Raw genomic sequence first — 55517 nt, forward strand, 5'->3', positions numbered from 1 at the left:
ACCGCTCCCTCGGCCTCCGCCGCCACCTGGCGCACCGCCTCGAACTCCTCGGCGCACACGGCGGGGAAGCCGGCGGCGAAGACGACGTGGCGCGGCCCGCCGCCGCGCCCTGCGCGAGGTGCCGTACGCGGCCCAGCCCGCGGGCGGCGAGAGCGGGGGGCCGGAGGCGGCCGCGCTGGACGACGAGGCGCAGCGGGTCCTCCGGTCGGCCGTCGCCCGACTGCCGGGACGCTGCCCCGAGCTGTTACGGGCACTCCTGTCGCCCAGGGACCTCACCTACCGGGAAATCGCAGGCGAGTTGGGTATCTCACAAGGAAGTCTTGGGCCGGTTCGTTCCCGTTGCCTGGGATGTCTGCGCAGAATGCTCGCTGCAGAGGTTGCGGCTCCTGGCCTGCGGGGAAAGGAGCGGTAGACCAACGGGCCACCAGGTGAGCGGGAGGCATGCGCACATGGGCATGAGCGTGACCATCTCTGCGGCGACTGCAGAGGACGCCGAGCAGATCTTCAGACTGCAGTACCTGTGCTTCCAGAGCGAGGCCGAGCTGTACGGCAACTACCGCATCGGCCCGCTCGTGCAGTCCCTGGACTCCGTCAAGGCGGAACTCGCCGCGGACTGCGTGCTGGTGGCCCGGCTCGGCGACGAGGTGGTCGGCGCGGTCCGCGGGGTGACCGGCGAGGACGGCACGGCCCGGATCGGCAAGCTCTGCGTGCACCCCCGGATGCAGGGGCACGGGCTCGGCGCCCGGCTGCTGCGCGCGGTGGAGGAGGGCCTGGCCGGCCGCGGCGGGACGGCCCGCTTCCAGCTGTTCACCGGCCACCGCAGCGAGGGCAACCTCCGCCTGTACCGGCGGGCCGGCTACGAGCAGGTGGGCGACCGCACCGGCGAGGACGGGGTGCGCCTGCTCGTCCTGGAGAAGGACGCGGGCCTGTCGGCGGACGCCTTCACGGTCAGCGCCTGAGCGCCGCCTCCCCCGATGTGCGCGAGGACCGGGTGCCGCGGCACCCGGTCCTCGCGCGTGTGGCCCGGAGCCGGTCAGCGCTTGGCGCGCAGCCAGAGCATGCCGGTGATCGGAAGGATCACGGGGATGAAGAGGTAGCCCATCCCGAAGTCCGACCACACGGTCGCGTCGGGGAAGGCCGAGGGGCGGGCCAGCGTCCAGGCGCCCACCACCAGCACGCCGGCCAGCTCGCCCGCGCAGCAGAAGAGCGCCGCCCGGCGGGCCTTCTCCCCGCCCCTCACCAACGAGTACGTGATGAAGGCGTAGACCAGCGCCGCCACCGCCGACAGCGAGTAGGCCAGCGGGGCCCGGTCGAACTCGGTGGAGATCTGGTACAGCGAGCGGGAGACCGCGCCCACCACCATCACGCCGTAGACCCAGACCAGCACCAGGCCGGGGCCCGACACCAGCCGCTTGCCGCCCCGGCCGGACGTCTGCTGCGCCGTGGGCGCCTTGGTGGACTCAGGCACTGAAGCCTCCCCAGATGTCGGTGAGCCGTACTTCCAGCACGGTGAGGACCACCGCGGCCGCAGCGACCGTCACCGAGCCCCACTTCGTGCGCTCGGTCAGCGACAGGAGACCGGCCGCCGGGATCGCGGCCAGGGCGCCGAGCAGGTACGACACGAAGATGACCTTGCCGTCGTCCGGCTGCTCCCCGCGGACCAGGAAGACGATGCCCACCACCAGCTGGGCCAGTGCCAGCACGGTCACCACGGCCATCCCGATGAAGTGCCAGTCCTTCGTGGACTGGTCCCGGTAGGCGGCGAAACCGCACCACGCGGCGAGCGCCAGTGCGGCCGCGCCGAGGGTGAGGGTGAGGGCATCGAGCATGCAGCGAGGGTATTACGGGTCCAACGGCCCGATGCGCGGGCCCCCCGGTGCGGGGTTCCCTTGAGGGATGACCTTCACCGCACGCGCCCTGCTCTTCGACAACGACGGCACCCTCGTCTCCTCCATGGCCTCCGTGGACCGCTGCTGGCGCCGCTGGGCCGCCGAGGAAGGGCTCGGCGCCGCCGACTTCGCCCGGGTCGCCCTGCACGGCCGGCCGGCCGCCGAGATCGTCGCCGACCTGCTGCCGGCGGCCCGGGTCCCGGCGGCGCTGGCCCGGATCCACGAGCTGGAGGCGGCGGACGTGGCCGGGGGAGTGGAACTGCTGCCCGGCACGAAGGACCTGCTCGCCGCCCTGCCGGCCGGCAGCTGGGCCGTGGTCACCTCGGCCACCCGGCCGCTGGCCGAGGCCCGGCTGCGCGAGGCGGGCCTGGCCGTGCCCGAGCTGGTCGCGGCCGAGGACATCACCCGCGGCAAGCCCGACCCGGAGCCCTTCCTGCTCGCCGCCCGGCGGCTGGGGGTGGCACCGGCCGACTGCGTGGTCTTCGAGGACGCGCCGGCCGGGCTGGCGGCCGGTCGCGCCGCCGGTATGCGGACCGTGGCCTTGACCACAACCCACCCCGCCGAAGAGCTGGTCGCGGATCTGGTCGTACCGGATCTTTCGGCCGTGTCCGTGCAGGTCAAGGCCGGTGTGCTGGAGGTCGGGGCGGGGCGCTGAAAGGGCCCCTCCCGTCCGGTATGCGGCAGAAATCTGTCCGCTATTCGGACAATATTGATGGCCAGGGCGGACGCTCTGCTTTACTGGGGCCCATGACCACGACGAGCAGCCGCACCCTTGCGACCGAGGCGATGATGACGCCCGGTGCTCGTTGTATGTGTCGAATGTGCGCCTTCTGAGGGCCCCTTTCCCGCGCCTCGCGCCCCGAAGCGAGACCCCGGCGCCGCCCGTCCACCCGCTGGACCGCGCCGCCCCGCGCACGCGTCCGTTTCCGGTTCGTCCCGGTTCCGACCCGCATCGCGTCCACAGATGTTTGCCCCGTGCCCGGCACCACCCCCGCCGCGCACTCGACAGCGACGGAAATCCTGTGATCACCACATCGGGCCTCACGAAGGTCTACCAGTCCCGTGGCCGCGAGGTCACCGCCCTGGACGGCGTCGACCTGCACGTCCGCGAGGGCGAGATCTACGGAGTCATCGGCCAGAGCGGCGCCGGCAAGTCCTCCCTGATCCGCTGCGTCAACCTGCTCGAGCGCCCCACCTCCGGCACCGTCACCGTGGACGGCGTCGACCTCACCGCGCTGGCCGGCAACAGCCGCCGCGCCGGCAAGGAGCTCCGCGAGGCCCGCAGCCGCATCGGCATGGTCTTCCAGCACTTCAACCTGCTGTCCTCGCGGACCGTCGCCGCCAACGTCGAACTGCCCCTGGAAATCCTCGGCGTCTCCGGCCGCGAGCGGACCCGCAAGGCACTCGAACTCCTCGACCTCGTCGGCCTCGCCGACAAGGCCAAGGCCTACCCGGGCCAGCTCTCCGGCGGCCAGAAGCAGCGTGTCGGCATCGCCCGCGCCCTGGCCGGCGACCCCAAGGTGCTTCTCTCCGACGAGGCCACCAGCGCCCTGGACCCCGAGACCACCCGCTCGATCCTCCAGCTCCTGCGCGACCTCAACCGGCAGCTCGGCCTCACCGTCCTGCTGATCACGCACGAGATGGACGTTGTCAAGACCGTCTGCGACTCGGCCGCGCTCATGCAGAAGGGCCGGATCGTCGAGTCCGGCACCGTCGCCGAGCTGCTGGCCACCCCCGGCTCCGAACTCGCCGCCGAGCTCTTCCCGGTCAGCGGCACCGCCTCCGGCCCGGACCGGACCGTGGTGGACGTGACCTTCCACGGAGACGCCGCCACCCAGCCGGTCATCTCCCAGCTCTCCCGCACGTACAACATCGACATCTCGATCCTCGGCGCCGCCATGGACACCGTCGGCGGGCGCCAGGTCGGCCGGATGCGCATCGAGCTGCCCGGCCGCTACGAGGACAACGTCGTCCCGGTCGGCTTCCTGCGCGAACAGGGCCTCCAGGTCGACGTGGTGGACGAGGACCAGAGCGCCGCCGAGGCCGTCGACGAGGCCGAACTGATCAAGGACGGTGCCCAGTGACCTGGTCCGAAATGCAGCCCCTGCTGACCCAGGGCACCTACGACACCCTCTACATGGTGCTCTGGGCCACCGCGGTCACCGTCCTCGGCGGACTCCCGCTGGGCATCCTCCTGGTCCTCACCGACAAGGGCGGCCTGCTGCAGAACCGCCCGATCAACAAGATCGTCGGCGTGATCGTGAACATCGGCCGGTCGATGCCCTTCATCATCCTGCTGATCGCCCTGATCCCGACCACCACCTGGATCATCGGCCTGGTCACCGGCACCCCGACCTACATCGGTCCCACCGCCATGATCGTGCCGCTCTCCATCGGCGCCATCCCCTTCTTCGCCCGGCTCGTCGAGACGGCCGTCCGAGAGGTGGACGGCGGTCTGGTCGAGGCCGCCCAGGCGATGGGCGGCGGCATCCCCACCATCGTGGGGAAGGTCTACCTGCCGCAGGCCCTGCCCTCGCTGGTCTCCGCGGTCACCACCACCGTCATCGTCCTCATCGGCTACTCCTCGCTGGCCGGCGCGGTCGGCGGCGAGGGCCTGGGCAGCAAGGCCATCACCTACGGCTACCAGCGCTTCGAGAGCGGCTTCATGGTCGTCACCGTCGTCGTGCTGATCCTGCTGGTCACCGTCATCCAGCTGATCGGCGACACCGCCGTCCGGCTGCTGGCCCGCCGCGGCCGCACCGCCTAACAGACTTCCGTCCCACCAGCCCGCACTCTTTGTGCTCGGGCGACATCCAGGCACCACCTAGAAAGAGGCACTTGTCGTGCGCAAGAACATCAAGATCACCGCGGCCGTTGCGGCCACCTCCGCCCTCGCCCTGGCCCTGACCGCCTGCGGCTCCTCCTCCGACCCGGCGGCCAAGAAGGACGGCGGCAAGCCCGACACCGACGCCGCCCTCGTCGTCGGCGCCTCCCCCTCGCCGCACGCCGACATCCTGAACTTCGTCAAGGACAACCTGGCCCAGAAGGCCGGCCTCAAGCTCCAGGTCAAGGAGTTCACCGACTACGTCCTGCCGAACAAGGCCACCCAGGACGGCCAGATCGACGCGAACTACTTCCAGCACGTCCCCTACCTCGACGACTTCAACAAGAAGAACGGCACCGACGTCGTCCCGGTCGTCAACGTGCACCTGGAGCCCCTGGGCCTCTACTCCAAGAAGCACAAGGCCCTCACCGAGCTGACCTCCGGCAGCACCGTCGCGCTCCCCAACGACCCCACCAACGAGGGCCGCGCGCTCCACCTGCTCGCCGACAACGGCGTCATCGTCCTCAAGGACGGCGTCGGCGTCGCCGCCACCCTCGCCGACGTCAAGGACGCCAAGGGCCTGAAGTTCAAGGAGCTCGAGGCCGCCAGCGTGCCGCGCGCCCTCACCGACGTGGACGCCGCCGTCATCAACGGCAACTACGCCCTGGAGGCCGACCTCAAGCCCGCCAAGGACGCCCTGGTGCTGGAGAAGGGCGAGAACAACCCCTACGCCAACATCCTGGCGGTCAAGAAGGGCAACGAGAACGACCCGCGCATCCAGAAGCTGGCCAAGCTCCTGAACTCGCCCGAGGTCAAGAAGTTCATCGAGGACAAGTACGACGGCTCGGTCATCCCGGCCTTCGGCGCCCCGACCAAGGGCTGACCCGCGTCCCACCGGGCCCCGCACCCCCGAGCAGGGGGGTGCGGGGCCCGGCCATGCGCATCCCCGGGCCGATGCTGCATGCTGTGCCAAGGAGGCCCCAACCGGCCGCCCAACGGCCCGAATACGGCCCGACCACCGGTCCCTGGCATGGAGCTGCGCATGACTACCACCTTCCCGGACGTCACCATCAGCACCGACCGGCTGGTGATGCGCCCCTTCGAGGAGGCGGACGTCATGGCACTGGCCGAGATGATGAACGACGAGCTGGTCACCGCCTGGACCTCGGTACCGCACCCCTACACCGTGGCCGACGCCCGCCGGTGGGTCCGCCACCAGGCCCCCGCCGAGCGCACCGAAGGCCGCGGCATCGCCCTGGCCGTCACCGAGTTCCTGACCCAGCGCCTGGTCGGCGTGGTCCACCTGCAGAACACCAACTGGCGCTGCCGCAGCGCCGAGGTCGGCTACGTCACCGCCCCCTGGGCCCGCGGCGAGGGCTACGCCAGCGAGTCCGTCCACGCCGTCGCCCAGTGGCTCTTCCACGACCAGCGCTTCGAACGGCTCGAACTGCGCACCGCCGCCGACAACACCGCCTCCCAGCAGGTCGCCCAGAAGATCGGTTGCATCAGCGAAGGCGTCCTGCGCAACGCCTGGATAGTCCGGAGCCAGACGCCCGACGGCGGCTGGGCCGAGACCCGCACCGACCTGATCGTCTGGAGCCTGCTCCCCGAAGACCTCGACGGGCTCGACGACCAGCTCGCCGAGGCCGGCGGGTACGCCGCCCACGCCGACTGGAACTGACCCGCCCCCGCCCGTGACCGGGTAGTCTCACGGTGCCCGCGCGGTATGGACCAATGGACCCCGAAGGAGACTGACGCAGATGGCCGACCGGGTCACGGTGATCGGCTGGGACGGCTCGCCCCTCACCGCGGCCGCGAGGTCCGCGCTCAGTGCCGCCACCCTCGTGGCCGGCGCCGCCCACCACCTGGCGCTCCCCGAGATCCCCCCGGACGCCGAGCGCATCCGCCTCGGCAGCATCGGCCTCGCCGCCCGCCGGATCGCCGGCCACCGCGGCACCGCCGTGGTCCTCGCCGACGGCGACCCCGGCTTCTTCGGCGTGGTCCGCACCCTGCGCGCCCCCGAGCACGGCCTCGAGGTCGAGGTGGTCCCCGCCGTCTCCGCCGTCGCGGCCGCCTTCGCCCGCGCCGGCATGCCCTGGGACGACGCCCGCATCGTGGTCGCCCACCCCCGCACCCTGCGCCGCGCCGTGAACGTCTGCCGGGCCCACCCCAAGGTCGCCGTCCTCACCTCCCCGGGCGCCGGCCCCGCCGAGCTCGCCCTCCTCCTCGAAGGCGTCCACCGCACCTTCGTCATCTGCGAGGAACTGGGCACCGACAACGAACAGGTCACCGTCCTCACCTCCGACAAGGCCGCCGACCACGCCTGGCGCGACCCCAACGTCGTCATCGTCATCGGAGGCGGCGGCACCACCGAGGGCCACGACAGCGGCTGGCTCGCCGGCAGCCACCCCGGCGCCGTCCGCGACCGCGGCTGGGCCCGCACCGAGGAAGGCGCCACCGAGGGCGCCGGCGCCCAGCTGCGCGCCGCCCAGCTCGCCCGCCTCGGCCCCCGCACCGGCGACCTCGTCTGGGACATCGGCACCGGCACCGGCGCCCTCGCCCTGGACGCCGCCGCCTTCGGCGCCGCCGTCATCGCCATCGACACCGACCCGCGCGCCTGCGAACACGTAACGGCCGCCGCCCGCAAGCGAGGCGTACAACTCCAGGTCGTCCACGGCCGCGCCCCGCACGTCCTCGAAGCCCTCCCCGAACCGGACGTGGTCCGCATCGGCGGCGGCGGCGCCGAGGTGGTCTCCGCCTGCGCCGACCGGCGCCCCGAACGCATCGTCAGCCACGCCGCCACCCGCGACGAGGCCGAGGCGCTGGGCCGCGTCCTGACCGAGAGCGGCTACGCCGTGGAGTGCGCCCTGCTCCAGACCCTCGGCCTCGATCCCCGCACCTGGGAGGAGAGCGAGCGCTCCGTCGTCTTCCTCCTCTCCGCCGAACGCCTCGACCGCGCCCCGTGATCCGCCCGCCCGAACACGGGGGGTAGGCTGGCCGATCGTCGTACCGCACCGGCACCGCGCGGGCACGCTCCGCCAGGCAGGACGCCGGCGGCGGTGCCCGGCCCGGTCCGGACAAGGCGCCCGGGTCGGGCGCCTTTTGCAGTGCGGCGGGACCGGTAGGACGCGCGACGTGGCGCAGTCCACAGCGGGCCATGGCCGTATTGGCTGCCATGGCCGCGAACGGACGCGACAATGCTTGTTGTCGGCGGGCGTTCGTGCCGCACGGCCCACCCGCTCGTTCTTCATACGGGCGCCGGGGGTGCCGCGAGCGGGCGCCCGGCGAGCTGCCGAACGAAGCACAACCGATGGGCGAGGGGTACGCATGACTGACACCGGCCAGGTTCCGGGCGAGGGTTTCCCGGAAGACGCGGGCATGGTGGATCAGCAGGGCGGCATCCCCGCCGCGGACCCGGGGCCGACGGCTCCCGGGGCCCCGGGGGCGTACACCTACCTCGACCCGGCCGACGACGGCGCCGACGACGAGGAACTGCTGCTGATGCCCAGCGGCCCGGGCACCAGCTGGAGCGACCCGCAGGTGGTCCCGCCGAACCCGTTCGCGCCCGAGACCTTCGCCCCGGACGCCTTCGCCACCGGCACCTTCGAACCCGGCGCCTTCGAGGCCCCGGCCGCCCCGGGCCCCTTCGACGCCGCGCCCGCCGGCATCTTCGAGGCCCCCGGCCACGACTCCGGCGCCTACGAGGTCGGCTCCCACGAGGCCGGCGGCCGTGACTCCGGCGCCGTGGACCTCGGCGCCGTGCGCGCCCAGCAGGCCGCCGCCACCCCGCCGCCGGCCCGCCGCCCGCTGCACATGGGCCCGCCCGTGCCGGACGCCACCGGGGGAGTCGTACGCTCCCTCGCCGACCGGGGACCGGCCGCGCCGGCCGTCACCGCCGAGGCCCCGGCCGCCGCGCCGCAGCCCGTGCCGGTGGCCGCCGCCGCGCAGCCCGCGCCCGTCCCGCTGCGCCAGGCCGGCCCGCCCACCAGCGGCCCCGAATACCTCGACGTGCCGCGCACCGAGCACGTCGGCCTGCCCGGCCCGCACTACGGCGAGATCCCGGCGCAGGCCGGTGCCCCGTGGGGCGCCGACCCGCAGCAGCCGGCTCCGGCCGCCGCTGCCGAGCCGGTACCCGCCGCCGAGCCGGCGGCCGTCCCCGTCCCGGAGGCCGCGACCCCCGAGGCCGCCCCGGTGGCCCCTGAGGTCCCCGTGGCCCCGGTCGCACCGGCCGCCCCTGGCGTCCCCGGTGTCCCCGGTGTCCCCGGTGTCCCCGCAGAAACGGTCGTCCCCGAGCCGGCCGCCCAGCTGCCCGGCGAGGCAGCCGCCCCCGCCGGCCCCGTCCCGGCCGAGCAGCCGCCGGCCGAGCCGGCGGCCGCCGAGCCGGTCCCGCCGGTGGCCGAGCAGGCCGCGCCGCCCGTCGCCCTGGCGGCGGAGCCCCCGGCCGCCCCGCCGGCCCCGGCCGGCATGGTCCTCGCGGACGTCCTGGTCTCCGGCGCCGCCGAGCCGGCCGCCGCCGAGCCCGTCGCCCCTGCCGCCGTCGCCGTGGAGCCCGTCGCCCCCGTGGCGGCCGAGGCCCCGGCCGAGGCGCCCGTACCGGTGGCGCAGATCCCCGCGCAGCAGCCCGCCGACGAGCCGCAGCAGCCCGCGCCGGCCGCCGTCGAGCCCGCCGAGGCCGCCGAGGCCGCCCCGGCCGCTCCCGCCGTCGTGGCCGAGCCCGTCGCCCCGGTGGCCCCGGAGTCCGCCGCCCCGGCCGTGGACGCCGACGCCGCCGAGCCGCTGCCGGCGGACGCGGCCCCCTCGGAGCCCGTCGCCGCCGAGCCGGTGGCCGCCCCGGTCGCCGAGGCACCCGGCGCCGAGGCGCCGGTCGAGACCCCGGTGGCCGAGACCCCGGCCGCCGAGCCGGTCGCCCCCGAGGCCCCCGCCGCCGAGCCCGTCGTCGAGCCCGTCGTCGCGGCCCCGGAAGAGTCCGAAGCGGACCAGCCCGAGGCCGAGGCGCCCGCCGACGCCCAGGACCCGGCCGCCGAAGCCGTCGCCGAGGCCGAGCGCCCCGCGCCGGCCCCCGGCTACGCCGACGCCGAGCGCGAGGCCGTGCTGCGCGTCATGCGCGAGCGCCGCGACATCCGCAACGGCTTCCGCACCGACCCCATCCCGCACGAGGTGCTGCTGCGCGTCCTGGAAGCGGCCCACACCGCCCCCAGCGTCGGCCACTCCCAGCCCTGGGACTTCGTCGTCATCCGCTCCGCGGAGACCCGCCGCGCCATGCACGAACTGGCCACCCGGCAGCGCGAGGCCTACGCCAAGTCGCTCCCCAAGGGCCGCGCCAAGCAGTTCAAGGAACTGAAGATCGAGGCCATCCTCGACACCCCGGTGAACATCGTCGTCACCGCCGACCCCACCCGCGGCGGCCGGCACACCCTCGGCCGCCACACCCAGCCGCAGATGGCGCCCTACTCCTCCGCCCTCGCGGTGGAGAACCTCTGGCTCGCCGCCCGCGCCGAGGGCCTGGGCGTCGGCTGGGTCAGCTTCTTCGACGAGCGCGAGATGGTCCGCGCCCTCGGCCTGCCCGAGCACCTCGAAGTCGTCGCCTACCTCTGCGTCGGCTACGTCGACGAGTTCCCGGACGAGCCCGAGCTGCTGCAGGCCGGCTGGTCCAAGCGCCGCCCGCTGTCGTGGGTGGTCCACGAGGAGACCTACGGCCGCCGCGCGCTGCCCGGCGAGGAGCCGCACGACCTGCTCTCCGAGACGGTCGCCAACATCCGCCCGCTGGACGCCAAGGCACTCGGCGAGGCCTGGGACCGCCAGAAGCGGATGACCAAGCCGGCCGGCGCCCTCGGCATGCTGGAGATCATCTCCGCGCAGCTCTCCGGGCTGTCCCGGATGTGCCCGCCGCCGATCCCGGAGCCCGCGGCCGTCGCGATCTTCGCGGGCGACCACGGCGTGCACGCCCAGGGCGTCACCCCCTGGCCGCAGGAGGTGACCGGGCAGATGGTCGCCAACTTCCTCGGCGGCGGCGCGGTCTGCAACGCCTTCGCCAACCAGGTCGGCGCCGAGGTCTGCGTGATCGACGTCGGCGTGGCCAGCGAGCTGCCGGCCACCCCCGGCCTGCTGCCGCGCAAGGTCCGGCCCGGCACCGCCGACCTGGCCACCGGCCCGGCGATGACCCGCGAGGAGGCCGTCGCGGCCATCGAGGTGGGCATCGAGACCGCCCGCGACCTGGTCGCGGCCGGCAACAAGGCGCTGCTCACCGGCGAGATGGGCATCGCCAACACCACCGCCTCGGCGGCGCTGATCTCCGTCTTCACCGGGGCCGACCCGGCCGAGGTGACCGGCCGCGGCACCGGCATCAACGACGAGACGCTGGCCCGCAAGACCGAGGTCGTGCGCCGGGCCATCGAGCTGCACCAGCCGGACCCGGCCGACCCGGTCGGCGTCCTCGCCGCCATCGGCGGGCTCGAGCACGCCGCCATCGTCGGCCTGGTGCTGGGCGGGGCCTCGCTGCGCACCCCGGTGATCCTGGACGGGGTCAGCGCCGGGGCCGCGGCCCTGGTGGCCCGCGCCATCGCCCCCGAGGCGCTGGCGGCCTGCATCGCCGGTCACCGCAGCGCGGAGCCCGGCCACGTCGCGGCCCTCAACAAGCTGGGCCTGCGCCCGCTGGTCGACCTGGACCTCCGCCTCGGCGAGGGCACCGGCGCCCTGCTGGCCCTCCCGCTGGTCCAGAGCGCCGCCCGTGCCATGCACGAGGTCGCCACCTTCGACTCCGCCGGCGTCACCGAGAAGTAACCCCGGCCCCGCCACAGCCCAGGCCCCTTCCGGCCTGGGCTGCGGCACACCCGGACGACGGCCCCCGCACCCGCCCCGCGGCGCAGCCCCGGCGCAGCGGGATACGACGGCCGCCGTATCGTGGACCTGCAAGAACAGACCTGCACGACATCAGGAACCGCCGCTCCAGCGCCGCAGCGGCACCCCGCATCGCCGCCCCAGGAGCCGCACCGCCATGGCAGCACATCCCGCGTACCCCGTCGGCCTGCGCCTCACCGGCCGCCGCGTCGTCGTCATCGGCGGCGGCCAGGTCGCCCAGCGCCGTCTGCCCGCCCTCGTCGCGGCCGGCGCCGACGTGGTGCTGATCTCCCCCTCCGCCACCCCCTCGGTCGACGTGATGGCCGAGACCGGCGAGATCCGCTGGGAGCGCCGCCGCTACCAGGACGGCGACCTCAAGGACGCCTGGTACGCCCTGATCGCCACCCGCGACCGGGAGGCCAACGACCGCGCCTCCGCCGAGGCCGAGCGCGAGCGGGTCTGGTGCGTGCGCAGCGACGACGCCGACGCCGCGACCGCCTGGACCCCGGCCACCGGCCGCAGCGAGGGCGTCACGGTCGCCGTGCTGACCGGCAACGACCCGCGCCGCTCCGCCGCCGTCCGCGACGCCATCGTCGAGGGCCTGCGCGAGGGCACCCTCGCCTCGCCCGCCCACCGCCGCCCGGCCAAGTCCCCCGGCGTGGCCCTGGTCGGCGGCGGCCCCGGCGACCCGGACCTGATCACGGTCCGCGGCCGGAGGCTGCTCGCCGAGGCCGACGTGGTCATCGCCGACCGCCTGGGCCCCCGGGACCTGCTCGACGAGCTGCCCCCGCACGTCGAGGTGATCGACGCGGCGAAGATCCCGTACGGCCGCTTCATGGCCCAGGAGGCCATCAACAACGCCCTGATCGAGCACGCCAGGGCCGGCAAGTCGGTGGTCCGCCTCAAGGGCGGCGACCCGTACGTCTTCGGCCGCGGCATGGAGGAGGCCCAGGCGCTCGCCGAGGCCGGCATCCCCTGCACGGTCGTCCCCGGCATCTCCAGCTCCATCTCGGTGCCCTCCGCGGCCGGCATCCCGGTCACCCACCGGGGCGTGGCCCACGAGTTCACCGTCGTCAGCGGCCACGTCGCCCCCGAGGACCCGCGCTCGCTGGTCGACTGGGCCTCGTTGGCCAAGCTCACCGGCACGCTGGTGATCCTGATGGGCGTGGACAAGATCGGCGCCATCGCCGCCGCCCTGATCGGCCACGGCAAGGACCCCGGCACCCCGGTCGCGGTCGTCCAGGAGGGCACCACCGCCACCCAGCGCCGGGTGGACGCCACCCTGGCCACGGTCGGCGAGACCGTCCGGGCCCAGGAGGTCCGCCCGCCCGCCGTCATCGTCATCGGCGACGTGGTCGGCGTGACCGTCCCGCCGATCACCGGCTGACCCCCACCCGCCCCCGTGCCCGCGTAACCGCGGGTAACGGATCTCGTACCCGGCCGTTGGCACCACACCCAGGACAAGGCAGTATCACCCTGTGGCTGATCTCATCACCGTCGAAGACCCCGACGACCCGCGCCTGCGCGACTACACGGGCCTGACCGACGTCGAACTCCGGCGCAAGCGGGAGCCCGCCGAAGGCCTCTTCATCGCCGAGGGCGAGAAGGTCATCAGACGGGCCAAGGACGCCGGGTACGAGATGCGCTCGATGCTGCTCTCCGCCAAGTGGGTGGACGTCATGCGCGACGTCATCGACGAGCTCCCGGCCCCGGTGTACGCCGTGAGCCCGGAGCTCGCCGAGCGCGTCACCGGCTACCACGTGCACCGCGGCGCGCTCGCCTCCATGCAGCGCAAGCCGCTGCCCACCGCCGACGAACTGCTCGCCACCGCCCGCCGCGTGGTGATCATGGAGTCGGTCAACGACCACACCAACATCGGCGCTATCTTCCGCAGCGCCGCGGCCCTGGGCATGGACGCCGTGCTGCTCTCGCCGGACTGCGCCGACCCGCTCTACCGGCGCTCGGTGAAGGTCTCCATGGGCGCCGTCTTCTCGGTGCCCTACGCCCGGCTGGAGTCCTGGCCCAAGGGGCTGGAGCGGGTCCGCGAGGCCGGCTTCAAGCTGCTCGCGCTCACCCCGCACGAGAAGGCCTCCGCCATCGACGACGCGGCCCCGCACACCCTGGACCGGGTCGCCCTGATGCTCGGCGCCGAGGGCGACGGGCTCTCCACCCAGGCGCTGGTCGCCGCCGACGAATGGGTGCGGATCCCGATGGCCCACGGCGTGGACTCGCTGAACGTCGGCGCGGCCGCGGCCGTCGCCTTCTACGCGGTCGCCACCGGCCGCCCCCAGGCCTGACCAGGGACCCCGCGGGAGCGGCGGCCTAGAACTTCTGGGCCGCCGCGATCCCCAGCGCCACGATCAGCGTGACCACCACGAACACGATCAGGCGCTGCCGCAGCAGCCGGCGGTCCGGACCGGCCGGCCGGCGCCCGCCCGAGGTGGCGCGGACCTGACGGCCGTCCGTGCGCGCGCCCGTGCGCGGACCCGTCCGGGGCGCCTCCGCACCCGAGGGCCGGGCCGGGGTGCGCGGTCCCGCGGCGTGCGGCCCGGTCGCGGACCGGGTGCCCCGGGGCCCGCCCTGCTGCGGCCGCGAGCCGGTGCCCTCGGCCGCCCGCCGCTCCGTGCGCTGGCGGGCGTACTCCTCGGCGAGCCGGCCGCTGGGCCGGTCCTGCTGCTGGCCGCGCGGGGCCGGCGGCCGCGCCTCGGGCAGCCCCTGGGCCTCCCGGGCCGCGATCTCCTTGAGCCGCATCGACAGCTGGAGCGTGCTGGGCCGGTCCTCCGGGTCCTTGGCCAGGCAGGCCCGGATCAGCGGGGCCAGCGCGTCCGGCACGCCGTACAGCTGCGGCTCCTCGTGCACCACGCGGTAGAGCATCACCTCGGAACTGCCGTGCCCGAAGGGCGAGTCGGCGGTCGCCGCGTAGGCCAGCGTGGCCCCGAGCGCGAACACGTCGGTGGCGGGGGTGACCGCCGCCCCGCGCACCTGCTCGGGGGCGAGGAAGCCGGGGGAGCCCACGGCGGTGCCCACGTGGGTGAGGGTGCTGGCGCCGGTGGCCCAGGCGATCCCGAAGTCGATGATCCGCGGGCCCTTGGGGGAGAGCAGGATGTTCGAGGGCTTGAGGTCCCGGTGGACCACCCCCGCCTCGTGCACCGCCACCAGGCCCTCCGAGAGGGCGGCGCCCACCGCGGCGATCTGCGCGGCCGTCAGCGGGCCGCCCTCGTTGACCTTGTCGTGCAGCGAGGGGCCGGGGACGTACTGGGTGGCGAACCACGGGCGCTCGGCCTCCAGGTCCGCGGCCACCAGCCGGGCCGTGCAGCCGCCCCTGATCCGGCGCGCCGCGGAGACCTCCCGGGCGAACCGCGAGCGGAACTCCTGGTCCTCCGCGAGGTCCGGCCGGATCACCTTGAGCGCCACGCGCTGACCGCGCCGGTCCGAGCCCAGGTAGACCACGCCCATGCCGCCCGCACCGAGCCGGCGGTGCAGCCTGAACGAGCCGACGACACGCGGGTCCTCGCGCCGGAGCCGCATCATCGCCATGTCCACCCCGCTGCCCGGTCGTCCTGTTGACGTGGCACAGCTTACGGAGGATCCGCCACGTGTGCTCAGAGGCCGCGCCCTCGTCCGGGGATTCGATTGTCAGTACGGCGAGGGCCACTTGAGGGTCGGTCAGGAACCGCTCGTCGAACACTCGTACTCGCTGGGATGGCGATCAAATTCCCTGTAGTCATGGGGGATTGGCCCTCGAGGCCCGCGGAGCCAGGGGTCGAGGGGCGCGCGAGCCCACGGGCATAGACATGTACCGGCGCCCACCCGGGCGCGACGGCGGGCCGGACCGGCGACGGACCGGGGCCCGCCGGAAGTGATCGAAGTCACTCGACTCCGAGGTGTAATCGGCCGATCCGCCCGACCCTTCCGGGAAGACCCCCACGCGCGAGGGACCGTCTCCACCCAGGGGAGTACGTGAGGGGGAGGACCGTCATCCTCCCGTAGGCCGGGGAATGGGTACGAAGGCATGAGGACTCACACCCCGCACGCTCCTAGTCTTGAAATCAAGCGGCGGGCGAATCACTCGTCCCCCGAGGTCGGATCCCCGCCGCTGCCGACTTACAGGGAGAGGATCATGGCGTTCACGGCAGGTCGTACGTACCTCCGCAGCCAGGCGCGCAAGCCCGCCGGGCCGCGCCACCCGCTGGTGGCCGCGGCCATGGTGCTCCCCCTGGCCACCCTCCTGGTCGTGCTCTTCGGCGGCTGGGACTCGGTGGTGACCCAAGCGTCGTCCGTGGGCGTGATGCTGGGGCGCTGAGCGGCGCCCCGGGTCCGGGAGAGCGGCCCGGACCGGGACATCGAGCCCGTCAGCCCCGTGGGGACGGGGGTGCGGCGGACGGCAGTGAAAAGGGTGCTGCCCCTGCGGTCACGAGGCCGCGCGGGCAGCACCCTTTCCGCGTCCCTTCTCGCATCCCTCTTCGCGTCCCTTTTCGTGTCAGCCGGCAGCCGCCCGGTGTCCGCCACGTGGCTGGGGTCCGGCGCGGCAGCCGACCGGGATGTGGGTTCGAGCCCCGGCGGAGCGTACGATCCTGGCTGCGGCGCAGGACCGCCTGGACTTGGGGGGCAGCGTGAACGCGCGCTTCGCGGCGGAACTGGCCGCACTCGTCACCGGGGCCGCCCCGCTCGGCCGGCGCGGCGTACCCCGCCAGCACACCCTCCTCGCCGACCGCCCGGACGGCACCGTCGTGCGCACCGGCGGTGTCGTCGTCAAGGCCCACGCCCCCGGCACCGACCAGGGCGAGCTGGCCGTCCGGATCCGGCTGGCCGGCTCCCCGGCCCTGGCCGGCATCCTCCTGCCGCCGCTGGCCGTCCTGCCCGGACCGGGCGACGCGGGAGGGGCCCTCACCACCCTGCTGCGCGGCCGCGCCGTCTCCGCCTGGCCGCACGGCACCCCCGTCGACCCCGCCGCCCCCGAGGCCGCGCCCTGGGAGGACGCGGCCCGGCTGCTGGCCCGGCTGCACCGGCTGCCGGCCGCCGCCCTGCCCGAACCGCTGCCGCCCATGAGGGGCCCCGCGAAGGTGGCCCGGGCACTGTCCCGGATGGCCGCCGCCGGGCCCCGCCCCGAATCCGCCGCGGTCCTCGCCGCCGCCGCCCGGCTGCCCGCCTGGGCCCGGGGCGAGACCCCCGCCCCGCCCTCGGCCACCGTCTGCCACGGCGACCTGCACCTGGGCCAGTTGGTGCGCCACCCCGCCCCGGACGGACCCTGGCTCCTGATCGACGTGGACGACCTGGGCCTGGGGCATCCCGCCTGGGACCTGGCCCGGCCCGCCGCCTGGTACGCGGCCGGCCTGCTCGACCCCGAGGTCTGGGACCGCTTCCTCACCGCCTACCGCGACGCCGGGGGCCCAGCGGCCGGTCCGCCCGGCACCGACCCCTGGCCGGAACTGGACGTCGCCGCCCGCGCGCTGACCGTCCAGACCGCCGCCCTGGCCATCGCCAAGTCCGTGGCCGAGGACCGCGGACTCGACGAGGTGGAGCGGATGATGGCCGACGGTTGTACCCGAATCGCCACACTCCCGCCTGACTTGGAGTCCGTACTTCCGTCGTAGGGTGAGGCTCACGTCGCCGGGCAGCATTCCGGGGACGACGTCCGACGGCGAGGAGTTGAGCCGATCATGCAGTGCCCGAAGTGCCACGCGATGATGCACACCTACAACCGCAACGGGATCCAGATCGAGCAGTGCAGCGGTTGCCGCGGCATATTCCTGGACTACGGCGAGCTCGAGGCCCTGACCCGCCTGGAGTCGCAGTACGGGCAGGTCCCGCCGCCGCCCGCGCCGCCGGCCTACCCGGCCGGCCAGGCGCCCGCCTGGGGCGCTCCCCAGCACCACGGCGGCCACCACGGTGGTCACCACGGCGGCCACCACGGCCACCACAAGGGCGGCTTCGGCCGTCTGCTGTTCTCCTCCTGAGGCACCGGGCACTCCGGGCGGCGTCCACCGGGCGCCGCCCGCTGCCGTCCGGGCCCCGCCACCGCACTCCCGACGATGCTCCCGACGACGCACCGCCGCCGCCCGCGCCGAGAGCGCCCGGCAACGCGAAAGCCCCGGCCGAATCGATCGGCCGGGGCTTTCCGGTGGTGCGCGATACTGGGATTGAACCAGTGACCTCTTCCGTGTCAGGGAAGCGCTCTCCCGCTGAGCTAATCGCGCGGGGACCATCCTCCGCCGGAGCGGAGCCGCAGGTCGTGCGGTGCTGCGTGCGCGATACTGGGATTGAACCAGTGACCTCTTCCGTGTCAGGGAAGCGCTCTCCCGCTGAGCTAATCGCGCGGGGATCCTTGCGGATCAAGTGGACGATACTGGGATTGAACCAGTGACCTCTTCCGTGTCAGGGAAGCGCTCTCCCGCTGAGCTAATCGTCCTTGGAGGTGGAGACGGGATTTGAACCCGTGTAGACGGCTTTGCAGGCCGTTGCCTCGCCTCTCGGCCACTCCACCAGGAGTGTTTGCGAGGGGTCGGGAAGATCCCCCACATTCGAGCGGACGACGAGATTCGAACTCGCGACCCTCACCTTGGCAAGGTGATGCTCTACCAACTGAGCCACGTCCGCAGGTCGCCGGTGTTGCTTCCGGGGTTTTTTCCTTCGCTCCCCGGCGACGTGTTGAACTCTAGCGGATTCCCGGGCCAGCTCAAAAACGCGTTTGTGCAGCGTGCTGCCGTCCGTTCACAGCAGGCCACCGCACGGCCGCCCCGGCGACGCCCGGCCCGGCCCCCGCGGCCCCCGGCCCACCGGCGCGGCCGGGCCCGCGGCCCTAGACTCGAGGCCGTGCAGCACCTGCCACCGCTGGCCCGCTTCGGCGGCCTGCTCGCGACCGACCTGCGGGATGTGACCGGTGACCCGGCCGCGCTGGACTCGGCCGGCTTCTGGGCCGTCTCGGCGGACTTCGAGGGCCGTCTCGTGTGTGCGCGCTTCGGGGACGTCCGCCCCGACCCGGTCCCCGCCCCCGCCCCGGGCGCCTGGCGGGGCCCCGACCCCGACGACTGGACCTCCTCCCTGGACCGGGCCGGATACCTGGCCGGGGTCCGCGCCATCCGGGCCGAGATCGCCCGCGGCGGCGTCTACCAGGCCAACCTCTGCCGGGTGCTCTCCGCGCCGCTGCCCGCGCCGGCCGGGGCCGACGTGGACGCCCTGACCGCCCTGCTGGCCCGCGGCAACCCCGCCCCCTTCGCAGGAACGATCCGGCTGCCCGCCCACGGCGTGGAGATCGCCACCGCCTCCCCGGAGCTCTTCCTGCGCCGCACCGGCCGCACCGTCGAGTCGGGCCCCATCAAGGGCACCGGCCGCACCGCCGCCGACCTGCTGCCCAAGGACCACGCCGAGAACGTGATGATCGTCGACCTGGTCCGCAACGACCTCGGCCGGGTCTGCGCCACCGGCAGCGTCACCGTCCCCGAGCTGTGCGCCGTCGAGGAGCACCCGGGGCTGGTCCACCTCGTCTCCACCGTCCGCGGCGAACTCGCCGACGGCGCCGGCTGGCCCGAGCTGCTGGCCGCCGCCTTCCCGCCCGGCTCCGTCACCGGCGCCCCCAAGTCCGCCGCCCTGCGGATCATCGACGCCCTGGAGACCGCCCCCCGGGGCCCCTACTGCGGCGGCGTCGGCTGGGTCGACGCCGACCGCCGCACCGGCGAGCTGGCCGTCGGCATCCGCACCTTCTGGACCGACCGCACCGCCCCCGGCGGGCCCGTCCTGCGCTTCGGCACCGGCGCCGGCATCACCTGGGGCTCCGACCCCGACCGCGAATGGGCGGAGACCGAGCTGAAGGCCGCCCGGCTGCTCGCGGTAGCGTCGGGTACCTACCAAGGGAGTGGAGGGACCGTACGGTGAGGATCTGGCTCGACGGAGAGCTGCGGGAGGCCGAGAGCGCACGGGTGTCCGTGCTCGATCACGGACTGACCGTGGGTGACGGCATCTTCGAGACCATCAAGGCGGTGGACGGCAGGCCCTTCGCGCTCACCCGCCACCTGGACCGCATGACCCGCTCCGCGCGCGGTCTGGGCCTGCCCGACCCCGACCTCGACGAGGTCCGCCGCGCCTGCGCCGAGGTACTGGCGGCCAACCCGATGCCGCTCGGCCGGCTGCGCATCACCTACACCGGCGGCGTCTCCCCGCTCGGCTCCGACCGCGGCGAGACCGGCCCCACCCTGGTCGTCGCCCTCGGCGCCACCAGCCGCCGCCCGGACACCACCGCCGTGATCACGGTCCCCTGGGTCCGCAACGAACGCAGCGCCCTGACCGGCCTGAAGACCACCTCCTACGCGGAGAACGTCGTCGCCCTCGCCCGCGCGCACGCCGCCGGAGCGTCCGAGGCGCTGTTCGCCAACACCGTCGGACAGCTCTGCGAGGGCACCGGCTCCAACGTCTTCGTGGTCCTCGACGGCGAGCTGCACACCCCGCCCGTGCCCTCCGGCTGCCTGGCGGGCGTCACCCGCGCCCTGGTCGCCGAATGGGCCGGCGCCCGCGAGACCGATCTGCCCCTGGACGTACTGGAGCACGCCGAGGAGGTCTTCCTGACCTCCACCCTGCGCGACGTCCAGGGCGTGCACCGGGTCGACGGCCGCGAGCTGGCCGCCCCCGGCCCGGTCACGGCCAAGGCCATGCGGATCTTCGACGAGCGGGCCGCCCAGGACGCCGACCCGCGCTGAGGCCCCGGGACCGCCCCAAACCTGATGACGGGCGGCCGCGGGGCGGGTAGAACACCAGTGATGACCACCACCCTGCGGCCGTCCGGGCCGCTCCAGGAGAACGCGGACGGCTCCCGGGTCCGCGCGTACGAGGTCCGGGTCAACAGCCGCCCCGTGGGCCGGGTCGAACTGGCCACCGAGACACCCGGCGGGGCGGCCGTCGGCGTGATCCGCGGCCTGTGGATCGAGCGCCCCGACCGGCGGCGCGGCCGCGGCACGGTCGCCGCCCTGGCCGCCGAGGAGGTCCTGCGCGGCTGGCGCTGCCGCACGATACGCGCGGCCGTGGACACCGGGGCCGCCGAGGCGCTGCGGATGGCCGCCGCCCTCGGCTACACCGAGTACAGCCACAACATGGTCAAACGCCTGCCGGCCGGCGCACCCGAGCTGCCCGAGGGCGCCACCGGGCGCCCCATGACGGCGGGGGAGTACGACACCTGGCTCGCCGGGGCCGTCGGGTCGTACGCGGACTTCTGCACGGCCGGCGGGCTCACCGCCGAGCAGGCGCTGGCCCGGTCCCGGGCCGATCACGCCACGGCCCTGCCGCAGGGGCTGGACACCCCCGACACCTCCTTCACGGTCCTGGAGGTCGCCGGCGAGGCCGTGGCGCACGTCTGGGTCCGCACCGGCGTCACGATGCCCGGCGGCGCCACGTCCTACGTGTACGACGTGGCGGTCGCCGAGGAACACCGCGGCCGGGGCCACGGCCGCGCGGTGATGCTCCTCGCGGAGCGCGCCGCGCTGGCCGGCCGGTCACGGCTGCTGGGGCTCCAGGTCTACACGGACAACACCCCGGCGGTGCGGCTCTACCGGTCCCTCGGCTACCGCACCGTCCGCCACAACTTCAAGAAGGAACTGATCTAGGGCCTGTCTTCCGGATCATGCCCGGCCTGAGGCGCCTGGCACCGCGCCTCGGGCTGATCCGACCTGATCCGAAAGACAGGCCCTAGCCGCGGCTCACGCGCCCAGCAGGCGGTCGGCGATCTCCTCGATCCGGGCGCGCAGGCCGTCCTGGCTCTTGCCGCCGTCCAGGCGCTCGCCGTCGATCACGTACGTCGGCGTGCCGGTGACGCCGATGGCCTTGCCCTCGGCCTGGTCCGCGTCCACGATCAGGATGTGCCGGCCGTCGATCAGCGCGGTGTCGAACTCCTCGGCGTCCAGGCCCAGTTCCTTCGCCGTCGCCAGCAGGAAGGCCTCGCCGCGGGCGCCCAGCTCCGCCGTCCCGGCGAGCACCGCCTCGGCGTACGGCCAGCCGAGCCCCTGCTCCGCGGCCTCCTCGGCGGCCTGCGCGGCGGCGAAGGCGTGCTTGTGCTTCTCCAGGGGGAAGTGGCGCAGCCGGATGTCCATCCGGTCGCCGTACCGGGCCCGCAGCGCGCGCACGTCCTCCAGGGCGGCGTGGCAGTCGGGGCACTGGAGATCGCACCAGACGTCGAGAACGACGGGGTCGACGGCGCCGGAAGGCTGGGATTCGTTCATGCGCCCAGTCTCCCAGACCCCTCCCGAGGAGGAGACGACCCCCGAGATGTCCCGGAGATCGGCCCCCCGGGGGCTTCGCGCGTGGCCCGGGCGGACATCAACGGTGCAGGATGGAAGGACGGGCACCGCCCCCGGCGGTGCCGCGCACGCAGACAGACCTGGAGGCCCGCCATGCTCGCCGAGACCATCTGTTCCGCGGTGTCCGCGGCCGGCCTGGGCATCGCCGCGCTGACCGCCTACCGCAAGCGGTTCCTCGCGGCCACCCGCATCGCGGCCTACGCCCTGGTCCCGCTCGGCCTGGTGATGACCGGCGTGGTCGACTGGCTCGCGGGGATCGTTTTCAAGCCGACCGTCTGGATCGGCTTCGGCGTCCTCGGCCTGGCCTGGCTGCTCTTCATGACGACCCGCGCGATAGAACGCCGCGGCCGCCCCGCCGCCGACCCGGCCGTCGAAGCCGCCCCGCGCACCCGCTCCCGCAAACCCACCACCCCCGCAGCCGTCGCCCCCGCCGCCTCCACCCCGGCCGCCACCCCCCGCCCCGCCCCGGCCACCCCGGCGGATGACTTCTCCGACATCGAAGCGATTCTGAAGAAGCACGGAATATGACGAACTCCCGCCTGAAAGCGGGCGTGTTGGTCACGGGTGGGTGGTGGGCTGCGCCATCATTCGCCCGAGATGCCCGACACTTCGCGGGGCGAGCCCGCCATCCCGGTCCCGGTTGACGAGGACCAGCAGCGCGGCTGCCTCTTCGCGCTCTCCCAGCCGCCGTTGATGATCTTCCTGACGGTGATCGGCACCCTGCTGCTGCTCGCTGCCACGCACGACCTCTTCCTGCTCTGAAGGGGCCGGCGGGCGGCTACTCGGCGGCTTCCTTGCGGCGCGCCCGGTACGCGGCCACGTGCAGCCGGTTGCCGCAGGTGCGGCTGTCGCAGTAGCGGCGCGAGCGGTTGCGGGAGAGGTCCACGAAGGCCCGCCGGCAGTCCGGCGCCTCGCAGCGGCGCAGCCGCTCCCGCTCGCCGGAGACCACGATGAAGGCCAGCGCCATCCCGCAGTCCGCCGCGATGTGGTCCCCGACGGAGGCGCCGGGGGCGAAGTAGTGCACGTGCCAGTCGTAGCCGTCGTGGTCGGTCAGCCGGGGCGTGGTGCCCGCCGCCGCGACCAGGTCGTTGATCACTCCGGCGGCGATCCGGGCCGACTCGGCACCGAAGACCTGGGCGAAGCGCCCGCGCACGGTCCGCACCCCGGCCAGGTCGCGGGCGCCGAGGTCGCCGACGTCGCTGATGTCGTGCTGCCGCACGAAGGCGCGCAGCGCCGCCACGTCCGACAGGGCGTCGGGCTCCCCGGGCTCGGGGGAGGTGTTCACCAGATCGACGACGACATCGAGTGCCTTACGTGTGTCGTGGGGGATCTGCATGGGGTTCTCGCTCCCTGGGGACCGCGGCCGGCGGACCGGTGCCCGCGCCGATGTGGCCGAACTGTAGCGGTTCCCTCAAAAAGCGCACCGGCGCCGTCCTCGCGGGTGGCTCCCGCGGGGACAGCGCCGGCACTGCCGTATGTGGTTGTCCAGCTCGCACCGTCGCCCCGAGTCGGACGGTGCCGGGCCGCTCTCGGCCTGGCTCAGCTCTCCGCCAGGATGTGGGAGAGCTCCTGATCCAGGTCGAAGTGGCGATGCTCGGTGCCGGGTGGCACCGCGGCGTCGGTCCGCTTCAGGAACGATTCCAGCGCCCTCGCGGGTGCTTCCAGCAGGGCTTCTCCCTCCGGTGAGCTCAGGGCGATGCACACGACGCCCTGACCGTGGCTGCGGGACGGCCAGACCCGGACGTCTCCGGTACCGGTGGGCCGGTGCAGGCCCTCGGCGAGGAGATCGCGGGCGAACACCCACTCGACCGTCTCCTCGGCGCCGGTGTGGAAGGTGGCGTGCACGGCGTAGGGATCGGCCGTGTCATACCGCAGGCCCGCGGGAACAGGCAGTGAGGACTCGCTCGACACAACGAGGCGCAGGTGCAGCTCGCAGCTGACCGTGGTGTTCATAAGCGCCAGGGCCTTTCGCTCAGTGTGCGCTCGGGGATTCGCACGTCGGCGAAATCGACATGCCACCTACGGTGCCGTTGTAAACCCCTCTGACCGTTTTGCGGGCCTTCAGGTCCCTCAGACGGCGGATCCCGCACCCCGTTCACCTGTGCTGAGAGCTCCGGTAAATTGTTTCCCATGAATACGGGGAGTAACGGTCAGGCAGACGCTGCCAGCCCGACCGCGGAGAACGAGAACGACACGGCAGCGGCGCTCGGCTCGCGGGCGCCCGCTTTCATCCAGGCCCGCCGCAGCCTGCACCTGCCCTGGCAGGTCGGCGTCTTCATCGTCGGCCTCGCCGTCGTGGTGCTGGGCATCGTCATGCTCCCGCTGCCCGGCCCCGGCTGGCTGGTGATCTTCGCCGGCATGGCGATCTGGGCCACCGAGTTCGTCTGGGCCCAGCTCGTCCTGCGCTGGACCAAGCGCAAGGTCACCGAGGCCGCCCAGCGCGCCCTCGACCCCAAGGTCCGCCGCCGCAACATCACCCTGACGGCCGTAGGACTGGTGATCACCGGCACCCTGCTCGGCATCTACTTCTGGAAGTTCGGCTTCGCCATGCCGTGGAACATCGGCGAATGACCGCCGGCGCCTGACCCCACCAGGACCGGGACGGTCCTGAGCACCCGCTGACATGCGGTAATGTTTGCGGTGTGCCCGGGCGATTAGCTCAGCGGGAGAGCACTTCGTTCACACCGAAGGGGTCACTGGTTCGATCCCAGTATCGCCCACCCGGGACCGAAGGCCCGGAGATTCGAAAGAGTCTCCGGGCCTTCGGCGTTCCCGCCCCCGCTACCGCATCCGGCCCACCGCCGCCCGCAGCCGCCGCGCATCCCGCAGCCGCGCCTCGTACGTCGCCCCCACCGCCAGCAGCAGCAGCCCCGCCAGCGCCAGCGGCACCCACCGCGGCAGCCCGGCCACCGCCGCCATCACGTACGGCGCCAGCTCGTGCAGCGCGACCAGGCCCAGCGCGCCCCCGCCCAGCACCAGCGGCGCCTGCAGCCGGCGCACCGCGCCCGCCACCGTCACCGCCAGGGCGCCCAGCCCCAGCAGCAGCGGCCGGGACCACCCCTGGTCGCCGCCCCACAGGGCCAGCACGCTCGGCACCAGCGTCAGCCCCAGGCCCGGGCCGTACGCCGCCCAGGACGAAGCCTCGCGGTCCCGGCGCCGCCGCACCAGCCCCACCGCCAGCGCCGCCAGCGAGACCGGCAGCGTGTACGCCTCCGGGACCGTGACCCCCGCCGCCGCCAGCCGCACCCAGGCGGCCAGGACGAACAGCACCCCCGCCACGTACCCGGCCGGCCGCCGGTCCGCCCGTACCGCCGTCCCCGCGCAGACCACCCCGCACAGGCCCAGCGCCAGCGACAGCACCGCCGTGTCCGGCCGGGCCAGACCCAGCGCCAGCACCATCGCCCCCGCACCGGCCACCTCCGCCGGCACCAGCGCGGCCCGCGGCAGCCGGACCGCCGCCCCCGCCACCACCGCGGGCACCACCAGCACCAGCACCGCGCACCACGGCACCGCCAGCCCGGCCACCCGGCCCACCGCCACCAGCAGCCCGCAGCCCCAGACCACCGCCGCCACCGCCGCCGGAGCCACCGCCCAGCCCGGCGCCCCGCGCCGCACCGCACCGGCCGCGAACAGCAGCGCGAACGCCCCCAGCACCACCGGCGTGGCCCCGCGCTCCGCCAGCGCCAGCACGGACGTGCTCACCGCACCGGCCAGCGCACACACCCCGCCCGCCACCGCGACCGGCCGCACCACCGGCCACAGCGCCACCCCGGCCGCCACCGCCACCACCAGCACCTGACCGCCCAGCACCACCCCGTACGGCGCCCGCACCGCCACCGGCAGCACGAACACCCCCGCCCAGGCCAGCACCCACGCCACCGGCGCCAGCTCGGCCCGCACCGCCCGGAACCGGTACGCCACCGCCGCAACCACCAGCAGCACCACCGGCGCCGCCGCGGCCCCCGACCACACCCCGGCATCCAGCACCGGCACCCGGCCCCGCCACACCTCGTCCAGCACACCCGCCGGAGCGAACAGCACCCACGCCACCACCGGCACCGCCGACAGCACCGTCACCACCAGCACCGAGACCCCGGCCGCCAGCAGCCCGCGACGCACCGCCGGCCGCCCCGCCCGACCCCGCACGAACAGCAACGGCACCGCACAGAAGAGGTAGGGGAGCGCCGCCCAGCCCCCCTCGACCAGCGACCGCACCACCCCCGCCGGACCCGCCACCGCGGCCCAGCCGGCCACCAGAGCCAGCGCCACCGCACCCGAAGCCCACGGATCGGCGACCGGGGCCGCCGCACCGTCGGAAGGCCGCGCCCCCGACTCCACCGGAGCCACCCGCACCGCAACCGCCCACGCCACCACCGCACCCGCCAGCAGCACCGCCCCCGCCGACGCCGCGCCCGCAGGACCCGCGGCCCCCGCCGACTCCACCAACGCCGCCAACAGCGCCCAGCCGCCCAGCAGCCCACCCGACACCGCCGCCAGCACCCCGGCCACCCGGAGCCCGGCCCGCGGACCCGACCGGCCCCGCACCGCCAACGCCACCACCGCGTCCAGCGCCGCCGTACCCAGCACCGCCCACGCCAGACCCAGCACCGGCACCCCGGCCGCCACCGCACCCAGCGGCAACGGCAGCTGCGCCGCCAGCACCGCCGCCGGCAACGGCAGCCGCAGCCCCCGCAGCCACAGCCCGTACCCCGACCACAGCGCCGCCAGCACCCCCGCCGCACCCGCCGTGTACGCCGGCCCGTCCGAACCCGGCCACGCCACCCGGTACAACGCGTACGCGTCCAGAGCCGTCAGCACCAGGCCCAGCCCCGCCACCGCCTCCGCCGTCGACCCGAGCCCCCGGCGCGACAAGACCACCGGAGCACCCAGCGCGGCCGCCGTGACCACCCCGAGCACCGCAGCCCGGCCCGCGATCCCCATCGAGCCCCAGCTCACCACCGTGAACGCCACCGCGGCCACCGCCAGCAGCACCGCCCCCAGCACCAGCAGGACGTTCTGAGCCCCCCGGCCCGACACCTCCCGGCCGCCCGCGGCGACCTCCCGCGGCGCCCACCCGGGCCCCGCACCGGGCACCGGCACCGGTGCCGCCACCGGCACCGCCCCGGCCCGCAACACGTGCAACAGCCACGTCCGGCGAGCCACCAACTGCGCGCGCCGCGCGTCCAGTCGGACCAGCTCCCGGTCGATCAGTACCAGCTCCTCGGCCGGCGGCGGAACATTCTCCATGCCCGGAGTGTGGCGCCGCTCACGCGCCCCGGACATGGGTGCGGGTACTCAGATCCCCATGAGTAGGGACCGGCGGACACCCCGTAAGCACCCCCACCGCACACCCCTGCGGAGCACACTGGAGCACATGGACCCCCCGCGCCGGACCGAGCCCGGCCGCCACCGCCCCACCCACTTCCGCTTCCACAGCGAATGGCACCTCCCCGCGGCCCCCGACCGGGTCTTCACCGTCCTCGCCGACGCCGAGCACTACCCCCGCTGGTGGCCCCAGGTCCGCTCCGTCACCCCCGAAGGACCCCGCGCCGGCACCGCCCGCTTCCGCTCCGTCCTCCCGTACGACCTCGTCGTCCGCGCCACCGAACGACGGCGCGACCCCGCCACCGGGATCCTGGAGATCGGCATGACCGGCGACCTCGACGGCTGGGCCCGCTGGACCCTGCGCCCCGACGGCACCGGCGGCACCCTCGCCCGCTACGACCAGGAAGTCGACGTCCGCAAGCCCCTCATGCGCCGGCTCGCCACCCCCGGCCGGCCCCTCTTCCGCCTCAACCACGCGCTGATGATGCGCGCCGGACGCCGGGGCCTGACCCGCCTCCTGACCACCGGCCGGGACGCGGTTTGAACCCACCCCCTCGGCACCTGTATTGTTCAGTGCGTTCCCGGGCGATTAGCTCAGCGGGAGAGCACTTCGTTCACACCGAAGGGGTCACTGGTTCGATCCCAGTATCGCCCACCGGGATGAGGCCGGTCCGTCACAGACGGACCGGCCTCGCTCATTCCCCCACCCCCGGAACACCCCGCGGAACACTCCGCCTCAGGCCGCCGCCGGCACCTCCGGACGCAACGGCCAGTGCGGATCCACCGGCTCCGGCGAGCCGTTCCGCGCGAACCACGCCTGCAACCCCCGCGCCTGCGCCGCATGCCACACCGCCTGCAGCGAATGCAGCTCCGCCGGCGACAACCGCTCCAGCCGCGCCGCGAACCGCCGCCCCACCGCCCGCACCACCTCCAACGACGCCACCGCGTCCTCCGCCGCGTCGTGCGCGCCGTCCAGCGCTATCCCGTAATGCGCACACAGGTCCGTCAGCGTCCGCCGCCCCTTGCGGTACCGGTCCAGGTGCTTGTCCAGCACCCGCGGATCCAGCACCGTCAACGGCCGGCTGTCCAGGTACCGCGACAACGACGACGCCCGGTGCCGCCGCAACTCCCGGTCCAGCAACGTCAGATCGAACGGGGCGTTCATCACCACCAACGGCCGCCCCGCCGCCGACTGCTCCGCCAGCGTCCTGGCTATCTCCTCCACCACCGGCGCCGGCCACCGGCCGTTGTGCTGAAGGTGCTCCTCCGTCAGACCGTGCACGTCCGTCGCCTCCCGCGGCACCGGAATGCCCGGATTCACCAGCCAGCGCGTCGCCCGCACCCGGCCCCCCGCGCACTCCTGCACGACGACGGCGGCCGACACGATCCGGTCCCGCTCGACGTCCACCCCGGTGGTCTCGGTGTCAAAGGCCGCCAACGGCCCCTCGTACCAGCGCGTCATGTCCGAACTCCTCGTCCCCGATCGGCAGATGGCACGCGCCTCGAACCGGCCACCACTGCCCGAGAGCGTGATACCCGGCCCCCCGGCGCCGTACGCCGTTTGCACACCCCCCACCGCGGAGACAACACCAGTGGGGGACCGTACAACTGAACGGTCGTCATGGAATCGGGGGCACACCCGGCAGCACGAAGGGGCACGGGCAGCCATGGCGCTCGCACAGCCCGAGCGGACGGAGCCGCTGCGGGGCAACCTCGCCACCACCGCCTGCATGGAAACCCTCCAGGTGGGATACCTGCACGCCGTCGCCGCCGCGGCCGGCTGCTCCCTCTCCCAGCCCTTCCCGGACAACGGCATCGACTGGCACGTCAGCCACGGCTCGCCCCGGCACACCATCGACGACGAGGTCACCATCAAGGTCCAGCTCAAGGCCACCTACCAGGTCGCCCCCCGGCCGCCCGGCGCCAGCTTCGCCTTCAGCCTCGACAACGACCACCTGGTCAAGCTCGCCCGCGAACCCGTCGCCGTCCACAAGATCCTGGTCGTCATGCTCGTCCCCCGCTCCCGCGACGACTGGCTCAGAGCCGGCCACGACGACCTCGGCCTGCGGCACTGCTGCTACTGGACCAACCTCGCCGGCCACCCCGTGACCGGCCGCACCCGCACCACCGTCCGGATACCCACCACGCGGATCTTCGACGACCGCGCACTCTGCGAGATCATGACCCGCGTCGGGGTCGGAGGGAGACCGTGATGCACCCCCAACCGCACCCCGTCCCGGCCCTGACCGAAGGCGGACTCCGCGGACCCTCCCCCCAGGAGGTCGACCCCCGCGTCCTCGGCGCGCTGCTGCACCGGCACGGCTGGCAGCGCCGCGGCGGCGCCGCCGGCGCCTACGCCCGCTGGACCCCGCCCGGCACCGGCACCCCCAGCCTCCTCGTCCCCGAGACCACCGCCTTCCCCGACAGCGAGGACCTGCTCGGCGAAGCCCTCACCGCCCTCGCCCGCAGCCCGCTGCCGGCCGCCCGGGAAGTCCTCTACGGCCTCACCATCCCCAGCGACGAGGTCCGCTGGACCCGCGACCTGCCCCCCGGCCTGCGCGAGGACTCCTCCTGGAACAGCCAGGAACGCCTGCGCGCCGCCGCCCGCCAGCTCCTCCTCGCCGGCGCCCTCGCCGACCGCGCCCCCGCCGGCTACCACGGCGCCCGGCACCGCGCCCAGGCCGAGCACACCCTCACCGACGTCCTCGTCGGCCCCGCACCCGGCGGCCGCAAACTCACCGCCTTCGTCCCCGTCGGCCACGGCCGCGGCACCGTCGTCCAGCTCCACCACGCCCTGCACGCCGCCCGCGAGGCCATCGACTACCGCCGGGCCACCGGCGGCATGGAAGCCTTCGACGCCGCCGTCCAGGCCGGCGTCAGCCGCGAGCTCACCGACGCCCTGATCGCCCTGGTCAGCGGCACCGAAGGCGCCCGCATCGCCCTCGCCTGGGCCCCCGCCGCCGGCACCCCCGCCGGCTGCGCCGCCCGCCCCGAGCCCGTCGACTTCTCCCCGGGCGACCTGCCCCTGCTCCGCGAGGCCGGCACCCGCTACACCCGCGACGAACCCGCCGTCACCGTCCGCATCGCCGGCGCCGTCGTCCGGATGCGCCGCTCCGCCGCCCGCGGCGGCGGCACCGTACGCCTCAAGGTCCTCGCCGGGGCCGAGGTGCCCTGGGTCCGCGTCCTCCTCGACGAAGAGGCCTACCAGGTCGCCGGCCACGCCCACCTCGTCGGCCTGCCGGTCCGCCTCTCCGGCCGGCTCCAGCGCCGCGGCGGCTTCCGGCGCCTGACCGAGGCCCGGGACGTCACCCCCGTACCGCTGGACGAAATGGAACGCGACCGCCTGATGAAGTCCCTCCAGGGCCAGGACGAGACCATCGACTTCTTCGGGGAGGCCTGCGGCGAGGACACCGACTGACACGACCGCGGCAGGACCGATCCGGAACGCGCTTAACCGTTTCGCGGCCGACCCCCGGGGCTCGGTACGATTCAGGCGCGCAGTGTCCGCTGTCGCACCCCCCGATGTCAGGAGAGACCGGTGTCAGACGTCCGTGTGATCATCCAACGCGATTCCGAGCGGGAAGAGCGCGTGGTGACCACGGGCACGACTGCGGCGGACCTCTTCCCCGGCGAGCGCACCGTCATCGCCGCGCGCGTCGCGGGCGAGCTGAAGGACCTCTCCTATGAGGTCGCGGACGGCGAGACCGTCGAGCCGGTGGAGATCTCCTCCGAGGACGGCCTCAACATCCTGCGCCACTCGACCGCGCACGTCATGGCGCAGGCCGTGCAGGAGCTCTTCCCCGAGGCCAAGCTGGGCATCGGCCCGCCGGTCCGGGACGGCTTCTACTACGACTTCGACGTGGCCAAGCCCTTCACCCCCGATGATCTGAAGACCATCGAGAAGAAGATGCAGGAGATCCAGAAGCGGGGCCAGAAGTTCGCCCGCCGCGTGGTCACCGACGAGGCCGCCCGCGAGGAGCTGGCCGACGAGCCGTACAAGCTCGAGCTGATCGGCATCAAGGGCTCGGCCTCCACCGACGACGGCGCGGACGTCGAGGTGGGCGGCGGCGAGCTGACCATCTACGACAACCTGGACGCCAAGACCGGCGAGCTGTGCTGGAAGGACCTCTGCCGCGGCCCGCACCTGCCCACCACCCGGAACATCCCGGCGTTCAAGCTGATGCGCAACGCCGCCGCGTACTGGCGCGGCAGCGAGAAAAACCCGATGCTGCAGCGCATCTACGGCACCGCGTGGCCGTCGAAGGACGAGCTCAAGGCCCACCTCGACTTCCTCGCCGAGGCCGAGAAGCGCGACCACCGCAAGCTGGGCAACGAGCTCGACCTCTTCTCCATCCCGGACGAGATCGGCTCCGGCCTCGCGGTCTTCCACCCCAAGGGCGGCATCATCCGCCGCACCATGGAGGACTACTCGCGCCGCCGGCATGAGGAGGAGGGCTACGAGTTCGTCTACTCCCCGCACGCCACCAAGGGCGCCCTCTTCGAGAAGAGCGGACACCTGGACTGGTACGCGGAGGGCATGTACCCCCCCATGCAGCTCGACGGTGGTACCGACTACTACCTCAAGCCCATGAACTGCCCGATGCACAACCTGATCTTCGACGCCCGCGGCCGCTCGTACCGCGAGCTGCCCCTGCGGCTGTTCGAGTTCGGCACCGTGTACCGGTACGAGAAGTCGGGCGTGGTGCACGGCCTGACCCGCGCCCGGGGCTTCACCCAGGACGACGCGCACATCTACTGCACCCGTGAGCAGATGGCGGAGGAGCTGGACCGCACCCTCACCTTCGTGCTGAACCTGCTGCGCGACTACGGTCTGACCGACTTCTACCTGGAGCTGTCGACCAAGGACCCGGAGAAGTTCGTCGGCTCGGACGAGGTCTGGGAGGAGGCCACCGCGGTCCTCCAGCAGGTGGCCGAGAAGCAGGGCCTCCCGCTGACCCCCGACCCGGGCGGCGCGGCCTTCTACGGCCCGAAGATCTCGGTGCAGGCGCGGGACGCGATCGGTCGTACCTGGCAGATGTCGACCGTGCAGCTGGACTTCAACCTGCCGGAGCGTTTCGACCTGGAGTACACCGCGGCGGACGGCTCCCGGCAGCGGCCGGTCATGATCCACCGGGCGCTCTTCGGGAGCATCGAGCGGTTCTTCGCCGTGCTGCTGGAGCACTACGCGGGCGCCATGCCGCCGTGGCTGGCCCCGGTCCAGGCGGTCGGCATCCCGATCGGCGACGGGCACGTCGAGTACCTGCAGGAGTTCGCCGCCGAGGCGAAGAAGAAGGGCCTGCGGGTCGAGGTGGACGCCTCCTCGGACCGGATGCAGAAGAAGATCCGCAACCACCAGAAGCTCAAGGTCCCCTTCATGATCATCGTCGGCGACGAGGACATGGCCGCGGGCACCGTCTCCTTCCGCTACCGCGACGGTTCGCAGGAGAACGGCATCCCGAAGGCCGACGCCCTGGCCAAGCTGGCCCAGGTCGTCGCGGACCGCGTACAGGTCTGACGCGCTGTGTGAAGGCCCCCGGAATCCACTTTCCGGGGGCCTTCCTCATGCCGTTCGGCAAGGTCATATGCTGCATGACATGACGACTGAGCCGGAGCAGCAGATCGGAGTGGGTGTCCAGGACGCCTTCCAGCGCCTGTGGACCCCCCACCGGATGGCCTACATCCAGGGTGAGAACAAGCCCACCGGTCCGGAGGCCGGGGACGGCTGCCCCTTCTGCTCGATCCCGGAGCTGTCCGACGAGGACGGGCTGATCGTGGCCCGTGGCAAGCACGTCTTCGCGGTGCTGAACCTCTACCCGTACAACGGCGGGCACCTGCTGACCGTCCCGTACCGGCACGTCGCCGACTACACCGAGCTGGACGGCCCCGAGACCGCCGAGCTGGCGGACCTGACCAAGCGGGCCATGGTCGCGCTGCGCAAGGCCTCGGGCGCACACGGCTTCAACATCGGGCTCAACCAGGGCAGCGCGGCCGGCGCCGGCATCGCGGCCCACCTGCACCAGCACATCGTGCCCCGCTGGGGCGGGGACGCGAACTTCATGCCGGTCATCGGGCACACCCGCGTACTGCCCCAACTGCTCGCCGACACCCGCGCGCTGCTCGCCGACGCCTGGCCGCAGGACTGATGGGGCTGCACATCCGGCCGGGCGCCCTCGCGGACGCCCCGGCCGTCCTCGGCATGCTCGACGGCGCGGTGGCGTGGATGAACGCCCGGGGCAACACCGAGCAGTGGGGGACCGTCCCGTACTCGCAGAAGCCGGGCGGGACGGAGCGGGTCGAGCGCTACCTGACGGAGAACGCGCCGTTCGTCGCGGAGCTGGCCGGGGTGCCGGCCGGGGCGCTGGTACTGGACTCCGGGCCCAGTCCGCAGATGCCGATCGAGCCGGCGGGTGAGCCGGAGCGGTACGTGCGGCTGCTGGTCACCGACCGGCGGCAGGCGGGCCGGGGCATCGGCGCGGCGCTCCTGGAGCGGGCGGCCGAGGAGGCCCGGCGGGCCGGTGTGGGCCTGTTGCGGGTGGACTGCTGGGCGGGCGGCGGGGGCGAGCTGGTGCGCTTCTACGAGCGCAGCGGCTTCGTCCGGACGGTGTCCTTCGTGTCGGGGGAGTGGCCGGGCCAGGTGCTGGCCCGGCGGATCGGCTGAGTCGGCGGGGTCCGCCTGCCGGACCCCGCCCGGAGCCGCGTACCCGCCCGCCCGGAGCTGCGTACCCGCCCCGCGCGCTACGCGTCGTACGCGTCGGCCTTGCGCGGGGAGACGTCCTGGATGAGGCCGCTGACGACCGAGGAGCGGTTGCTGAAGCGGTCGGTGTCGACGCCGTTCTCCTCGAGGACCTTCATGGCGGCGGCGTGCACCACGCGCAGGACGGGGGTGGCGGCGCGCATGGCGTCGTCGGCCATGAAGCGGTGCCGCCAGGGCTGGCCGGCCCAGACGTGCCGGACGCCGAAGGGCTCCGGGAGGACGATCTTGCCGCCGAGGAAGTTGAGGACCGGCGGGTACCAGCTGAAGAGGGCCCGGACGCCGAGGCGGACGACTTCGTTGGTGTCGCAGAGGGGTTCGACGAGCTCGACGGTCTCCCAGAAGCGGATGCTCTTGGGGACCTCGCGGGTCTTGGGGGAGGACTTGGTGGTGAAGAGGCCGTGGACCGGGCCGAGGGCGTGGCCGGTGACCTCGACGCGGAGGGTCTGGTAGAGGACGGTGACGGTGACCATCATGGTGAGGACCAGCTGGCCGTCCCAGAGGGCGAACTGGATGCCGAGGTAGTGGCGGTTCCCGCTGCCGAACTGCTGTTCGTTGCAGATGCGGGTTATCTCCTGGCTGGTGATCTGGAAGCTGTCGACGCCGTCGCCCGCGGGGCGGCTGACCTCCTTGGCGCCCTCGCCGACGGGGCTGACGATCCAGTGCTTGACCGAGGGGGTCGGGAAGCCGCCGGTGTGCAGGGGGCCGCGCTCGATCATGCGGAGCTGGTCGTGGATGGCGCGGATGACGTCCCAGCTGCGGAAGGGGTGGATCTCGGTGCCGGGGGTGCGGGGGGTGAGGTCTTCCGCCATCTGCCAGCTGCCCCAGCGGGTGCCCATGCCGAGTATGCCCTTGGGGCCGGCGTAGAAGACGCTGTTGCTGCGGTCCTCGGCGGTGAGCCGGGCGAGTTGCTGGCGCAGGTCCTCGGCGGCGCTCTCGCCGGGGTCGGTGGGGACGGCGTGCGGGATCTTGGCGCCGATGCCGTCGCCGGAGAGGAGGCCGTCCCAGCGGGCCCGCATGTCCCTGGCGCTGGCCTCGCAGATGCGGTTGGCGAGGAACCAGCCGACGGCGGGGGCGATGATCATGGCGCGGAGGTAGATGCCCCAGAAGCCGGTGAAGGGCAGCAGGAACATGAAGACGGCGGCGAGGATGCCGATGCCGACGAGGACGGCGGTGCCGATCCAGGTGGCCTTCTTGTTCTCCTTGCCGGCGAGGGTGCGGCGGAGCTGGAAGAGGACGAGCCACATCAGCAGGCCGGGCAGGAAGACCACGCCGCAGACGAACATGATGATGCGGAGCTTGCCGTCGCGCTCGCGGCGGATGCGGGAGGCCGCGAGGCAGTGCTCGACGACGGTCTGGGGTTCGGCGCCGAAGGACTGGATGACGGGCTTGCGCTTGGCGCCGAGCAGCCGGGCCTCGACGGCGGTGCAGAAGGCCTCGCCGAGGTTGGGCTTGAAGAGGGAGAGCTTGCCGTCCTTGACGACGGTCTGGTGGTAGTCGTTGTCGGCGGCCGTGATGCCCTCGACGGGGCTGTCCCGGTACGCGACGGAGGCCAGGGCGTTGGTCGCCGCGGTCTGGCCGCCGGCGCCCTGGAGCGGTACCTGTGCTCCCGGCCTGAAGTCGAAGTCGTCCGCCACCGCTGCCCCCATCACGTGCCCGGGAGGCCCCCGGCCCGCGCCGGACGCTGCCCCCTCTTGCGGCCTTTTCCCGCTCGCCCCACCCTGCACACTTCGTGACCAAGCCTATCCGCCCTGCGTACGTCCTGGTCGGGGGACGCGGAAATGCCGCCCGCCGCAAGCGAGTTGGGCGGGCGGCGCGGTTCCGCCGGCGGGTGGCTACGTCCCCTTCTGGGTTTCTTCGCGCATCTTGTCCGCGAGCCCGGGCGGCATCGGTTCGTGGCGGGCGTAGGCGCGGCTGAAGCGTCCGGTGCCGTGGGAGACGGAGCGGAGCTCGACGGCGTACCGGTCGATCTCGATCTCGGGGATCTCGGCGCGGACCAAGGTCCGTCCGGGGGCGGCCTGTTCGGTGCCCACCACGCGGCCGCGGCGGCTGGAGAGGTCGCTCATGACGGGGCCGACGTAGTCGTCGGGGACGAGGACGGAGAGTTCGGCGACGGGTTCGAGGAGGTGGATGCGGGTCTCGGCGGCGGCTTCGCGCAGGGCGAGGGCGCCGGCGGTCTGGAAGGCGGCGTCGGAGGAGTCGACGGAGTGGGCCTTGCCGTCGGTGAGGGTGACGCGGACGTCGACCAGGGGGTAGCCGGCGGCGACGCCCTTGGCGGCCTGGGCGCGGACGCCCTTCTCGACGGAGGGGATGAAGGAGCGGGGGACGGCGCCGCCGACGACCTTGTCGACGAACTCGAGTCCGCTGCCGGGGGGCAAGGGTTCGACGGTCAGCTCGCAGATGGCGTACTGGCCGTGGCCGCCGGACTGTTTGACGTGCCGGCCGCGGCCCTGGGCGCGGTCGCCGAAGGTCTCGCGGAGGGAGACCTTGTGGGGGACGGCGTCGACCTGGACGCCGTAGCGGGTGCGCAGGCGTTCCAGGGCGACGTCCTGGTGGGCCTCGCCGAGGCACCAGAGGACGACCTGGTGGGTGTGCGGGTTCTGTTCCAGGCGCATGGTGGGGTCTTCGGCGACGAGCCGGGACAGGCCTTGGGAGAGCTTGTCCTCGTCTGCCTTGCTGTGGGCTTCGATGGCGAGAGGGAGCAGCGGGTCGGGCATGTCCCAGGGGGCCATCAAGAGGGGGGCGTCCTTGGCGGAGAGGGTGTCGCCGGTCTCGGCCCGGCCGAGTTTGGCGACGGCGGCGAGGTCGCCGGCGATGCAGCGGGGGAGGGGGCGCTGGGTCTTGCCGAAGGGGGAGGCGAGGGCGCCGACCCGCTCGTCGACGTCGTGGTCCTCGTGGCCGCGGTCCTCAAGGCCGTGTCCGGAGACGTGGACGGTGTCGTCGGGGTGCAGGGTGCCGGAGAAGACGCGGACGAGGGAGACGCGGCCGACGTAGGGGTCGGAGGAGGTCTTGACGACCTCGGCGACGAGGGGGCCGTCGGGGTCGCAGGTGACGGCGGGCCGGTCGGCGCCCTCGGGGGTGGTGACGGCCACTGCGGGGCGTTCCTCGGGGGTGGGGAAGCCGCCGGTGATCAGTTCGAGGAGTTCGACGGTGCCGAGGCCTTGGCGGGCGCCGTCGGTGGCGGGGGCGGCCATCAGGACGGGGTGGAAGGTGCCGCGGGCGACGGCGCGTTCGAGGTCGTCGACGAGGGTCTTGAGGTCGATGTCCTCGCCGCCGAGGTAGCGGTCCATGAGGCCTTCGTCCTCGCTCTCGGCGATGATCCCTTCGATGAGCCGGTTGCGGGCGTCGGCGATGAGGGCGAGTTCGCCGGGTTCGGGGTCGCGTTCGACCCGGTCGCCGCCGGAGTAGTCGTACACGCGGCGGGAGAGCAGGCCGAGGAGTCCTCGGACGGGGGTGTGGCCGTCGGCTCCCGGGGGGCCGTAGAGGGGCAGGTAGAGGGGGATGACGGCGTCGGGGTCGTCGTTCCCGAAGGCCTGGCCGCAGAGGGTGGTCATCTGGGCGTAGTCGGCGCGGGAGGCTTCGAGGTGGGTGACGACGAGGGCGCGGGGCATGCCGACGGCGGCGCATTCGTCCCAGACCATGCGGGTGGCGCCGTCGACGCCGTCGGCGGCCGAGACGACGAAAAGGGCCGCGTCCGCTGCGCGCAGACCGGCCCGTAGCTCTCCGACGAAGTCGGCGTATCCGGGTGTGTCGAGGAGGTTGATCTTGATGCCGTTCCAGCCGACCGGGACGAGCGAGAGCTGTACGGAGCGTTGCTGGCGGTGTTCGATCTCGTCGTGGTCGGAGATCGTGCCGCCGTCCTCGACCCGGCCGGCCCGTCCGACGGCGCCGGCGGTGAGGGCGAGGGCTTCGACCAGGGTCGTCTTGCCGGCCCCGCTGTGGCCGACCAGCACCACGTTCCGGATGTCGGCGGGCCGGTCGGCCGTCAGTGCCCTGCCGGCGGCCCCGGGCTGGGTGTTCGCCTTGTCTCCCATGGCTGCTGTGCCTCCCTGTTCGCGTACGTGAGGAGGGTGGAGCGGGGCCCCGGGGGAGTCGGGAGGGGGAATCGACGGCTCCGGCGATGCCCGCGGTCCTTCGAGCTTTGCACCGGTGCCCGGGTGCGTCCATACGTCGTACCGGACGCGAACCGGTGGGTACGCGGGGGTGGACGCGCGGGTGCTGGCTACCATGGGCCAGCCGGTGGCCGCTGTGGCCGCGCGGCCCAGCGACCCTCTGGGAAGGCCATGCTGAACAAGTACGCGCGTGCATTCTTCACGCGTGTCCTCACGCCGTTCGCCGCGTTTCTGCTCCGCCGGGGGGTGAGCCCCGACGCCGTCACCTTGATCGGCACGGCCGGAGTGGTGGCGGGGGCGTTGGTCTTCTTCCCCCGGGGCGAGTTCTTCTGGGGCACGATCACCATCACCGCGTTCGTCTTCTCCGACCTGGTCGACGGGAACATGGCGCGGCAGGCCGGGGTGTCCAGCCGATGGGGCGCGTTCTTGGACTCGACGCTCGACCGGGTGGCGGACGCGGCCATCTTCGGTGGGCTGGCGCTCTGGTACGCGGGCTCGGGGCACGACAACCTGCTGTGCGCGGTGGCGATCTTCTGCCTGGCCAGTGGGCAGGTGGTGTCGTACACGAAGGCCCGGGGCGAGTCGATCGGGCTGCCGGTGGCGGTGAACGGCATGATCGAGCGCGCCGAGCGGCTGGTGATCTCGCTGGTGGCGGCGGGTGTGTCCGGACTGGAGAAGTTCGGGGTGCCGAGCTGGATCGGCGTGCTGCTGCCGGTGGCGCTGTGGGTGGTGGCGGTCGGCTCGCTGGTGACGCTGGTGCAGCGGGTGGTGACGGTGCGCCGTGAGTCGGCGGAGGCCGATGCGGCCGAGGCCGAGGCCGCGGCCGGGCGGGCCGCCGCCGAGGGCGGTGCGGTGTGACGCTGCGCGACCGTCTGACGGACGGCGTGTACGGGCTGGGCTGGGGCACGGTCAAGAGGCTTCCGGAGCCGGTGGCGGTGGGCCTGGGCCGGCGGATCGCGGACTTCGCGTGGCGGCGGCGCGGCAAGAGCGTGCTGCGGCTGGAGTCGAACCTGGCGCGGGTGGTGCCGGAGGCGGGTCCGGAGCGGCTGCGGGAGCTGTCGCGGGCCGGGATGCGCTCGTACATGCGCTACTGGATGGAGTCCTTCCGGTTGCCGGCGTGGGACGCCGCGCGGATCCGGGCGGACGTGGAGATCGAGGGCGAGCACCACCTGCGGGACGGCATCGCGTCCGGCCGGGGCGTGATCGTGGCGCTGCCGCACCTGGCGAACTGGGACCTGGCGGGCGCGTGGGTGACCACGTACGTGGGGGTGCCGTTCACGACGGTCGCGGAGCGGCTGAAGCCGGAGACGCTGTACGACCGCTTCGTGGCGTACCGCGAGGGGCTGGGCATGGAGGTGCTGCCGCACAGCGGCGGCGCGGCCTTCGGGACCCTGGCGCGGCGGCTGCGGTCGGGCGGGCTGATCTGCCTGGTGGCGGACCGGGACCTGTCGGCCTCGGGCGTGGCGGTGGACTTCTTCGGGGCGACGGCGCGGATGCCGGCCGGGCCGGCGCTGCTGGCCCAGCAGACGGGTGCGCTGCTGCTGCCGGTGACGCTGTGGTACGACGGCACGCGGATGAAGGGGCGGATCCATCCGCCCGTGGAGGTGCCCGCGGAGGGCACCCGGGTGGCGAAGACGGCGGCGATGACGCAGGAGCTGGCCACCGCCTTCGCGTCGGGGATCGCGGCGCACCCGCAGGACTGGCACATGCTCCAGCGGCTGTGGCTGGACGACCTGGAGCCGCGCGGCGGCGACCCGGTGTCCGGTGCCGCGGCGGCCGCGGCGGAGCGGGAGGGCGCGGCATGAGGATCGGCATCGTCTGCCCGTACTCCTGGGACGTGCCCGGCGGGGTGCAGTTCCACATCCGGGACCTGGCCGAGCACCTGATCCGGCTGGGGCACGAGGTGTCGGTGCTGGCGCCGGCGGACGACGAGACGCCGCTGCCGCCGTACGTGGTGTCGGCGGGGCGGGCCGTGCCGGTGCCGTACAACGGCTCGGTGGCCCGGCTGAACTTCGGTTTCCTGTCGGCGGCGCGGGTGCGGCGGTGGCTGGCCGACGGCGGCTTCGACGTGATCCACATCCACGAGCCGACCTCGCCGTCGCTGGGCCTGCTGAGCTGCTGGGCCGCCTCGGGGCCGATCGTGGCCACCTTCCACACCTCGAACCCGCGGTCGCGGGCGATGATCGCGGCGTACCCGATCCTGCAGCCGGCGCTGGAGAAGATCAGCGCGCGGATCGCGGTGAGCGAGTACGCGCGGCGCACGCTGGTGGAGCACCTGGGCGGGGACGCGGTGGTCATCCCGAACGGCGTGGACGTCGGCTTCTTCGAGAAGGCCGAGCCGAATCCGGAGTGGAGCGGGGCGACGCTCGGCTTCATCGGCCGGATCGACGAGCCGCGCAAGGGCCTGCCGGTGCTGATGGCGGCCTTCCCGCAGATCGTGGCCGAGTGCCCGGAGGTGCGGCTGCTGGTGGCGGGCCGGGGCGACGAGGAGGAGGCGGTGGCCTCGCTGCCCGAGGAGCTGCGCTCGCGGGTGACGTTCCTCGGGATGGTCTCGGACGAGGACAAGGCGCGGCTGCTGCGCAGCGTGGACGTGTACGTGGCGCCGAACACGGGCGGCGAGAGCTTCGGCATCATCCTGGTGGAGGCGCTGTCGGCGGGGGCGCCGGTGCTCGCCGCGGACCTGGACGCCTTCGCGCAGGTGCTGGACCAGGGTGCGGCGGGGGACCTGTTCGCCAACGAGGACCCGGCGGCGCTGGCCGCGGGGGCGGTGCGGCTGCTGAAGGACCCGGCGCGGCGGGCGGCGCTCAGCGAGCGGGGTGCGGCGCACGTGCGGCGCTTCGACTGGTCGACGGTGGGGGCGGACATCCTCGCGGTCTACGAGACGGTGACGGACGGCGCGGCCGTGGTCGACATGGACGAGCGGGTCTCCTTGCGGACCCGCTGGGGCCTGACGCGCGACTGACCGCCGGGCTTCCGCCGCGGCGTGTGGGAGTGGCGAATCAAGCCTCGCCGGCGATTGAGGCGCGGGGTCCGGGGCGGAGCCCCGGGGTGGTGACGGGGGCTGGTGCCCGCGGCACCAGAAGGCCGGGCCGCAGCAGGGGCGAAGGGCCAAGCGCAGCGGAAGGGTAGAGTCGCCGCCCGTGATCGAAACCCTCGTCTGGATCGCCGTGGCGCTGGTCGCCGTGGGCGTCTACCTCAGCTGGACCGCCGGCCGGCTCGACCGGCTGCACGCCCGGATCGACGCCGCCCGGGCCGCCCTGGACGCGCAGCTGGTGCGGCGTGCGTCGGCCGCGCTGGAGGTGGCGACCTCGGGCGTGCTCGATCCGGCCGCCTCGATCGTGCTGTACGAGGCCGCGCACGCGGCCCGGCTGGCCGAGGAGGACCACCGGGAGGTGGCCGAGAGCGAGCTGAGCCAGGCGCTGCGCGCGGTCTTCGCGGACCCGGACCAGGTGGCCGCCGTCAAGGAGGCCCCCGGGGGCGAGGAGGCGGCCGGGGAGCTGGCGGCGACGGTGCGCCGGGTGCCGATGGCACGGCGCTTCCACAACGACGCGGTGCGGGCGGCCCGGGCGCTGCGCCGGCACCGCAAGGTGCGGTGGTTCCGCTTGGCGGGTCATGCGCCGTTCCCGTTGGCCTTCGAGATGGACGACGAGCCTCCGGTGGCCTTGGCAGACCGTCCGGGAAGCTGACACTGGCCACAGTGGCACGCGCAAGGATCCACTCGCTCCACATTGGCCCTTGCAGTGGACTGGTCGGCCGGGTTTCCTGACACAAGCAGTACCCCGTCTCCGTTCGAGTGAGGTCAATCCGTGAGCACGCTTCCCACCACCCCGCAGTCCGCTGAGTCGGCCATCGGCACCTCCCGCGTCAAGCGCGGCATGGCCGAGCAGCTCAAGGGCGGCGTGATCATGGACGTGGTCAACGCCGAGCAGGCGAAGATCGCCGAGGACGCCGGCGCCGTGGCCGTCATGGCCCTGGAGCGGGTCCCCGCGGACATCCGCAAGGACGGCGGCGTGGCCCGCATGTCCGACCCGAACATGATCGAAGAGATCATCGAGGCCGTCTCCATCCCGGTCATGGCCAAGTCCCGCATCGGCCACTTCGTCGAGGCCCAGGTCCTGCAGTCGCTCGGCGTCGACTACATCGACGAGTCCGAGGTCCTGACCCCGGCCGACGAGGTCAACCACTCCGACAAGTGGGCCTTCACCACCCCCTTCGTCTGCGGTGCCACCAACCTGGGCGAGGCCCTGCGCCGCATCGCCGAGGGCGCGGCCATGATCCGCTCGAAGGGCGAGGCCGGCACGGGCAACGTCGTCGAGGCCGTCCGCCACCTGCGCCAGATCAAGAACGAGATCGCCAAGCTGCGCGGCTTCGACAACAACGAGCTGTACGCCGCCGCCAAGGAGCTGCGCGCCCCGTACGAGCTCGTCAAGGAGGTCGCCGAGCTCGGCAAGCTCCCCGTGGTGCTCTTCTCCGCCGGTGGCGTCGCCACCCCGGCCGACGCCGCGCTGATGCGCCAGCTCGGTGCCGAGGGCGTCTTCGTCGGCTCCGGCATCTTCAAGTCGGGCGACCCGGCCAAGCGCGCCGCCGCCATCGTGAAGGCCACCACCTTCTACGACGACCCGAAGATCATCGCGGACGCGTCCCGCAACCTGGGCGAGGCCATGGTCGGCATCAACTGCGACACGCTGCCCGAGGCCGAGCGCTACGCCAACCGCGGCTGGTAAGGCACCCCCGTCATGAAGAATCCCCCCGTCATCGGCGTCCTCGCGCTGCAGGGCGACGTACGGGAGCACCTGATCGCCCTGGCCTCGGCGGACGCCGTGGCCAGGCCGGTCCGGCGCCCCGAGGAGCTCGCCGAGGTCGACGCCCTGGTGATCCCCGGCGGCGAGTCCACGACCATGTCGAAGCTCGCCGTGCTGTTCGGCATGCTGGAGCCGCTGCGCGAGCGGGTGCGCGCCGGCATGCCCGTCTACGGCACCTGCGCGGGCATGATCATGCTCGCGGACAAGCTGCTGGACGGCCGTGAGGACCAGGAGACCCTGGGCGGCATCGACATGATCGTGCGCCGCAACGCCTTCGGCCGGCAGAACGAATCCTTCGAGGCGCAGATCGACTTCGCCGGCATCGAGGGCGGCCCCGTCGAGGGCGTCTTCATCCGCGCGCCGTGGGTCGAGTCGGTCGGCGGCGCCGCCGAGGTGCTGGCCACGTACGAGGGCCACACCGTCGCGGTGCGCCAGGGCAACGTCCTGGCGACCTCGTTCCACCCGGAGCTGACGGGCGACGACCGGGTCCACGCGTACTTCGTGGACATGGTGCGCGACAGCGCCTGACGCCCTCCCGGTAGGATCGGGACGAACACTGTTGGTTACGCGAAGGAGACAGGCGGATGTCCGGCCACTCTAAATGGGCTACGACGAAGCACAAGAAGGCCGTGATCGATGCCAAGCGCGGCAAGCTCTTCGCGAAGCTGATCAAGAACATCGAGGTCGCGGCCCGTACGGGCGGCGCCGACCCCGAGGGCAACCCGACCCTCTTCGACGCCATCCAGAAGGCCAAGAAGAGCTCGGTGCCCAACAAGAACATCGACTCCGCGGTCAAGCGCGGCGGTGGTCTCGAGGCCGGCGGCGTCGACTACGCGACGATCATGTACGAGGGCTACGGCCCGAACGGCGTCGCGGTGCTCATCGAGTGCCTGACCGACAACCGCAACCGTGCCGCGTCCGACGTGCGCGTGGCCATGACCCGCAACGGCGGCTCGATGGCCGACCCGGGTTCGGTCTCGTACCTGTTCAACCGCAAGGGCGTCGTCGTGCTGCCCAAGGGCGAGCTGTCCGAGGACGACGTCCTGGAGACGGTGCTCGAGGCCGGCGCCGAGGAGGTGAACGACCTCGGTGAGCAGTTCGAGGTCATCTCCGAGGCCACCGACCTGGTCGCGGTGCGCACCGCGCTCCAGGAGGCCGGCATCGACTACGACTCGGCCGAGTCCAGCTTCGTCCCGTCCATGCAGGTGGAGCTGGACGAGGAGGGCGCGCGCAAGATGTTCAAGCTGATCGACGCGCTGGAGGACAGCGACGACGTGCAGAACGTCTTCGCCAACTTCGACGTGAGCGACGAGGTCATGGAGAAGGTCGACGCCTGATCCGCCGCACCGCTTCGCCGGACGGGCCGACGGGGATTTCCCCGTCGGCCCGTCCGCGTCTGCGGCCGAGGGCCGGCGGGCCCTGCGGCGGCGCCTGTGCGGCGTTGTCGGTGCCGGCCGGTAGCCTGCACGAACAGGTGAACCAAGGAGGGGTGGCGCGTGCGTGTGCTCGGGGTGGACCCGGGGCTGACCCGGTGCGGCGTGGGTGTGGTCGAGGGCGTCGCGGGCCGTCCCCTCAAGATGCTCGGCGTCGGCGTGGTGCGCACCCCGGCCGACGCGGACATCGGCCTGCGGCTGGTGGACATCGAGCGCGGCATCGAGGCGTGGCTGGACGAGTACCGGCCCGAACGCGTCGCGGTGGAGCGGGTGTTCAGCCAGCACAACGTCCGCACGGTGATGGGCACCGCCCAGGCCAGCGCGGTGGCCATGCTGTGCGCCTCGCGCCGGGGCATCCCCGTCCACCTGCACACCCCCAGCGAGGTCAAGGCCGCCGTCACCGGCAGCGGCCGGGCCGACAAGGCGCAGGTCGGGGCGATGGTCACCCGGCTGCTGCGGCTGGACGCGCCGCCCAAGCCGGCCGACGCCGCCGACGCCCTCGCCCTCGCCATCTGCCACATCTGGCGGGCCCCCGCCCAGAACCGGCTCCAGCAGGCCGTCGCCCTGCACGCATCGAAAGGCCGTACCGCATGATCGCCTTCGTCAGCGGCCCCGTCGCCGCGCTCGCCCCCACCACGGCCGTGATCGAGGTCGGCGGCGTGGGCATGGCGGTCCAGTGCACCCCGGACACCATCGCGGGCCTGCGGATCGGGGAGAGCGCGAAACTGGCCACCTCCCTGGTGGTGCGCGAGGACTCGCTCACCCTCTACGGCTTCGCCGACGACGACGAGCGGCAGGTCTTCGAACTGCTCCAGACCGCCAGCGGCGTCGGTCCCCGGCTGGCCCAGGCGATGCTGGGCGTGCACCGCCCCGACGCGCTGCGGGTGGCGGTCTCCACCGGCGACGAGAAGGCCCTGATGGCCGTGCCCGGCATCGGCAAGAAGGGCGCCCAGAAGCTCCTCCTCGAACTGAAGGACAAGCTGGGCGCCCCGCTGGGGGCCAGTGGCATGGTCGGCGCGCAGCGCGCCGCCGCCGCGGCCGGTCCGGCGCCCTGGAGCGAGCAGCTGGCTGCGGCCTTGATCGGGCTGGGGTACGCGGCGCGTGAGGCCGAGGAGGCCGTCTCGGCGGTCGCCCCGCAGGCCGAGGCCGCCCTGGCCGAGACGGGTTCGGCGCCGGTGCCGCAGCTGTTGCGGGCCGCGCTGCAGACTCTGAACCGGGCCCGCTGAGCGGCTGGGGGCTCCGCCCCCAGACCCCCGCGCCGCAATCTCCCAGCTACCGCTGGGAGGTGCCCCAGCGGGGCTGGAACGTGCTCCGCACGTCCAGTCCGCCGGGGAGATGACCCGTAACGACCGAGAAGGACACCGTGAACTGGGACGAGGAATCCACCGCAGAGGCCGAGGCGCGCCTGGTGGCCGCCGCGGCGGACGGCGAGGACACCGCCGTCGAGGCGGCCCTGCGCCCCAAGGACCTGGACGAGTTCGTCGGCCAGGAGAAGGTCCGCGCCCAGCTCGACCTGGTGCTCAAGGCCGCCCGGCAGCGCGGCGCCACCGCCGACCACGTCCTGCTCTCGGGTGCGCCCGGACTCGGCAAGACCACCCTCTCGATGATCATCGCGGCCGAGATGGGCGCCCCGATCCGGATCACCTCCGGCCCCGCGATCCAGCACGCCGGGGACCTGGCCGCGATCCTCTCCTCGCTCCAGGAGGGCGAGGTGCTGTTCCTCGACGAGATCCACCGCATGTCCCGGCCGGCCGAGGAGATGCTGTACATGGCCATGGAGGACTTCCGGGTCGACGTCATCGTCGGCAAGGGCCCCGGGGCCACCGCCATCCCGCTGGAGCTGCCGCCCTTCACCCTGGTCGGCGCCACCACCCGGGCCGGTCTGCTGCCGCCCCCGCTGCGGGACCGGTTCGGCTTCACCGGGCACATGGAGTTCTACGCCCCCGAGGAGCTGCAGCGGGTCGTGCACCGCTCCGCGCGGCTGCTGGACGTGGAGATCGACGCAGAGGGCGCGGCGGAGATCGCCGGCCGCTCCCGGGGCACCCCCCGCATCGCCAACCGGCTGCTGCGCCGGGTCCGGGACTACGCCCAGGTGCGGGCCGACGGGGTGATCACCCGCGAGGTGGCCGGTGCCGCGCTGAGCGTGTACGAGGTCGACGGGCGTGGCCTGGACCGGCTGGACCGGGCCGTCCTGGAGGCGCTGCTCAAGCTGTTCGGCGGGGGCCCGGTGGGCCTGTCCACGCTGGCCGTGGCGGTGGGGGAGGAGCGCGAGACCGTCGAGGAGGTCGCCGAGCCCTTCCTGGTCCGCGAGGGTCTGCTGGCCCGGACGCCCCGGGGGCGGGTCGCCACGCCCGCGGCGTGGGCGCACCTGGGACTCGTACCGCCGGCGCACGGCGGATCCGGATCAAGCGGACAACAGGGCCTCTTCGGGGCGTGACGGCGCGGAAGGTCGCCTGGTCAGGAACCGTGGTGCCATGCTGGGCGTTGTTCCATCGGTGTGGACTCGCCTAGACTCCGCCGATGCCGACCGTCTCGAGGTCGGTGTGCCCACCCCCGTAGAAAAGGCCGCTCGTCAGCGCGGTCGTGCGAAGGAACTCCGTCCCATGAGCAGCAGTCTTGTGACCTTCCTCCCGTTCATCGTGCTCATCGGGGCCATGTTCCTGATGACCCGCTCTGCCAAGAAGAAGCAGCAGGCGGCCGTCTCGATGCGCGACCAGATGGGACCCGGCACCGGCGTCCGCACCATCGGCGGCATGTACGCCACGGTCAAGGAGGTCGGTGACGACACCGTCACCCTCGAGGTGGCTCCCGGCGTGCACGCGGTGTACGCGAAGAACGCCATCGGTGCCGTCCTGGAGGACGAGGAGTACAACCGCATCGTCCACGGTGCCGGTGATGATCTGACGATCGACGCGCCGGTCGTACCGGACGACGCGTCTTCGCTCACCGAGGGTCCGGCCGACGACGCCAAGATCGACCTCGGCAAGGCCGAGGCCGACGGCGGCGACAAGGCCGAGGGCACGAAGGACGGAAAGACCGACGGCGAGGCCGACGCGAAGTAAGTCCGCCGGTCGCGGACCGCGCGGCGCCCACCGGCGTCCCGCGCGGTCCCGGCCCCGGCTCACTTCTGCGGGGGGCAGGCCCCCACAACACTTTCGTGGCCGCCCGAGCGCATACCCGGCGCCGGCGGTTGGACAGGGAGATACGACAAGGTGGCAGCACCGAAGAAGGGCCGACGGCCCGCGGGGGCTCAGGGCAGGCCGGGCCGTGCCCTGGCGGTGATCCTGATCGCGATGGTGGCGCTCACCGCGGGGATGTTCATCTCCAAGCAGACGACGCCGCGCCTGGGCATCGACCTCGCCGGCGGTACGAGCATCACGCTCAAGGCGAAGAACGAGCCGGGCAAGAAGGACGCGATCAACCCCACCAACATGAACACGGCGGTCTCGATCATCGAGCGTCGTGTCAACGGTCTCGGTGTCTCCGAGGCCGAGGTGCAGACCCAGGGTCGCGACCACATCATCGTGAACATCCCCAAGGGGACGAACGAGAAGCAGGCCCGCGAGCAGGTCGGCACCACCGCCCAGCTCTACTTCCGCCCGGTGATCGCGGCGGCCCCCGGTACCCCGCAGGCCCCGGAGCCGACCCCGACCCCGACCCCCAGCGCCTCCGGCAAGCCGAAGGCCGACGGCGGCAAGGGCACGCCGACCCCGAAGGCCAGCGCCTCCTCGCAGGGCCGCGCGGTCCCGGAGACCGTGACGGCCACCGGTAACCCGACCCCGCCGAAGACGGACCCGGTCGGTGCGAAGAAGGACGGGAAGGCCCCGACGCCGACCCCCTCCGCCGACGCCGGCGCCGGCGACCTGCAGAAGAAGTTCGCCTCGCTGAACTGCGCCGTCGAGACGCAGCGGACCACCGCGAACCTCGGTGCCAAGACCACCGACACCATCGTGGCCTGCGGCAAGAACTCCGTCGACCAGTGGGAGAAGTACCTCCTGGGCCCGGTCGACGTCGAGGGCAAGGACGTCTCGGACGCCAAGGGCGTGCTCGACCCGCAGCGCGCGATGTGGATCGTCCAGCTGAAGTTCACCGACAAGGGCGCCGACAAGTTCGCCAAGACCACCGGTGAGCTCTCGAAGAAGCAGTCCCCGCAGAACCAGTTCGCCATCGTCCTCGACGGCGACGTGGTCTCGGCCCCCTCGGTCAGCAGCACCATCGCCGGTGGCCAGGCCGAGATCTCCGGCAGCTTCAACCAGCAGTCCGCGCAGGACCTGGGCAACATGCTCTCCTACGGTGCGCTGCCGCTGACCTTCCAGGAGGACAGCGTCACCACCGTGACCGCCGCCCTCGGCGGGGAGCAGCTGAAGGCCGGTCTGATCGCCGGTGCCATCGGCCTCGCGCTGGTCATCATCTACCTGGTGGCCTACTACCGCGGGCTCGCGTTCATCGCGATCGTCAGCCTCCTGGTGTCGGCGATCCTGACGTACACGATCATGGCGCTGCTGGGCAAGGGCATCGGGTTCGCGCTGAACCTGCCCGCGGTCTGCGGTGCGATCGTCGCGATCGGTATCACCGCCGACTCCTTCATCGTGTACTTCGAGCGCATCCGCGACGAGATCATGGAGGGCCGTACGCTGCGTCCGGCCGTGGAGCGTGCCTGGCCGCGGGCCCGGCGCACCATCCTGGTCTCCGACTTCGTCTCCTTCCTCGCCGCCGCGGTGCTCTTCATCGTCACCGTCGGCAAGGTCCAGGGCTTCGCCTTCACGCTCGGCCTGACCACCCTGCTCGACGTGGTCGTGGTGTTCCTCTTCACCAAGCCGATCATGACGCTGCTGGCCCGGACGAAGTTCTTCGGCAACGGCCACCCCTGGTCCGGTCTGGACCCGAAGCGGCTCGGCGCGAAGCCGCCGCTGCGGAGCACCCGCCGCTCCACTTCCGCCGCCCGTGTCGAACCCCAGGAGGTGTGAGATGTCGAAGCTCGGAAACCTCGGCGCCCGCCTGCACAAGGGCGAGGTCAGCTACGACTTCGTCGGCAAGCGCTTCATCTGGTACGGCGTCTCCGTCCTGATCACCATCACGGCGATCGTGGCGCTGGCGGTCCAGGGCCTCAACATGGGCATCGAGTTCAAGGGCGGCGCGGTCTTCACCACCCCGAAGACCGACGTCTCCGTCTCCAAGGCCCAGGAGGCGGCCGAGGCCGCCTCCGGCCACGACGCGATCGTCCAGAAGCTCGGCAACGGCACCCTGCGCATCCAGGTCAGCGGTCTGGACACCGACCAGGCCAACGGCGTCAAGACGAAGCTCGCCGCCGACCTGTCGGTCAAGGAAGCGGACATCAACGCCGACCTGGTCGGCCCCAGCTGGGGTGAGCAGATCGCCAACAAGGCGTGGACCGGCCTGGCCGTGTTCATGATCCTCGTGGTGATCTACCTGGCCATCGCCTTCGAGTGGCGGATGGCCGTCGCGGCCCTGATCGCCCTGATCCACGACCTCACCATCACCGTCGGCATCTACGCGCTGGTCGGCTTCGAGGTCACCCCGGGCACCGTCATCGGTCTGCTGACCATCCTCGGTTACTCCCTCTACGACACCGTCGTCGTCTTCGACGGTCTCAAGGAAGCCTCCAAGGACATCACCAAGCAGAACCGCTACACCTACAGCGAGATCGCCAACCGCAGCCTCAACGGCACGCTGGTCCGCTCGATCAACACCACCGTCGTGGCGCTGCTCCCGGTCGCCGGCCTGCTCTTCATCGGCGGCGGCTTCCTGGGCGCGGGCATGCTCAACGACATCTCGCTGTCGCTGTTCGTCGGCCTCGCGGCCGGTGCGTACTCCTCGATCTTCATCGCGACCCCGCTGGTCGCCGACCTCAAGGAGCGCGACCCGGCGATGGTGGCCCTGCGCAAGCGGGTGCTGGCCAAGCGCGCGTCGGCCGCCGCCAAGGGCGAGTCGGCCGGTGACGAGCAGGAGCACGGCGCCGAGGTCGTGGGCCAGACCGGTCCGGCCGCCGGCCGGGCCTCGGGTCGCCGCCGATGACCGGGGACGTGCGCGAGCTGCTGCTCTCCCGGATCAAGGACGTCGCGGACTACCCGAAGCCGGGGGTGATGTTCAAGGACATCACCCCGCTGCTGGCGGACCCGGAGGCCTTCGGCGCCCTCACCGACGCCCTCGCGGAGCTGTGCGTCCGGCACGGCGCCACGAAGATCGTCGGTCTGGAGGCCCGCGGGTTCATCCTGGCGGCGCCGGTGGCCGTGCAGTCCAAGATCGGCTTCGTGCCGGTCCGCAAGGCCGGCAAGCTCCCCGGCGCCACGCTCAAGCAGGCGTACGAGCTCGAGTACGGCACCGCCGAGATCGAGGTGCACGCCGAGGACCTGGCGCCGGGTGACCGGGTCATGGTCATCGACGACGTGCTCGCCACCGGCGGCACCGCCGAGGCCTCGCTGGAGCTGATCCGGCGGGCCGGGGCCGAGGTCGCGGGCGTGGCGGTCCTGATGGAGCTCGGTTTCCTCGCGGGCCGGGCCCGCCTGGAGCCGGCCCTCGCCGGGGCTCCGCTGGAAGCCCTGATCGTCGTCTAGTCGCCGCACGGCGGCGGGTCCCGGATTCCTCCCGGGGCCCGCCGCCGTCGTGTTTTCCGGCCCGGGATGCGGCCGGGGCCGGACGTCCGCAGGATGGGCGGGGGAAACGGCCGGAGCAAACGCTCGCTACCATGGGTTTTTCCGGACCTGACCGGGGGCCCCGGATCCTCCCCCAGACTTCGGCTGGGGGTCCCCCAGAGGAGCGCTCTTGCCAGACGAGGTCCAGCCACTCCCCGCCGCGCAGCCCGACCAGCCGGCCGACCGGCCCGCGGCGTCCGGCAGCACGCCCGCCCCCGCCCCGAAGCCGCTGCCCCCGGTGCCGCCGCGGCCCCTGCCGGCCAAGTCCGCCGGCTCCTCCAACCGGGTGCGGGCCCGGCTCGCCCGGCTGGGCGTCCAGCGTTCCAACCCGTACAACCCGGTCCTCGAACCGCTGCTGCGGATCGTGCGCAGCAACGACCCGAAGATCGAGACCGCCACCCTGCGGCAGATCGAGAACGCCTACCAGGTCGCCGAGCGCTGGCACCGCGGCCAGAAGCGCAAGAGCGGCGATCCGTACATCACGCACCCGCTGGCCGTCACCACCATCCTCGCCGAGCTGGGCATGGACCCGGCGACGCTGATGGCCGGCCTGCTGCACGACACCGTCGAGGACACCGAGTACGGTCTGGAGCAGCTGCGCCGCGACTTCGGCGACGCGGTGGCCCTGCTGGTCGACGGCGTCACCAAGCTCGACAAGGTCAAGTTCGGCGAGGCCGCGCAGGCCGAGACGGTCCGCAAGATGGTCGTCGCCATGGCCAAGGACCCGCGCGTCCTGGTCATCAAGCTCGCCGACCGCCTGCACAACATGCGCACCATGCGCTACCTCAAGCGGGAGAAGCAGGAGAAGAAGGCCCGCGAGACCCTCGAGATCTACGCGCCGCTGGCCCACCGCCTGGGCATGAACACCATCAAGTGGGAGCTGGAGGACCTCGCCTTCGCGATCCTCTACCCCAAGATGTACGACGAGATCGTCCGCCTGGTCGCCGAGCGCGCGCCCAAGCGCGACGAGTACCTGGCGGTCGTCACCGACGAGGTCCAGACGGACCTGCGGGCCGCCCGCATCAAGGCCACCGTCACCGGCCGCCCCAAGCACTACTACAGCGTCTACCAGAAGATGATCGTGCGGGGCCGGGACTTCGCCGAGATCTACGACCTGGTGGGCATCCGCGTCCTGGTGGACACCGTCCGCGACTGCTACGCGGCGCTGGGCACCGTCCACGCCCGCTGGAACCCGGTTCCGGGGCGGTTCAAGGACTACATCGCGATGCCCAAGTTCAACATGTACCAGTCGCTGCACACGACGGTCATCGGGCCCAACGGCAAGCCGGTCGAGCTGCAGATCCGCACCTTCGACATGCACCGCCGCGCCGAGTACGGCATCGCCGCGCACTGGAAGTACAAGCAGCAGACCGTCGCCGGCGCCTCCAAGGTCCGCACGGACGTCCCGCAGGCCGCCAAGGGCAGCGCCGGCCAGGACACCGTCAACGACATGGCCTGGCTGCGGCAGCTGCTGGACTGGCAGAAGGAGACCGAGGACCCGGGCGAGTTCCTGGACTCGCTGCGCTTCGACCTCTCGCGCAACGAGGTCTTCGTCTTCACGCCCAAGGGCGACGTCATAGCGCTGCCGGCCGGGGCCACCCCGGTCGACTTCGCCTTCGCGGTGCACACCGAGGTCGGCTACCGGACCATAGGGGCCCGGGTCAACGGCCGCCTGGTGCCGCTGGAGTCCACCCTCGACAACGGCGACCTGGTCGAGGTCTTCACCTCCAAGGCCGAGGGCGCCGGCCCGTCCCGGGACTGGCTGGGCTTCGTCAAGTCCCCGCGGGCCCGCAACAAGATCCGCGCCTGGTTCTCCAAGGAGCGCCGGGACGAGGCGATCGAGCAGGGCAAGGACGCCATCGCGCGGGCCATGCGCAAGCAGAACCTGCCGATCCAGCGGATCCTGACCGGCGACTCCCTGGTCACCCTCGCCCACGAGATGCGCTACCCCGACATCTCCTCGCTGTACGCGGCGATCGGCGAGGGGCACGTCTCCGCGCAGGCCGTGGTCTCCAAGCTCGTCCAGGCCATGGGCGGCGAGGAGGCGGCCAACGAGGACATCGAGGAGAGCGTCCCGCCCTCGCGCGGCCGGGCCAAGCGCCGGGCCAACGCCGACCCGGGCGTGGTCGTCAAGGGCGTCGAGGACGTCTGGGTCAAGCTGGCCCGCTGCTGCACCCCGGTGCCGGGCGACCCGATCATCGGTTTCGTCACCCGCGGCAGCGGCGTCTCGGTCCACCGGGCCGACTGCGTCAACGTCGACTCGCTCTCGCAGCAGCCCGAGCGGATCCTCGAGGTCGAGTGGGCGCCCACCCAGTCCTCCGTCTTCCTGGTCGCCATCCAGGTCGAGGCGCTGGACCGGTCCCGGCTCCTGTCGGACGTCACCCGCGTCCTGTCCGACCAGCACGTCAACATCCTGTCCGCGGCGGTGCAGACCTCCCGCGACCGGGTGGCCACCTCCCGCTTCACCTTCGAGATGGGCGACCCCAAGCACCTGGGCCACGTCCTGAAGGCCGTACGCGGCGTCGAGGGCGTCTACGACGTCTACCGCGTGACCTCGGCCCGCCGGCCGTAGCGCGCGCCACGCGGAAGGGCCCCGGTTCGATCCTTCGAACCGGGGCCCCTGCGCGTGCGGCCGGGATCAGCCGCCGAACTCCTCGAGGCCCTTGAGGGCCTGGTCGAGCAGGGCCTGGCGGCCCTCGAGCTCACGCGCCAGCTTGTCGGCCTTGGCGTCCTGGCCGGCCGCGCGGGCCGTGTCGATCTGCTTCTGGAGCTTGTCGACGGCGTCCTGGAGCTGACCGGTCAGACCCGCGGCGCGGGCCCGCGCCTCCGGGTTGGTCCGGCGCCACTCGGCCTCCTCGGACTCCTGGATGGCCCGCTCGACGGCGTGCATCCGGCCCTCGACCTTGGGACGGGCGTCCCGCGGCACGTGGCCGATGGCCTCCCAGCGCTCGTTGACGGAACGGAAGGCCGCCCGGGCCGCCTTCAGGTCCGTCACCGGGACGAGCTTCTCGGCCTCCTCGGCCAGCTCCTCCTTCAGCTTGAGGTTCTCCGCCTGCTCCGCGTCACGCTCGGCGAACACCTCGCCGCGGGCCGCGAAGAAGACGTCCTGGGCGCCGCGGAAGCGGTTCCACAGCTCGTCCTCCGACTCGCGCTGGGCGCGGCCGGCGGCCTTCCAGTCCGCCATCAGCTCGCGGTACCGGGCGGCCGTGGGGCCCCAGTCCGTCGAGCCGGACAGCGACTCGGCCTCGGCGACCAGCTTCTCCTTGACCTTGCGGGCGTCCTCCCGCTGCGCGTCCAGCGACGCGAAGTGGGCCTTGCGGCGCTTGGAGAAGGCCGAGCGGGCGTGCGAGAAGCGGTGCCACAGCTCGTCGTCCGACTTGCGGTCGAGCCGGGGCAGGCCCTTCCAGGTGTCCACCAGGGCCCGCAGCCGCTCGCCCGCCGACCGCCACTGGTCGCTCTGCGCCAGCTCCTCGGCCTCGGCGACCAGCGCCTCCTTGGCGTGCTTCGACTCGTCCGTCTGCTTGGCCTTGGCGACCTTGCGCTCCTCGCGGCGCGACTCGACGGTCGCGACCAGCTTGTCCAGGCGCGTGCGCAGCGCGTCGAGGTCGCCCACGGCGTGGTGCTCCTCGACCTGCTGGCGCAGGTGGTCGATCGCCGTCGTGGCGTCCTTGGCGGACAGGTCGGTGGTCCGCACCCGCCGTTCGAGGAGGCCGATCTCGACCACCAGGCCCTCGTACTTGCGCTCGAAGTAGGCCAGGGCCTCCTCAGGGGTGCCCGCCTGCCACGATCCGACGACCTTCTCGCCCTCGGCAGTACGCACGTACACGGTGCCCGTCTCGTCGACGCGGCCCCACGGGTCGCTGCTCACAGCGCCTCCTCCACCTGATGCCTGCAAGCGGGGGGAACACCCCCTCGGCATCGTCCACAGTTTCCTGGGGCGGGCAGCGGCCCGCCCTGCACAACGCCAACATAGGCGAACGCCGGGCCGCCTGTCCGCATCCAGCGCGACGGAAAATCGGCGGCGGCCCGGGCTTCCGCCCCGGTCAGTCCTTCGTGACGGTCGCCTTCTGGACGGTGACCGCCGTCTTGGGGGCGCCGTCGGTGGCCCCGCCGGCCACTCCCGCCTTGGCGACGTTCTCGACCGTCTTGAGACCGGCCGCGTCCATGGTGCCGAACGGCGTGTAGGACGGCGGCAGCTTCGAGTCCTTGTAGACGAGGAAGAACTGGCTGCCGCCGGTGTGCGGGGCGCTCGTGTTCGCCATCGCCACGGCGCCGGCCGGGTAGGTGACCGTGCCGTCCGCGCCGGCCTTGCCCAGGCCGTCCAGGTTCTCGTCCGGGATGGTGTAGCCGGGGCCGCCGCTGCCGGTGCCCTGCGGGTCGCCGCACTGGAGCACGAAGATGCCGGCCGTGGTCAGGCGGTGGCACTTGGTCTTGTCGAAGTAGCCCTGGTCGGCCAGCGACTTGAACGAGTTGACCGTGTGCGGGGTCTTCGCGGCGTCCATGGCGATCTTGATCTCGCCCTGGTCGGTCTTGATCGCGAAGGTGTACTTCGCCTTCTGGTCGATCGCCATCTTCGGCTCGGGCTTCCCCGAGGGCGTGGCCGAGGGGGTG

The 55517-nt window shown here is 73.1% G+C and carries 53 protein-coding genes and 7 tRNA genes (1 of these 60 running past the window's edge); 43 read left to right on the forward strand and 17 right to left on the reverse strand.

Going from position 1 to position 55517, the window contains the following annotated elements:
• Together AB0O40_RS00005 and AB0O40_RS00010 are read left to right on the forward strand one after the other, a co-directional pair.
• Positions 1 to 412, forward strand: a 412-nt coding sequence (locus AB0O40_RS00005) for a sigma-70 family RNA polymerase sigma factor (RefSeq protein WP_365033926.1), incomplete at its 5' end; no start/stop codon positions are given.
• Positions 413 to 449: 37 nt separating this feature from the next.
• On the forward strand, positions 450 to 959 hold the full coding sequence (locus AB0O40_RS00010) for a GNAT family N-acetyltransferase (RefSeq protein ID WP_365033928.1): 510 nt from the start codon (positions 450 to 452) through the stop codon (positions 957 to 959).
• 74 nt (positions 960 to 1033) lie between these two features.
• Here the strand turns inward: AB0O40_RS00010 and AB0O40_RS00015 are convergent, their stop codons facing one another.
• Together AB0O40_RS00015 and AB0O40_RS00020 are read right to left on the reverse strand one after the other, a co-directional pair.
• Positions 1034 to 1468: a hypothetical protein gene (locus AB0O40_RS00015; protein WP_365033929.1), complete on the reverse strand. Its 435-nt coding sequence runs from the start codon at positions 1466 to 1468 to the stop codon at positions 1034 to 1036.
• Entirely contained in the window at positions 1461 to 1829 is a 369-nt protein-coding gene (locus tag AB0O40_RS00020) for a hypothetical protein (RefSeq protein ID WP_365033931.1), read from the reverse strand. Before AB0O40_RS00020 ends, AB0O40_RS00015 begins: the two co-directional genes overlap by 8 nt.
• 67 nt (positions 1830 to 1896) lie before the next feature.
• Here AB0O40_RS00020 and AB0O40_RS00025 point away from each other — a divergent pair, with 67 nt between their 5' ends.
• From AB0O40_RS00025 to AB0O40_RS00065, 9 genes are all read left to right on the forward strand, one after another.
• The gene (locus AB0O40_RS00025; protein WP_365033933.1) at positions 1897 to 2544 is read left to right on the forward strand and encodes an HAD-IA family hydrolase; all 648 of its coding nucleotides are present in this window, start codon (positions 1897 to 1899) and stop codon (positions 2542 to 2544) included.
• Positions 2545 to 2911: 367 nt separating this feature from the next.
• A complete protein-coding gene (locus AB0O40_RS00030; protein WP_365033935.1) occupies positions 2912 to 3973 on the forward strand; it encodes an ATP-binding cassette domain-containing protein in 1062 nt (353 codons plus the stop codon).
• Positions 3970 to 4656, forward strand: coding sequence for a methionine ABC transporter permease (locus AB0O40_RS00035; RefSeq protein ID WP_365033937.1), 687 nt, complete (start codon positions 3970 to 3972; stop codon positions 4654 to 4656). Before AB0O40_RS00030 ends, AB0O40_RS00035 begins: the two co-directional genes overlap by 4 nt.
• 76 nt (positions 4657 to 4732) lie before the next feature.
• The gene (locus AB0O40_RS00040; RefSeq protein WP_365033939.1) at positions 4733 to 5596 is read left to right on the forward strand and encodes a MetQ/NlpA family ABC transporter substrate-binding protein; all 864 of its coding nucleotides are present in this window, start codon (positions 4733 to 4735) and stop codon (positions 5594 to 5596) included.
• Positions 5597 to 5755: 159 nt separating this feature from the next.
• Positions 5756 to 6394, forward strand: a complete 639-nt coding sequence (locus AB0O40_RS00045; RefSeq protein ID WP_365033941.1) for a GNAT family N-acetyltransferase — start codon at positions 5756 to 5758, stop codon at positions 6392 to 6394.
• 79 nt (positions 6395 to 6473) lie between these two features.
• Entirely contained in the window at positions 6474 to 7679 is a 1206-nt protein-coding gene (gene cbiE / locus AB0O40_RS00050; protein ID WP_365033943.1) for a precorrin-6y C5,15-methyltransferase (decarboxylating) subunit CbiE, read from the forward strand.
• 361 nt (positions 7680 to 8040) lie between these two features.
• Positions 8041 to 11493, forward strand: coding sequence for a nicotinate-nucleotide--dimethylbenzimidazole phosphoribosyltransferase (gene cobT / locus AB0O40_RS00055; RefSeq protein WP_365033945.1), 3453 nt, complete (start codon positions 8041 to 8043; stop codon positions 11491 to 11493).
• A 214-nt stretch (positions 11494 to 11707) separates the two neighbouring features.
• Positions 11708 to 12937, forward strand: a complete 1230-nt coding sequence (cobA, locus tag AB0O40_RS00060; protein ID WP_365033947.1) for a uroporphyrinogen-III C-methyltransferase — start codon at positions 11708 to 11710, stop codon at positions 12935 to 12937.
• Between the two features lie 91 nt (positions 12938 to 13028).
• Entirely contained in the window at positions 13029 to 13847 is an 819-nt protein-coding gene (locus AB0O40_RS00065; RefSeq protein ID WP_365033948.1) for an RNA methyltransferase, read from the forward strand.
• Positions 13848 to 13872: 25 nt separating this feature from the next.
• Here the strand turns inward: AB0O40_RS00065 and AB0O40_RS00070 are convergent, their stop codons facing one another.
• Complete coding sequence (locus AB0O40_RS00070; protein ID WP_365033950.1) at positions 13873 to 15087, reverse strand: protein kinase; 1215 nt, start codon at positions 15085 to 15087, stop codon at positions 13873 to 13875.
• A gap of 583 nt (positions 15088 to 15670) precedes the next feature.
• Here AB0O40_RS00070 and AB0O40_RS00075 point away from each other — a divergent pair.
• The 3 genes from AB0O40_RS00075 (at position 15671) to AB0O40_RS00085 (ending at position 17507) form a co-directional block, all read left to right on the forward strand.
• On the forward strand, positions 15671 to 15853 hold the full coding sequence (locus tag AB0O40_RS00075; RefSeq protein WP_365033952.1) for a hypothetical protein: 183 nt from the start codon (positions 15671 to 15673) through the stop codon (positions 15851 to 15853).
• 310 nt (positions 15854 to 16163) lie between these two features.
• A complete protein-coding gene (locus AB0O40_RS00080) occupies positions 16164 to 17144 on the forward strand; it encodes a phosphotransferase (protein ID WP_365033954.1) in 981 nt (326 codons plus the stop codon).
• A 66-nt stretch (positions 17145 to 17210) separates the two neighbouring features.
• On the forward strand, positions 17211 to 17507 hold the full coding sequence (locus AB0O40_RS00085; protein WP_365033956.1) for a zf-TFIIB domain-containing protein: 297 nt from the start codon (positions 17211 to 17213) through the stop codon (positions 17505 to 17507).
• Positions 17508 to 17672: 165 nt separating this feature from the next.
• Here AB0O40_RS00085 and AB0O40_RS00090 read toward each other — a convergent pair.
• From AB0O40_RS00090 to AB0O40_RS00110, 5 genes are all read right to left on the reverse strand, one after another.
• Positions 17673 to 17747 (reverse strand) — tRNA-Val (locus AB0O40_RS00090).
• Between the two features lie 48 nt (positions 17748 to 17795).
• A tRNA-Val gene (locus AB0O40_RS00095) sits at positions 17796 to 17867 on the reverse strand.
• A 20-nt stretch (positions 17868 to 17887) separates the two neighbouring features.
• Positions 17888 to 17959, reverse strand: a tRNA-Val gene (locus AB0O40_RS00100).
• Between the two features lies 1 nt (position 17960).
• Positions 17961 to 18034, reverse strand: a tRNA-Cys gene (locus AB0O40_RS00105).
• 40 nt (positions 18035 to 18074) lie between these two features.
• Positions 18075 to 18147 (reverse strand) — tRNA-Gly (locus AB0O40_RS00110).
• 216 nt (positions 18148 to 18363) lie between these two features.
• On the opposite strand from AB0O40_RS00110, the gene AB0O40_RS00115 reads away from it, so the two are divergent.
• The 3 genes from AB0O40_RS00115 to AB0O40_RS00125 are packed head-to-tail and all read left to right on the forward strand — an operon-like array spanning position 18364 to position 21140.
• Positions 18364 to 19422: a chorismate-binding protein gene (locus AB0O40_RS00115; RefSeq protein WP_365033958.1), complete on the forward strand. Its 1059-nt coding sequence runs from the start codon at positions 18364 to 18366 to the stop codon at positions 19420 to 19422.
• Complete coding sequence (locus tag AB0O40_RS00120) at positions 19419 to 20240, forward strand: aminodeoxychorismate lyase (protein WP_365033960.1); 822 nt, start codon at positions 19419 to 19421, stop codon at positions 20238 to 20240. Before AB0O40_RS00115 ends, AB0O40_RS00120 begins: the two co-directional genes overlap by 4 nt.
• A gap of 60 nt (positions 20241 to 20300) precedes the next feature.
• Positions 20301 to 21140: a GNAT family N-acetyltransferase gene (locus AB0O40_RS00125; RefSeq protein WP_365033962.1), complete on the forward strand. Its 840-nt coding sequence runs from the start codon at positions 20301 to 20303 to the stop codon at positions 21138 to 21140.
• A gap of 93 nt (positions 21141 to 21233) precedes the next feature.
• On the opposite strand, the gene AB0O40_RS00130 is transcribed toward AB0O40_RS00125, so the two are convergent.
• Positions 21234 to 21752 (reverse strand): DsbA family protein, encoded by a 519-nt coding sequence (locus tag AB0O40_RS00130; protein WP_365033963.1) that lies wholly within the window; start codon positions 21750 to 21752, stop codon positions 21234 to 21236.
• Positions 21753 to 21923: 171 nt separating this feature from the next.
• Between AB0O40_RS00130 and AB0O40_RS00135 the strand changes: the two genes are divergently transcribed.
• Both AB0O40_RS00135 and AB0O40_RS00140 read left to right on the forward strand, forming a co-directional pair.
• Positions 21924 to 22358: a hypothetical protein gene (locus AB0O40_RS00135; RefSeq protein WP_365033965.1), complete on the forward strand. Its 435-nt coding sequence runs from the start codon at positions 21924 to 21926 to the stop codon at positions 22356 to 22358.
• Between the two features lie 69 nt (positions 22359 to 22427).
• A complete protein-coding gene (locus AB0O40_RS00140; protein WP_365033967.1) occupies positions 22428 to 22592 on the forward strand; it encodes a hypothetical protein in 165 nt (54 codons plus the stop codon).
• Between the two features lie 16 nt (positions 22593 to 22608).
• Here AB0O40_RS00140 and AB0O40_RS00145 read toward each other — a convergent pair whose 3' ends face one another.
• Positions 22609 to 23166: a CGNR zinc finger domain-containing protein gene (locus tag AB0O40_RS00145; RefSeq protein WP_365033969.1), complete on the reverse strand. Its 558-nt coding sequence runs from the start codon at positions 23164 to 23166 to the stop codon at positions 22609 to 22611.
• A 203-nt stretch (positions 23167 to 23369) separates the two neighbouring features.
• Entirely contained in the window at positions 23370 to 23783 is a 414-nt protein-coding gene (locus AB0O40_RS00150) for an SsgA family sporulation/cell division regulator (protein ID WP_004002642.1), read from the reverse strand.
• A gap of 177 nt (positions 23784 to 23960) precedes the next feature.
• Here AB0O40_RS00150 and AB0O40_RS00155 point away from each other — a divergent pair, with 177 nt between their 5' ends.
• Both AB0O40_RS00155 and AB0O40_RS00160 read left to right on the forward strand, forming a co-directional pair.
• Entirely contained in the window at positions 23961 to 24401 is a 441-nt protein-coding gene (locus AB0O40_RS00155) for a TIGR02611 family protein (protein WP_365033971.1), read from the forward strand.
• 77 nt (positions 24402 to 24478) lie between these two features.
• Positions 24479 to 24550: transfer RNA gene (locus AB0O40_RS00160), tRNA-Val, on the forward strand.
• 61 nt (positions 24551 to 24611) lie between these two features.
• Here the strand turns inward: AB0O40_RS00160 and AB0O40_RS00165 are convergent.
• The gene (locus tag AB0O40_RS00165) at positions 24612 to 27077 is read right to left on the reverse strand and encodes a hypothetical protein (RefSeq protein WP_365033973.1); all 2466 of its coding nucleotides are present in this window, start codon (positions 27075 to 27077) and stop codon (positions 24612 to 24614) included.
• 127 nt (positions 27078 to 27204) lie between these two features.
• Between AB0O40_RS00165 and AB0O40_RS00170 the strand changes: the two genes are divergently transcribed.
• Both AB0O40_RS00170 and AB0O40_RS00175 read left to right on the forward strand, forming a co-directional pair.
• The gene (locus AB0O40_RS00170) at positions 27205 to 27699 is read left to right on the forward strand and encodes an SRPBCC family protein (RefSeq protein ID WP_365033975.1); all 495 of its coding nucleotides are present in this window, start codon (positions 27205 to 27207) and stop codon (positions 27697 to 27699) included.
• Positions 27700 to 27738: 39 nt separating this feature from the next.
• Positions 27739 to 27810 (forward strand) — tRNA-Val (locus AB0O40_RS00175).
• 81 nt (positions 27811 to 27891) lie between these two features.
• Here the strand turns inward: AB0O40_RS00175 and AB0O40_RS00180 are convergent.
• Complete coding sequence (locus AB0O40_RS00180) at positions 27892 to 28617, reverse strand: 3'-5' exonuclease (protein ID WP_365033977.1); 726 nt, start codon at positions 28615 to 28617, stop codon at positions 27892 to 27894.
• 205 nt (positions 28618 to 28822) lie between these two features.
• Between AB0O40_RS00180 and AB0O40_RS00185 the strand changes: the two genes are divergently transcribed.
• From AB0O40_RS00185 to AB0O40_RS00205, 5 genes are all read left to right on the forward strand, one after another.
• On the forward strand, positions 28823 to 29368 hold the full coding sequence (locus AB0O40_RS00185) for a DUF4365 domain-containing protein (RefSeq protein WP_365033978.1): 546 nt from the start codon (positions 28823 to 28825) through the stop codon (positions 29366 to 29368).
• Entirely contained in the window at positions 29368 to 30573 is a 1206-nt protein-coding gene (locus AB0O40_RS00190) for a hypothetical protein (RefSeq protein ID WP_365033980.1), read from the forward strand. Before AB0O40_RS00185 ends, AB0O40_RS00190 begins: the two co-directional genes overlap by 1 nt.
• 120 nt (positions 30574 to 30693) lie before the next feature.
• Entirely contained in the window at positions 30694 to 32670 is a 1977-nt protein-coding gene (thrS, locus tag AB0O40_RS00195; protein ID WP_365033982.1) for a threonine--tRNA ligase, read from the forward strand.
• A gap of 67 nt (positions 32671 to 32737) precedes the next feature.
• A complete protein-coding gene (locus AB0O40_RS00200) occupies positions 32738 to 33298 on the forward strand; it encodes an HIT domain-containing protein (protein WP_365033984.1) in 561 nt (186 codons plus the stop codon).
• Positions 33298 to 33813: a GNAT family N-acetyltransferase gene (locus AB0O40_RS00205; RefSeq protein ID WP_365033986.1), complete on the forward strand. Its 516-nt coding sequence runs from the start codon at positions 33298 to 33300 to the stop codon at positions 33811 to 33813. The genes AB0O40_RS00200 and AB0O40_RS00205 overlap by 1 nt, the downstream gene beginning before the upstream one ends.
• Before the next feature lie 77 nt (positions 33814 to 33890).
• Here AB0O40_RS00205 and AB0O40_RS00210 read toward each other — a convergent pair whose 3' ends face one another.
• Positions 33891 to 35555 carry a DUF3784 domain-containing protein gene (locus AB0O40_RS00210; protein WP_365033988.1) on the reverse strand — a complete coding sequence of 555 codons (1665 nt, stop codon included), beginning with the start codon at positions 35553 to 35555 and terminating at the stop codon, positions 33891 to 33893.
• Between the two features lie 186 nt (positions 35556 to 35741).
• A complete protein-coding gene (locus AB0O40_RS00215; RefSeq protein WP_365033990.1) occupies positions 35742 to 37940 on the reverse strand; it encodes an elongation factor G-like protein EF-G2 in 2199 nt (732 codons plus the stop codon).
• Between the two features lie 249 nt (positions 37941 to 38189).
• On the opposite strand from AB0O40_RS00215, the gene pgsA reads away from it, so the two are divergent.
• The 15 genes from pgsA (at position 38190) to AB0O40_RS00290 (ending at position 53478) form a co-directional block, all read left to right on the forward strand.
• Positions 38190 to 38876 carry a phosphatidylinositol phosphate synthase gene (pgsA, locus tag AB0O40_RS00220; RefSeq protein ID WP_365033991.1) on the forward strand — a complete coding sequence of 229 codons (687 nt, stop codon included), beginning with the start codon at positions 38190 to 38192 and terminating at the stop codon, positions 38874 to 38876.
• Complete coding sequence (locus AB0O40_RS00225; RefSeq protein ID WP_365033993.1) at positions 38873 to 39823, forward strand: phosphatidylinositol mannoside acyltransferase; 951 nt, start codon at positions 38873 to 38875, stop codon at positions 39821 to 39823. The genes pgsA and AB0O40_RS00225 overlap by 4 nt, the downstream gene beginning before the upstream one ends.
• Positions 39820 to 40980 carry a glycosyltransferase family 4 protein gene (locus tag AB0O40_RS00230; protein ID WP_365033995.1) on the forward strand — a complete coding sequence of 387 codons (1161 nt, stop codon included), beginning with the start codon at positions 39820 to 39822 and terminating at the stop codon, positions 40978 to 40980. The genes AB0O40_RS00225 and AB0O40_RS00230 overlap by 4 nt, the downstream gene beginning before the upstream one ends.
• A gap of 178 nt (positions 40981 to 41158) precedes the next feature.
• Complete coding sequence (locus tag AB0O40_RS00235) at positions 41159 to 41704, forward strand: hypothetical protein (RefSeq protein WP_365033997.1); 546 nt, start codon at positions 41159 to 41161, stop codon at positions 41702 to 41704.
• Between the two features lie 120 nt (positions 41705 to 41824).
• A complete protein-coding gene (gene pdxS, locus AB0O40_RS00240) occupies positions 41825 to 42742 on the forward strand; it encodes a pyridoxal 5'-phosphate synthase lyase subunit PdxS (RefSeq protein WP_365033999.1) in 918 nt (305 codons plus the stop codon).
• A gap of 12 nt (positions 42743 to 42754) precedes the next feature.
• Positions 42755 to 43348, forward strand: coding sequence for a pyridoxal 5'-phosphate synthase glutaminase subunit PdxT (gene pdxT, locus AB0O40_RS00245; RefSeq protein ID WP_365034001.1), 594 nt, complete (start codon positions 42755 to 42757; stop codon positions 43346 to 43348).
• A 56-nt stretch (positions 43349 to 43404) separates the two neighbouring features.
• Positions 43405 to 44157 carry a YebC/PmpR family DNA-binding transcriptional regulator gene (locus AB0O40_RS00250; protein WP_365034003.1) on the forward strand — a complete coding sequence of 251 codons (753 nt, stop codon included), beginning with the start codon at positions 43405 to 43407 and terminating at the stop codon, positions 44155 to 44157.
• A 159-nt stretch (positions 44158 to 44316) separates the two neighbouring features.
• Positions 44317 to 44847, forward strand: a complete 531-nt coding sequence (gene ruvC / locus AB0O40_RS00255) for a crossover junction endodeoxyribonuclease RuvC (protein WP_365034005.1) — start codon at positions 44317 to 44319, stop codon at positions 44845 to 44847.
• Positions 44844 to 45479, forward strand: a complete 636-nt coding sequence (gene ruvA, locus AB0O40_RS00260; protein WP_365034007.1) for a Holliday junction branch migration protein RuvA — start codon at positions 44844 to 44846, stop codon at positions 45477 to 45479. The genes ruvC and ruvA overlap by 4 nt, the downstream gene beginning before the upstream one ends.
• Before the next feature lie 137 nt (positions 45480 to 45616).
• Positions 45617 to 46690 carry a Holliday junction branch migration DNA helicase RuvB gene (ruvB, locus tag AB0O40_RS00265; protein WP_365034009.1) on the forward strand — a complete coding sequence of 358 codons (1074 nt, stop codon included), beginning with the start codon at positions 45617 to 45619 and terminating at the stop codon, positions 46688 to 46690.
• Between the two features lie 166 nt (positions 46691 to 46856).
• Entirely contained in the window at positions 46857 to 47315 is a 459-nt protein-coding gene (gene yajC, locus AB0O40_RS00270; protein ID WP_365034011.1) for a preprotein translocase subunit YajC, read from the forward strand.
• A gap of 150 nt (positions 47316 to 47465) precedes the next feature.
• A complete protein-coding gene (gene secD / locus AB0O40_RS00275) occupies positions 47466 to 49220 on the forward strand; it encodes a protein translocase subunit SecD (RefSeq protein WP_365034012.1) in 1755 nt (584 codons plus the stop codon).
• 1 nt (position 49221) lies between these two features.
• Positions 49222 to 50289 carry a protein translocase subunit SecF gene (gene secF / locus AB0O40_RS00280; protein ID WP_365034014.1) on the forward strand — a complete coding sequence of 356 codons (1068 nt, stop codon included), beginning with the start codon at positions 49222 to 49224 and terminating at the stop codon, positions 50287 to 50289.
• Complete coding sequence (locus tag AB0O40_RS00285; protein WP_365034016.1) at positions 50286 to 50828, forward strand: adenine phosphoribosyltransferase; 543 nt, start codon at positions 50286 to 50288, stop codon at positions 50826 to 50828. The genes secF and AB0O40_RS00285 overlap by 4 nt, the downstream gene beginning before the upstream one ends.
• Positions 50829 to 51036: 208 nt before the next feature.
• Entirely contained in the window at positions 51037 to 53478 is a 2442-nt protein-coding gene (locus AB0O40_RS00290) for a bifunctional (p)ppGpp synthetase/guanosine-3',5'-bis(diphosphate) 3'-pyrophosphohydrolase (protein ID WP_365034018.1), read from the forward strand.
• Positions 53479 to 53544: 66 nt separating this feature from the next.
• Here the strand turns inward: AB0O40_RS00290 and AB0O40_RS00295 are convergent, their stop codons facing one another.
• Together AB0O40_RS00295 and AB0O40_RS00300 are read right to left on the reverse strand one after the other, a co-directional pair.
• A complete protein-coding gene (locus tag AB0O40_RS00295) occupies positions 53545 to 54774 on the reverse strand; it encodes a DUF349 domain-containing protein (protein WP_365034020.1) in 1230 nt (409 codons plus the stop codon).
• A 175-nt stretch (positions 54775 to 54949) separates the two neighbouring features.
• Positions 54950 to 55517, reverse strand: the 3' portion of a protein-coding gene (locus AB0O40_RS00300) for a peptidylprolyl isomerase (protein ID WP_365034022.1). Its footprint extends 218 nt past the window's final position; 568 of the gene's 786 nt are visible here — the last part of the coding sequence; the start codon falls outside the window, past its right edge; its stop codon occupies positions 54950 to 54952.

This window comes from Streptomyces sp. NPDC089919, assembly GCF_040684615.1.
Lineage (GTDB): Bacteria > Actinomycetota > Actinomycetes > Streptomycetales > Streptomycetaceae > Streptomyces.

Excerpts from the sequence above, each read along its gene's own strand:
- pdxT (WP_365034001.1), top strand. The coding sequence starts at position 42,755 with ATGAAGAATCCCCCCGTCATCGGCGTCCTCGCGCTGCAGGGCGACGTA.
- AB0O40_RS00010 (WP_365033928.1), top strand. The coding sequence starts at position 450 with ATGGGCATGAGCGTGACCATCTCTGCGGCGACTGCAGAGGACGCCGAG.
- cobA (WP_365033947.1), top strand. The coding sequence starts at position 11,708 with ATGGCAGCACATCCCGCGTACCCCGTCGGCCTGCGCCTCACCGGCCGC.
- AB0O40_RS00150 (WP_004002642.1), bottom strand. The coding sequence starts at position 23,783 with ATGAACACCACGGTCAGCTGCGAGCTGCACCTGCGCCTCGTTGTGTCG.
- AB0O40_RS00125 (WP_365033962.1), top strand. The coding sequence starts at position 20,301 with ATGACCACCACCCTGCGGCCGTCCGGGCCGCTCCAGGAGAACGCGGAC.
- AB0O40_RS00045 (WP_365033941.1), top strand. The coding sequence starts at position 5,756 with ATGACTACCACCTTCCCGGACGTCACCATCAGCACCGACCGGCTGGTG.
- AB0O40_RS00130 (WP_365033963.1), bottom strand. The coding sequence starts at position 21,752 with ATGAACGAATCCCAGCCTTCCGGCGCCGTCGACCCCGTCGTTCTCGAC.
- AB0O40_RS00085 (WP_365033956.1), top strand. The coding sequence starts at position 17,211 with ATGCAGTGCCCGAAGTGCCACGCGATGATGCACACCTACAACCGCAAC.
- ruvA (WP_365034007.1), top strand. The coding sequence starts at position 44,844 with ATGATCGCCTTCGTCAGCGGCCCCGTCGCCGCGCTCGCCCCCACCACG.
- AB0O40_RS00145 (WP_365033969.1), bottom strand. The coding sequence starts at position 23,166 with ATGCAGATCCCCCACGACACACGTAAGGCACTCGATGTCGTCGTCGAT.
- AB0O40_RS00210 (WP_365033988.1), bottom strand. The coding sequence starts at position 35,555 with ATGGGGGCAGCGGTGGCGGACGACTTCGACTTCAGGCCGGGAGCACAG.
- yajC (WP_365034011.1), top strand. The coding sequence starts at position 46,857 with ATGAGCAGCAGTCTTGTGACCTTCCTCCCGTTCATCGTGCTCATCGGG.
- pgsA (WP_365033991.1), top strand. The coding sequence starts at position 38,190 with ATGCTGAACAAGTACGCGCGTGCATTCTTCACGCGTGTCCTCACGCCG.
- AB0O40_RS00025 (WP_365033933.1), top strand. The coding sequence starts at position 1,897 with ATGACCTTCACCGCACGCGCCCTGCTCTTCGACAACGACGGCACCCTC.
- AB0O40_RS00075 (WP_365033952.1), top strand. The coding sequence starts at position 15,671 with ATGGCGTTCACGGCAGGTCGTACGTACCTCCGCAGCCAGGCGCGCAAG.
- AB0O40_RS00155 (WP_365033971.1), top strand. The coding sequence starts at position 23,961 with ATGAATACGGGGAGTAACGGTCAGGCAGACGCTGCCAGCCCGACCGCG.
- AB0O40_RS00180 (WP_365033977.1), bottom strand. The coding sequence starts at position 28,617 with ATGACGCGCTGGTACGAGGGGCCGTTGGCGGCCTTTGACACCGAGACC.
- AB0O40_RS00170 (WP_365033975.1), top strand. The coding sequence starts at position 27,205 with ATGGACCCCCCGCGCCGGACCGAGCCCGGCCGCCACCGCCCCACCCAC.
- AB0O40_RS00185 (WP_365033978.1), top strand. The coding sequence starts at position 28,823 with ATGGCGCTCGCACAGCCCGAGCGGACGGAGCCGCTGCGGGGCAACCTC.
- AB0O40_RS00165 (WP_365033973.1), bottom strand. The coding sequence starts at position 27,077 with ATGGAGAATGTTCCGCCGCCGGCCGAGGAGCTGGTACTGATCGACCGG.
- AB0O40_RS00205 (WP_365033986.1), top strand. The coding sequence starts at position 33,298 with ATGGGGCTGCACATCCGGCCGGGCGCCCTCGCGGACGCCCCGGCCGTC.
- cobT (WP_365033945.1), top strand. The coding sequence starts at position 8,041 with ATGACTGACACCGGCCAGGTTCCGGGCGAGGGTTTCCCGGAAGACGCG.
- AB0O40_RS00140 (WP_365033967.1), top strand. The coding sequence starts at position 22,428 with ATGCCCGACACTTCGCGGGGCGAGCCCGCCATCCCGGTCCCGGTTGAC.
- AB0O40_RS00020 (WP_365033931.1), bottom strand. The coding sequence starts at position 1,829 with ATGCTCGATGCCCTCACCCTCACCCTCGGCGCGGCCGCACTGGCGCTC.
- cbiE (WP_365033943.1), top strand. The coding sequence starts at position 6,474 with ATGGCCGACCGGGTCACGGTGATCGGCTGGGACGGCTCGCCCCTCACC.
- secF (WP_365034014.1), top strand. The coding sequence starts at position 49,222 with ATGTCGAAGCTCGGAAACCTCGGCGCCCGCCTGCACAAGGGCGAGGTC.
- AB0O40_RS00285 (WP_365034016.1), top strand. The coding sequence starts at position 50,286 with ATGACCGGGGACGTGCGCGAGCTGCTGCTCTCCCGGATCAAGGACGTC.
- AB0O40_RS00250 (WP_365034003.1), top strand. The coding sequence starts at position 43,405 with ATGTCCGGCCACTCTAAATGGGCTACGACGAAGCACAAGAAGGCCGTG.
- AB0O40_RS00135 (WP_365033965.1), top strand. The coding sequence starts at position 21,924 with ATGCTCGCCGAGACCATCTGTTCCGCGGTGTCCGCGGCCGGCCTGGGC.
- AB0O40_RS00190 (WP_365033980.1), top strand. The coding sequence starts at position 29,368 with ATGCACCCCCAACCGCACCCCGTCCCGGCCCTGACCGAAGGCGGACTC.
- AB0O40_RS00230 (WP_365033995.1), top strand. The coding sequence starts at position 39,820 with ATGAGGATCGGCATCGTCTGCCCGTACTCCTGGGACGTGCCCGGCGGG.
- AB0O40_RS00070 (WP_365033950.1), bottom strand. The coding sequence starts at position 15,087 with ATGGCGATGATGCGGCTCCGGCGCGAGGACCCGCGTGTCGTCGGCTCG.
- AB0O40_RS00215 (WP_365033990.1), bottom strand. The coding sequence starts at position 37,940 with ATGGGAGACAAGGCGAACACCCAGCCCGGGGCCGCCGGCAGGGCACTG.
- AB0O40_RS00200 (WP_365033984.1), top strand. The coding sequence starts at position 32,738 with ATGCTGCATGACATGACGACTGAGCCGGAGCAGCAGATCGGAGTGGGT.